This is a genomic window from Paenimyroides viscosum, assembly GCF_003858535.1.
Classification (GTDB): domain Bacteria; phylum Bacteroidota; class Bacteroidia; order Flavobacteriales; family Flavobacteriaceae; genus Flavobacterium; species Flavobacterium viscosum.
This window is the reverse complement of the sequence record NZ_RQTJ01000007.1, coordinates 1-57,671: the sequence shown is the minus strand read 5'-3', so window position 1 is coordinate 57,671 and position 57,671 is coordinate 1. Positions and strand designations below refer to the sequence as shown.

The window sequence follows — 57,671 nt, the reverse complement described above, 5'->3', positions numbered from 1 at the left end:
TTTACATAAAATAAACCCAAGCCAAAACCATTCACTTCAGTACTTTTTTTGTTGGAAACGCGGTGAAATTTATCAAATATAAAAGAAATATTTTTTGGCGGAATTCCAATTCCATTATCTGCAAATTCCAATTTCAATTCTTTGTCTTTGCGGGTTGATGTTATTTTTATTTCCGGTTTTTCTTCGCTGTATTTAATGGAATTATCAATTAAATTGTGTACGACATTTGTAAAATGAAATTCATCAGCAAAAATTGTTTCGTTAGCATTAACATCAATTTCAATTTTTAAATTTTCATGTTTTAATTGCAGCGGTTCTACAATATCACTCAAAAATGGAAGCAATTTTATTTTTATAGGATTGATTGCCAATGCAAATTCATCATTTCTAGCGATATTCAGTATTTTTTCAATATGATTATTAAGTTTTTTTCCTTGTGTTGTGATGATGGAAGTATAAGTTTCCAGTTTTGTATCATTTTTAATTGCATCTTGATTACTCAAGTAGTTGGATGCGAGTAGAATAGAGGATAGAGGCGTTTTGAATTCGTGGGTCATATTGTTGATGAAATCACGCTGCAATTCCGAATATTTTTTATGTTGGATAATCGTATAAATTGAATAAACATAAACTAAAAGAATAACAATTAACGCAAAAGATAGAATAAACCAAAACCGCAAAGAACTGATTAAATAGGAAGTTTCTTGTGGAAAACGAATCGCAAAATAATAAACCAACTCATTTGATTTTGGGAATTCAATTGTCTTTTTCGGTTTTAAATCATCATCAATCGAAATGTATTTTCCATACATCATATCGTCACTTTCGCAATTGTAAATCGCATATTCATAATCAGTTACGATGTTAAATTTAGAAAATTCGGTTTTAAGGTAATGTTCTAGAACTTTGGGTTCAATATTGTCATTTACATTAACGATGTAATAATCGTTTGAAACCCTCTGAATCAAATCTTTATTCGCAAATTCATGTCCATTGTTTTCATATAATTTACGAGCAACTTCTAACAATGCAATATGAATTTTCTGCGAAAATTTCTTTTCTTCTAACGTAAATGATTTGTAAGTCCAGATAAGTTGAACAATTAGAATACCAATGGTTGCAACCAATCCTAAAGCAATGATGATATTAAGTTTTTTTATTTTCAATAGAAATTTCTCTATAATATTGATTACACAAAGCAATATTAATTAAAATGAAGCCAATTTATTTACGATTAACAACTCATTAACAAAAGATTGAAAGCGGTTAACAATAGACAAATGAATGACTTAATACTTTTGTTCTATAACAAATCAAAATTAGTTTAATCTTTAAATTATTAATTATGAAAATTTTAAAAATCTCAGTAATTGCACTAATGTTAGCAGTAATTCCAGCTTCGGCATCCGTTTTAAATGTAAGCAAAATTATAGAAAATGTAGCTGATGTTGTGATTTCATGGAAAGCTGAAACAATTGATGTTGGACAAATTCCACAAGGAACACCTAAAACCATTCCGTTTGAATTTAAAAATACTACTTCAAAACCAGTTTTAATAACTGCTGTAAGAGCGGCTTGTGGTTGTACAGCTACTGATTACAGTAAAGAATCAATCGCTCCTGGAAAAACAGGATATGTAAATGCGATTTATAATGCGGCGGGTGTTGGTGCTTTTACAAAAACTGTAACTGTAACGACCAGCGACAGCGATTCATCAAAACAATTAACATTCAAAGGAACAGTTGTGGCAAAATAATTAATTACTTGCCCAAATTTAGTTTTTAAACGAACACTTTAATTAGTGTTCGTTTTTTTTATTAGTTGTTCAAAATAAAACAAACCACTCAAAATTGTACATTTGTAAAAAGCTGTTAATTTATGAGTGACGAGTTGAATTTAGGTATCGATTATTTTAATCAAAGTCCATTTTATTCTGTAATTTCTTTCCATAAAGTTATTGATGCGTTAAAAGAAATCGCTAAGGAAACCGAAACGCCTTATCGTGCAATTTACGCACAGTCATTACTGGCTGAAGTTGCTAAAGTGCCCGAATTGTATGATGGTATTACATCTAGAAAACTTATTTATAACAATTTACCGTTGATTCATAATTTGTTGGCAGATTTATTTCCTACAGCATTAACAGCAAATGAAATAAAAGCGGTGAGTTTACCTTTTCAAAACTTCAACTTTAATTTTACTCAGCGTTTTCAAAAAATAATCAGCGAAGCAGGAGAGGATTTCGAAATTAATTTTCGCGATTTTAACAACGATCAGTATTATATTTTTAGTTGTTGTTTAATTTTAAACAGTTGTTATGGTGAAAATTTTGATTTGTCGCGCCCCATGTTTTACGATATTCCAGATAAAAACGGAGTAATAAAACACTATAGAATTACATTTAATGGCGATTTTACAGAGTTGATTCCGACAGATAAAGCATTAAAAATAACACAAGATGATATTAAAGTTTTAAAACGCAGTTACAACGATATTTCTGTGTGGAAAGAAAAATTCCCAATACATAGCTGGATTCTTAAAGGTTTTGGAATTATTACGCTGACCGATGTTACCATAGAGAATACCATATCAAGCATTAAAACAAATCTGTTGAAACCCGGACAAGAAGGTATGAGTTTGGCCGAAGGTAAACAAATTTTTAGATCGATATTTAAAGAGAAAAGTATAGATTACGGTATTTTCTTTGTAAACGATGTTTTGTATGATTTTATTGAATTGCCTTTAGTAGTCAATTTTAAAAGCTATTTTCATGTATCTGCAACTGTTTCAAAAGAAATTTTAAGTGCTGCGAAAAAATTCTTTAAACAATTTAATAATACGGTTGATTATTACTGTGTTACCGATATTTTAGAGTTGTACAACCACAAAGAATGGATTCCGTATTTAGATTATCTACAAACTAAAGGCATTCGCAGTTTTATTTTGGCACCTATTAAAAAAACCGATTCTTATCAGGCATACGTAGAAATTACCAGCAGCATTCCTTTTGCCTTGCACACGGTTAATGCTAATAAACTTAATGATGTAATGCCGTTAATTAATGACACATTTATAAAATATCAAATTGATATTAAAAATGAATTAGATGCCATTATTCAGCGAGAATATACTGCATTTCACCCGAGTGTAAACTGGAAATTTGAAGAACAAGCAAAAAACTATTATTTTGCCAAAACTCACAAAACAGAAACGGTTTTAAAAGAAATTGAATTCGAAAATATTTTTCCGTTGTATGGTGAAACCGATATTCAGTCTTCTACAAAATTTAGAAACAAAGCTATGCTTACCGATTTACGCAGGCAGTTAAAAGAAATTATGAATGTGCTGGAATTTATTAAACCAAAAGAAGAAAATTTGTTGTTTCAGCAACGTATCAATGAAATCGTTTTCTTTCAAAATCAGTTAAAAACACATCAGTTTGTAGCCGAAGCACAGATTCATAGATATATTATAGATACTATTCATCCGTTATTTAAACAGTTAAGTGAGAAAGAGGAATATCATAACATTATTCAAAAATACAATAAGCAGTTAGATGAAAAACACCAGCGCTTTTGGCATCAGCGTAAAAAATACGATTTAGCTATACAAACTGTTAATAAGCTTTTAACCGATGTTTTAGATTCTGAACAAACTGCTGTGCAAACCGTTTATCCACATTATTTTGAACGATTCAGAACCGATGGCGTAGAGCATAACTTGTATATAGGCAGTAGTATTTCACCTACACAAATTTACGATTCTATGTATTTGTATAATTTGCGTTTATGGCAGCTGCAGGTTATGTGTAAAGTGGTGATAATGCATCAAGATTTAAAGCAGAATTTAAGTTTTGATATGGATTTAACCAGCTTAATTTTAGTTTACAATGAACCTATTTTTATTAAATTTAGATTAGATGAAAAAAGATTTGATGTAGAAAATAATGACGATATTCGTTTTGAAGTGATTAAAAAACGTTTGGCGAAAGCAATGGTTAAAAATACAAACGAACGTTTGGTACAAGCCAATAAATTAACCATTGTTTATTTAAACGAAACCGATAAAAAAGATTATTTAAGTTATATAGATTTTTTAAAGAATCAAGATTATTTTATAGGCGAAACAGAAGATATCACCGTTGAAGATTTACAAGATATTACTGATCTAAAAGCTTTGCGTGTAACAATTAATACCCATTTTAACAATGATAATTTTAAAATATTCTCTTATACAAATTATGTAGATTACTTAACTAAATTCGTATAAAAGCGATACAAAAAGCAGCTACCGATATAATAATTCCGTACATAAAAACGGTGTATGAAATGCTTAACATTCTGTATTTTTTATTTAAAACCAATCCTAAATAGTACAAATCTTTTATCAATGTATCGTACAAATAATCACGGTCTTTCATTAAATCGTTCATAGCATCATTAAAATCGGTTAATGGTAGTTGATGAAAGTTTCCAAAAAACAAAATATTGGCTTTGCGTTGTTCAATATCTTGTTTAGTAATGCTGTTAGAACTTACTTTAGGTTTGGTTGCTAAAATGGTATAAACAATTGTAATAACACTGAAAATCAGTAATATAAATGTGGGTATAATTAAATGTGCATTACTAGGACTGTCTAATTTTGGAATAATTGCCGTTAACGAAATAGATATAATAATAGAATTTACCGATAGTAAAATATTTGCTTTACTATCTGCAATGGCACTTAATTGGGTATGATTGTTTAAAGTTGTACGAAAAAGTGTTTCAATGCCTCTTTCCGGTCGATCTAATTTCTCGAGTTTTTTCTCTTTAATTTGTTTATTCTTACTTTTTTTGTTAAGTTTTAATTTATCTAAATTTTCGCGAAGCTTAAATATATTTTGTTCTTTTTTTGGTTGCCAATTTTCTTTAGCATAATCTGTAAAATAATAATGATTTTTACTTAAAACATTTAAATTCTGGGTACACCAATCAACATCGGTTAATTGCTGTGTGCACGTTGTTTCAATTTCCTTTTTAAGTAAATCTGCAAGTTCACTGTAATTATCTAAGGTGAAATGATAAAAATCGGCATCTTTCATACACATTTCCAATAAATTTGTTGGAAAATGCACACATTTAGTGGCTAAAATCAAGCTACAAACTTGTTCAATATCTACATTTTTAAACGTGTATTCTTTAATAAAATCTTTAAAAATTTCACAACTTCTTTCTTCATGATTATCGCAACCCAAAATGTATCCTGCATCATGGAACCAAGCTGCAAGCTTTAAATTTGTAGCATCGGGCTCTAAAATACGCTCGCCTTTTATCAGTTCATTTACCGCAGTTACTACTCGTAAAGTATGTAAATAATCATGATAAATATATTCAGAAGATAGTTTATCTTTGAATAGGTTAAAAATGTATGCCTCGGCTTTTAATAAAAGTTCCATTGATGAATTTTTTACACTTTAAAATTATGAAAATTAACTTACATATAGCAAAGATTCTCACTTTTGCTTTTATCATTTTTTTATTAAATGCGTGTGCATCTTTTCATGAACAAGTTGGTAAGGATTTTTCTCGTGATATGATAACTAACGAAGTTCAAGGCGAATTATTGCATGAAATTGTTGTGGTAGGCGATGCCGGCAACGCAAATGAACCACAAGGGCAACAATTATTACAAACGGTTCAAGGGTATTTACAAGAAAATAACAACGATAAAACTTTATTATTTATTGGCGATAATATTTATCCGTTAGGAATGCCAAAAGTTGGCGATAAAGATCGTTTATTGGCAGAAGAAAAGCTAAATGCCCAAATAAAATTGGCTGATTTTGTAAATGGGAAAACTATTTTTTTAGCTGGAAACCATGATTGGTATCATGGGTTGGATGGTTTGCTAGAACAGAAAGAATATGTGGAAAGTAAGTTGGGAAAGAAGTCTTTTCTACCTAAAAAACACGATGCCATTGATGCACTTGAAGTGAACGAAAAACTTACAATTATTACTATTGATAGTGAATGGTTTATTCAAAATTGGGATAAACACCCTAATATTAATGAAGAAAGTGCTATTAAAAACCGTGAAGATTTTTTTGAAGAATTTCGCAGTTTAATCAATAAAAATCAAAATAAAGTAACTGTTGTAGCAATACATCATCCAATGATTACCAACGGATCGCACGGTGGATATTTTTCTGCAAGAAATCATCTTTTTCCTTATAAAAATATATCATTGCCTATTTTAGGAAGCATTGGAAATTATTTACGGAAAACAGCTGGTGCAAGTCCTGCCGATATGCAGCATACGTATTACAGAACAATGGTTGAACGTTTAAAAACACTGACAAAAAATCAAGAACAAGTAGTTTTTGTATCGGGGCACGAACATAATTTGCAGTATATAGAGCATGACGGTATTAAACAATTAATTAGCGGAGCCGGATCTAAAACCGAGGAAACACGAAGCGTTCAGCCAACCAGCTATACAATTGGTAGCTTGGGATTTGCTACTTTAAAAGTTTACAATGATAACAACGTAGATTTATTCATTCATAAAATGACCGATACAGGCAATGAAATTGTTTTTCAAAAATCAATTATGTGTTCTGATGATTATTATCAAAAATTTCCCGAGGTTACAGAAACTTATAAAAAAGCGTCGGTTTATAAACCCGAAACTACCCAGAAATCTAATACCTACCGTTTTTTATTTGGCAACCATTACCGCAGTATTTATGGAACTGAAGTAAATGCTCCCGTAGCAAATTTGGAAACATTGTATGGTGGTTTAACTCCGATCATTTCAGGTGGTGGTAACCAATCACTTTCTTTAAGATTACAAGATAAAGAGGGAAAACAATATGTAATGAGAGGTTTGCGAAAGAGTTCTAAACAATTTTTACAATCTGCAATTTTTAAAAATACCTATATCGAAGATAAGTTAGAAGATACGTATGTGCTTGATTTTATCGATGATTATTACACCACATCACATCCTTATACGGCATTTATATTAAGCAAGTTGTCAAGTGCTGTTAATTTGTATCATACCAATCCTAAATTGTATTATGTACCAAAACAAAATGCGTTGGGAAAATACAATGAAACTTATGGGAATGAATTGTATATGATAGAAGAACGTCCGCATAAATCTCAGGCAAGTGTAGCATCTTTTGGTAACGGTTCTGATATTATAAGTACTCAAGATTTATTGGTGAATTTAGAAAAAGATGAAAAATATAAGGTAGATGATAAAATGTACCTTCGAGCTAGAATTTTCGATTTTTTAATTGGTGATTGGGATCGTCATGCCGATCAGTGGCGTTGGGTAGAACAAAAAGTAGGCAATGATGTAATTTATCAGCCAATACCGAGAGATCGCGATCAGGCTTTTGCAAAAATTGACGGAAAAGTGCTTAGGTTAACCAATAAATTAAATCCGTTGCGCCACATGCAGCATTTTAAAAGTAATTATGGAAAGCCACGCTGGATAACAAAATCGGCATTTCCTTTAGATAAAGTTTTTTTACAAAATACCACATTGCAAGATTGGCAAAATACGGCAGATGAAGTAGTAAAGGGAATGAGCGATGAGGTTATTGAAGATGCTTTTAACAGTTTGCCACCCGAAATTCGTAACCAGTATAGCGATGATATTATTGAAATTCTAAAAGAACGCCGATCAAAATTAGTGGCTTTTACCGCTAAATATTATAAGGAATTATTCAAATACGGAATTGTTGTTGGAACAAACAAAAAAGATACGTTCATTGTAAATACATCAAAAAATGAAGTAATTGTTGATCATTACCGCAATAAAAAATCGGGCGATACGTTAATGGCAACTTACAAATATCTACCAAAAATAACTAAAGAAATCTGGGTTTATGGTTTAGATGATGATGATAATATTAAAGTTATTGGAGATAAATCATCAATCCGTTTAAAATTAATTGGCGGTAAAAATAACGATGTTTATAATATTACATCAAAAACAAGCACTAAAATTTTCGATTATGCATCAAAACCAATAACGATCGAAGAAAAAGGAAATGCAAGTGTTGTTTTGCGCGATCAGTACAATTTAAACCAATATGATTACCGTAAAGCGCCTTTAAATGTATTGGCTATTTTGCCCGATGCCGGTTACAATCGCGACAACGGTGTAATGTTAGGTTTAAACGGAACGTACACCATGAAAAAGTTCAACCAAAACCCATATTCGCAGAAACATCAGTTACGCTTAAAGTTCAATTTTGCCACATCAGGAATCTTTGCAGCGTATAACGGAAGTTTTAAAGATTATTCTAACGCCGGATATTGGAATGTGGAAGCTTTAGCAACATCGTCTAATTTTACTAGAAACTTTTTTGGAGTTGATAATTTAACACCTTATGATAAAAGTGCTTTTAAAGATAATTATTATCGAGTTAGAACGTCGCAATTAGAATTTAAACCAGCTTATGAATGGAAAGGCAGAAACGGAAGTTCGTTTTTGATCGGAGGTACGTATGAATCTACTAAAATTGAAAAAACAAATAACCGTTTAATTGACGAGCAGTTGTTTACCAAATTAAATGATTCATACAATACAACCGATTTTGTTGGTGCACGTTTGAAATATCAATTCGAAAACTACGACAATCAACAAGAACCAACGGTTGGTTTAGGATTTATGCTTTTGTTTGGAAATCGTTTTTTTGTCGATGATTTTAATAAAACACACCAATATTTGAATTCTAAACTAAATTTTGTTGTTCCAATTTCGAACGATAAAAAACTTACTTGGTCATCAACTTATGTATTAGAAAAGATTTTTGGCGATGATTATCATTTTTATCAAGCAGCTACGTTAGGAGCAAATAATGGCTTGCGTGGATATCGTCAACATCGTTTTATGGGCGATACATCATTTGTAACCAGTCAGGATATTCGCTATAAAATGCAACATATTACCAATGGTATTTTGCCTTTAAGTTACGGTATTTATGCAGGATACGATACCGGCAAAATATGGAACAATTTAAACCCAAACAATAAATGGTACAATAGTTACGGCGGTGGTTTATGGCTAAACGCTTTAGATTCGTTCACCGCGCATGTAGGAATTTTTACCAGCAAAGAAAATAGTTTGGTAAGTTTTGGTGTTGGTTTTACTTTTTAGTTTATAATATTAGTTAGTAAGTTTTTAATAGATGAAATTTTAACACTTTCGTCAGTTCGAACTTGTCGATACACTTCACTACTTGAAGTGACGACTTTTCTAAATAATAATTCTATATCGGATTATAAAATTAGTTTAAATCTAACATAAAAACAGTACCGCCTTTTTTACCTTTTTCGCTTTCATCTGCCATAAAAAGTTGGTTGTCGCTTTTAAAAGTAATGGCTTCTTTTTGCGAATTATGTCCTAATTCTTTTGTGGTAATATTCTCTTGTTTAAAAGAATCATCGTTCACAAACGGAATTAGCAATACTTTATCGTGTGTTAAAAAAGCAATTTCATTTCCGTTTTTATTAAGCGCTGCACCGGTAATGGCACAACTTTTATATTGATCGCAGGTTTTTAAAGTCGCAATTTTCTCTGCTTTAAAACTTCCGTTTTTATTAGGTACTTTGTAAACGTAAAAAGCACCATCAAAACCTTTAGATCTGTTTTTGGTAAACAAGTAAAACGCTTCATTTGTAGCTACAAACGCTTCACAATCGTATAATAAATTGCTTTTTTTTGGAGGGAATTCGGTTTGATCTTCATAATAAAAAGTCGTTTCTTGCGATACATTTACCGAATTAGATTGTATTGTTGCAGCATCAACTTTTAAAATGCGTAGGTCTTTACGCTTGTTGTCGTTATTGCCAAAATTGCCAATGTATATGTTTCCGTTTTTATCTTGCGATAAATCTTCCCAATCGGTATTTTCCTGATTATTCACGATAACTGTATTTTCAAAAGTTCCATCAGCCGAATAAACATACAATTCCGACGGATTTCCTTTATCTTGTAACATCCATAATTTCTGAGTTGGTGCATGAAAAATCATTCCCGAAACTTCGGTATGTTTTTTATCTAAAGTAAAAACTTCTTTAAAATTGGTTTCCTGCGATTTTGATGAACACGCATATAACAAAGAAAAACTCAATAAAACGATATATTTTTTCATTTCGAAATTTTAAAGTAAAATTAAAAAGACTTTTACAGTCTTTTTAATTTGGTTAGATAATTTGATAAACGATGTCTGTTGAATTTTTAGATCGATCATTTTTATTGTTTTTTAATTGAAAACTTTTTAGTTTCTTTTCCTTCTTTTTTATCGGTTGAAAAAGTAATACTAAAAGGCAATAACTTTAAATAGTCGGTTCCAAAAGTCAATGTTTCCCATTTCCCATTATTTTGATATAAAAGTTCGGTATATTCTAATTGATTTCTGTTGAATTTTTGATTCACAAACGAAATGCTGATTCCGTGATCTTGTGCGATTTTCTCAATTTCTTTTAAATCGTTTAATGTAGAACTTCCCGAAACCGTTATTAAACCTGTATTAGAGCCTGTAAATTCAGCCGATCTAACGACATAAACAGTTTGTTTAGGCTTCTCTAATTCAACTCTTGTTTCTTGCGTATTTGCAAATAATCCGGTAAACCCAATAACACTACAAATAATTTTTTTCATTTTTTCTGTTTTTAACATATAACGATTATTTTAAATATTTAGTGTGTTTGTTTAGAAAACAAAATATGTAATTTTGATAAAAAAAAACATGTACAAAATACTTATACTATTTCTGCTATTTACCAATTTAACTTTTTCTCAACAAAATGAAAAAGAGGTTCTGGACTATCAGAGAGAACTGAATAAATCATATCTTAACCAGGAAACAACTCCTTTAAAAGAAGAAGAATTAAAAGATTTTAAAGGATTAAATTTTTATCCTTACAACGAAAAATTTGTCGTAAAAGCTACTTTAGAACGATTAAAAAATCAGCCGATTTTTAAAATGCCTACTTCAGGTAAAAATCAACCGGATTATAAACGTTATGGTATTTTACATTTTACAATCAATAATGAAAAATTTCAATTGGAAGTCTATCAAAATATAGATTTAATTAAACGTGAAGGTTATAAAAAACATTTGTTTTTACCTTTTATTGATGAAACCAGCGGAAATGAAACTTACGGAGCAGGACGCTATCTGGATATCGAAATTCCTGATGGAAATGAGATTATGTTAGATTTTAATAAAGCGTATCATCCTTACTGCGCTTATACTTTAGGCTATTCATGCCCTATAACGCCCGATGTGAATTTTTTGAAAACGGCAATTTTAGCTGGAGTAAAATTCTAAATTATGCATTACAACATTCATACACATCACTTTTCAAACAACAGCGAAATTGTAGAATTTGTCAATCAGTATCCAAACGAAGTAAATATTGAATTACCGAATTTTACAGTTGGGATCCATCCTTGGCATCTGAACGAAACCACTTTTCTGGAAGATTTAATTGTGATTGAACACGCAATTCAACAACCTAACTGTAAAGCGGTAGGCGAGTGCGGTTTGGACAAACGGATTGAAACTTCAATAGAAATTCAAAAAAAGATACTAATTCCACAGTTGCTTTTAGCAGAAAAATATAAAAAACCGGTAATTTTGCACTGCGTTGCTGCATATCAGGAAATCATTGAAATTAAGAAAGAATTAAAACTAACCATTCCAATGGTTATTCATGGTTTTTCAAAGAATAGTCAGGTAGCCGAAAGTTTGATTAAGAACGGATTTTATCTATCGTTTGGGAAATATCTGTTACTGAATCTGGAATTAGAGAATGTTCTGAAAACCATTCCATTGAATCAGCTTTTTTTGGAAACCGATATGATTGATCAAACGATTTTTGAAGTGTACAGCAAAGCAGAAAGTGTTTTAAACATAGATTTAAAGCCTATAATTGAAGAAAATTATAACAGAGTTTTTAACCAGTAAAAGGGAATCGATTTTTCGATCGAAGAAGTTTTGCACAATTTATTATTAAATGGCTGTTTGGCAAGAAAGAGCAGAATTATTATTTAAACCAGAAGGAATTGAAATTTTAAAAAAGGCAAACGTTTTAATTGTAGGATTAGGCGGTGTAGGATCGTTTGCGGCAGAATTTATTGTACGTGCAGGCGTTGGTAATATTACAATTGTTGATGGCGATACAGTTGATATTACCAATGTAAACAGACAGTTGCCGGCGTTACATTCAACCGTTGGGCAACCAAAAGTTGATATTGTTGGCGACCGATTGATGGATATAAATCCGGAATTGAATTTAACGCGTGTTCAAGAATTTTTATCACCCGAACGTGCTTTTGAAATCGTTACGAAAGATTATGATTACGTTTTAGATTGTATTGATAGCATAACGCCGAAATTATATTTAATTCTTGCAGCAAAAAGAGCTCGTGTTAAAGTAATTTCTAACATGGGTGCAGGTGGTAAAATGCTTGCAGGGAAAGTTGTTGTGAAAGATATTAGTAAAACCGATGTTTGTCCGCTTGCAAAAGTGATTAGAAGACGTTTACGAAAATTGGGAGTAAACAAAGGTGTTAAAGCAGTTTTTTCGTTAGAAAAACCAGACGAAAGCAGTTTGAAGATGACCGATGGATCTAACTATAAAAGATCGTTTTTTGGAACAAACAGCTATATGCCGGGCTTATTTGGGCTTTATACTGCAGAAACAGTAATAAGACATTTGTTAAAGAGTAAATAAGAAATTCCTGCAATTATGCAGGATTTTTTTTATATTGCTTTAAATAAAGCACTTTTAATGAAGCAATTAATTACACTATTTTTATGCTTATTTTCTGTAATAAGTAATGCACAAAATTATGAAACCCAATGGAAAGACGTTTATCAGTCCGAATTGAACAAGCATTATAAAACGGCAAACAATCAAGTAGAAAAAATCTACCATAAAGCAGTTTCTGAAAACAATAGTCGTGAAATTATTAAAACTTTTTTTTACAGAAATAAGTTAAAAGGTTATATTGAAATAACCGATTCAAACGATGTTTTTAAAGATATTGATAAAGAAATTAAAAGATTAAACCAACCCTACAAAAGCATTTTACAAACCTATAAAGCGCAACTGTTAACAGAATATTTTTTTAAAAAGGAATATTTAGTAATTGAGCTTGATAAAGTTAAAGAGCCTTATAGTAAAAACAATATTGAAAATTGGCGTACAATAGATTTTGTTAATGAAATAGATAATCTTTACAATGAGGTTTTTAAAAATGAAGAATTATTAAAAAAATCAAACGAATTTTTAGGAGAACTTGTACAAAAAGAAGAATTAGCTGAAATAAAAAATTATAAGCCTTATGAATTGCTTTGTTTTGAATGGATTTCAATTTTTGAGAAGAAAGCCCTTCAGCAAAATAATATATCGGAAGTTGTTCATTTAAAAGCAAGCGAAGTTCTTGATTTTACGACTAATTTTACCACCTATAAATTTCCTGAACCTTTTTCTAAAGTATTTGGTATATATCAAGATTTAGAGTTGCATTATGAAAAGGAAAATGATTTTTTAAAATTAGATCAAATCAAGTTAAAACGATATCAAAACTTTTCAGATGCGTTGAATTTATCCTTTGATATAAAAGATCAGTTACTTTCTAATATTTTAGAAACAGTAAAAACACGTAAGTTTAAATCAAAAGTAATTGTAGAAAAAGTAAATCTATGGTATAAATATGGATTAAAAAATCAAAAATCAAATACGTCTTCAACTGCAAAAGTAGCTTGGGCTAAAGCGGTAGAATATATACTTTCCTTAAAAGATTTTGAACTAACAGCTACTGAATCAGTTTATTTAAAAGATGTTTACAACACTATTACCGATAAAAAAACACAGACCAATCTACCCAAATACCTTTTAAAGAATACTGTAGATAAAGGTTTTATTCGTTTGGCTAATACCGATACTCTTTTTACGAAATTTTATAAAGTTGATAACATTCATATGGCAAATAGCCTAAAAAATGATTCTTTAAAAAAAGAGTATGTTTTAAAACACACACCTGCTTATGAAAAAATTACAACTTCATTAAATAAAGAAGCAGATCATTTTGAAAAAGAGTATGAATTTTTAATTGATGGTATCGATAAAGGGCACTATTTGGCGTTTACGTCTCCAACTAAAGAGTTTAGTTCTAAACAAAAGTTTTACAATTTCCATAACATAATTGTTACCGATGTTGTTTTGTTTTATAAAGCAGAAGCAAAAACTATCGATTTTTATTTTTTAGATCGCAAAACGGGAAAAGCTTTCATAAATCATAAAATAAAAATTAATGGTAAAAAATATAAAACAAATGAGTTTGGGATAGTATCAATTATAAAATCTAAAAAAGTAACAAAAGAAGAACAAATTAAGCAAACCGAGTTTTTAGTTCAGTTTCAAGATGAAGATTTTTTATTTGAAGAAGTTTGTGATTTTGATGAAGAAGAATTAATCTATAATTATCAAAATAAAAGTAATAGATATGTTGAGGAAGATGAAGAAGTAATAATGAATTTTTTTACAGATAGAAAATTGTATCGTCCTGAACAGACAATTTATTTTAAAGGTGTTTTTGTAGCAGTAGATCATATAAAACAAATAAAGAAGATTCTTCCTAATACAAGATTACAAGTTTTTGGAACTGATGATAATGGTGTGGAATTTTATAAAAAAGAATTTGTAACCAATGCTTACGGAAGTTTTGCAGATTCTATCAGTATTCCAAAGAAGGCAAATATTTCTAAAATCAATATAACGTATGATCCTCCTACAGATTTAACAAAAGAGGAAAAACTTTTTTGGAAAAAATATACCAATACATCTGGTGGTATTACGTTGCACGTAGAAGAATATAAGCGACCAACTTTCTCGGTTTCTCTAAACAATTTTAAAGAAAATGTATCTTACGGACAAGAAGTTACTTTAACAGGTAAAGTTTTAAGTTATGCAAAGGCACCCATTTCTAATGCGAAGATAAATGCCAAAATTGATTTAACTGAATATGCTACTCAACAAGATTTTTATGCTATTTCTAAAACTTGGCAAACAATAGAAACAACTACTAACGCTACAGGAAATTTTTCTGTAAAATTTCTTTTAAAGCCAATACCAAAAGATAGTTTAGTTTATCAACCAATCCATGATTATAGAATTGCAATTAATGTAAAAGATGCTTCGGGAGAAGCACAAACAACTTATACAGAACTTAAAGTAAATCATAACGATTTCAGTTTACATTTCCCTGAATACAATAAAAAATTCCAGTTAGATTCAGATTTTGAACTGTATATAAAATCAACCAATGCAAACGGCACGTTTAAACCTGTTTCAGGAACATTAAAAATTATTCGCAATGAATATAATAATGATTATGTTAAAAAGCGATTATGGCAAGCACCTGCGCTACAAAATATTCCTATTGAAGAATTTAAAAAGCATTTTCCAGATGAAAAATATATATCGAACAAAGAAAATGTTGAAATTGAAGTTTATTCTAATAAAATCAATATCACAGACGATAAACCTTTTATAATAGGAAAACCTGATTGGATGTTAGCTGGCAATTATAATGTTGAATTTATTACAGACGATAATTTTAAAGCAGAAAAAATATATAGTAATTTTTATGTAGCCGATCCTAATGCTGTTCCAAGCGATAACCAAGTAGTAAGCCTAGAATTAACCAACACTGAAATAAAAAATAATGAACTTACTTTAAAAGTAAATGCTGTTTTTAATGATGTTTTAGTGTTTGTTCAAGTACAACAGAATTATGATATTTTACCAACAACAACTTTTCTAAGTAAAAAAGGGTTTTCTGAAATTAAACTTCCATTAAAAGATCAAAACACAAATCAAGTTTTTATAAAATACTATTATGTTTATGACAATAGAGCATACGAAAACATTCTTGAAAATGAATATTTCGCAAGAAAAACAAAACATGCAAATGCAGAAGTTATTCATTTAAAAAACAAACTAATACCAAATACAAAAGAGCAGATTCTTTTAAAAATTACCAACGATGATCATAAACCTTTTGTTGGTGAAATGGTAGCATCAATGCACGATATTAGTGCAGAAAGTATGCTAAATAACTATTACGACAGTAATATCTGGAATTTTTATACGGGTTATTTTTCATATTCAGATGAGTTTAGTGAGTTGTATTATGACGGACAAATAAATAATAAATACCTACCAAATTACAGCTGGAGTATTGTTTTAGATCAAAAGCTATTAATAAATTACCCTCAAATTAATACGTTTGGCTTTAGTTTATACGACGATTATTATGTAAAAATGCGTTATTACGATAATATAAAACGTAATATAATATTCACAGAACCTAAAAAAGGGTTATTACAATTATATGGATCCGTTTACACGCAAGATGGAGATCCAATTCCGGGTGCAACAGTTATGTTAGATGGTTCTAATCAAGGAACTGATACAGATGAAAGTGGTAATTTTATGTTATTTGTTTCTCCACAAGATGTTTTAAAAGTTTTTTACGAAGGATTTAAACCGGTAAAATTTATAGCAGAAGATTTTAAAGGCAGAATTGTAATGATAGAAGATGAAGCTATGTTTTTAGATGAAATTGTTGTTGATACTTACAGAACGTACGCACCTACATTAAGTGATTTAAGACCTGTTTATGATTCAACAAAAAGTACAACGAAAGACAATATTCAAGCTATAATTAATGAAACAATTGTAGAATTTAAGTTTTCAGAAAAAGATAACAATACAACAGTTGTTTTACGAGGAGTTGGCTCAATAAACAATGCAGTAGAGCCACTGTATGTGGTTGATGGAATACCGGTAAGTGCAGAACGCTTTAGAACATTAGCTTTTAGCGACATTAATAATATTTCGGTTTTAAAAGATAGTGGTGCTACTGCTATTTATGGAAACCGAGGGGCAAATGGGGTAATACTAATAACGACAAAGAAAGGCGACGTAAACGAGATGACCGATGTTAAAATTCGTAAAAATTTAAAAGAAACAGCTTTTTTTAAACCTTTTATTTACCTTGATAAAAATAATTTATACGAAATAAATTATACTGTTCCAGAAAGTTTAACCGAATGGAAATTTAGAGCATTAACACACAATACTAATGCTGAAGTAAGTTATTTAGAGACTAGTATTTTTACGCAAAAAGATGTAACTATTCAACCAAATATGCCACGCTTTTTGCGTGAAGGTGATCAAGCATTTTTACGGGCACGTGTTTCAAATGTATCCGATCAAATACAAAACGGTAAGGTTCTTCTTCAATTAAAAAATGCATTAACCGAAGAAGATTTAGAAAATGTAGTTCTTTCAGAGAACTTACAAGATATTCAAATTCCACCTAATGCATCAACATTTGTTGAGTGGAATATTCAAACTCCTGATAATATTCAAGGATTACAATATGTTGTTTCAATTAAAACCGCAGAATATTCAGATGGCGAACAAGCTATAATTCCTATATTAAGTAAAAAGCAGTTTGTTTCTGAATATGTACCTGTTTGGCAATTAGGTAATACAACAAAAAAATATCAATTGTCAGAAATGAATAATAATAATACAGATAAAACAAATCTTAATTACTCTATTCAATTGTCATCTAATGATTTTTGGTATGTATTAAATAAATTACCATATCTTTTAAGTTATCCTCATGAATGTACAGAACAATTAGCTTCTAAATATTTTGCCAATCAATTAGCATTAAAAATTATTAATGAAAATAAAGAAATTCAACAAATATTAAAAGATTGGAGTAGTGTAGATAATACAAAATGGGATAATGATAAAAACTTGAAAGAAATAATAGAAAATGAATCTCCTTGGCTACAGGAACTATTATCAACCAAAGAACGTAGAAAAAAACTTGCTGGCTATTTTAATAAAGAGGTATTGCAAAAATCGAGCAATGACTTATTACATAAAATAATTTCACGCCAGAATGATAATGGAGGCTTGGGTTGGTTTTCAAATGAAAATGATGATTTTTGGATTACACTACAAGTGTTGCAAACATTTAAACAGCTAAATGAGTTGAATGTAAATTGGAATAAAGTAGATTATGAAAAATCAATTAATGAAGCTCTTCTTTATTTAGATAATATTTTATTGAAAGAGAAAGATACAAAATCTGTTCCGCTACAAAAGTGGGTAGATTATATGTATTTAAGATCACATTTTAAAACACAATTGCCTATTGAAAATAACTTTGTTGAAAAATGGAATAAGGTTTTGGAAATTATAGAAAAAGATTGGCTTGAAGCCGATGTAACATGTAAAGCAAAATCCGCAATTATATTTAAAAATGAGGGAAATACTGATTTAGCAACTAAAATTATTAAGCAGTTGAATGAATCGTCGCTAGTTGATGAATCTTTTGGAATGTATTGGAAAACAACATCAAATGCTGTTTCATTTTGGAGTACACCTTCAGAAGAACAAAGTTACGCTATTGAAGCTTTTGAAAAAAATAATGAGGATGAAACTAAAATATTATCCTTAAAATCAAGACTATTAAATCAAAGTAACTATGATAGTTTTGGATCAACAAAAGCAACTGTTAACGGCATATATGCATATTTATTAGGAAATAAAAAAGTAGATGGCAAAAGTACTCTTCATATATCCGATAAATTAAATGAAGCAATAGATACAGAAAATAAAAATTTAAATGAATATGGTGTTTATGAAATTAATTTTACTAAAGATGCTATAAGTTCTAATCTACAAGAAATTACAATTGAAAATCCTAATAAATCACCAGTTGTTGGGAGTATAAGTTACAATTTTTTACAAGATATAGATAAGGTTACCAAGACAAATAATAAAGAACAACCATTTGTTATTCAGAAAAATTATTTCAAAGAAATTAGTAACGAAAGAGTAATAGTTAATAATTCTCAAGAATTAAAAATAGGAGATGAGGTTTGGATACGTTTAAAATTTTCGACAAAAGAAAATACTTCGTATGTTCATATTAAAGACAATAGAGCTAGTACATTTGAACCATTTTTTGAGTTAAGCGGTATAAAGTACGAAAATGAATTGCGATACTTTTACAAAGGAAATGATGCTTCAACAAATTTCTTTATCAATTATCTTCCAATAGGAGAATATAATTTATGGTATAAAGTAAAAGTTAATAACGTGGGGGTATTTTTAGATGGATTAACCATAATGCAAAGTATGTATGCACCGCAATACAATGCGCATTCAGAAGTAAACCGATTAACTATTAACTGATAAGTTTTCACACATTTAATTCGTAAATATTAATTTGAAAGTAATAAAAAAGGTTTAACTTTTGTAGTTAAACCTTTTTGTTTTTATATTATTTAATCTGCGCTTTCTTCAATTCAAGCTCTTGTTTGTTTACTTTTAGTTTTAATTCTGAAACCTTTGTTTCCATTTTAACAAGCTTAGATTTTTCTTTAATTTCTTTTTCGAAATCCATTTTATTTTTCAGTTTTTTACGCTCAAATTCATTTTTGGCTTCTTCTAATTTCATTTCTGCCTTGCGTAAATTATCTTGAGCTTTTTTTAGTCTGCCTTCTTCTTTTGCAATAGCTTTTTCTTTATCGGCAGCTTTTTTCTCTGCTTTCATTTTTTGCTTTTGCTCTTTTTCAAAAGCTTTTTGCTTTTTTTGTGCAGCTTTGGCTTCTCTTTCTGCTTTTTTCTTAGCATTTTTAGCTGCTTTTGCTTCTTGTTTTGCTAATTTTTCTTCAGCTTTTTGTTTTGCTTCTTGTGCTTTTAAAATTTCGGCTTCGTAATTGGCTTTGGCAGTTTCTGCTACTTCAATAGTTGTAGATTCAAGAGCTGTATTAGCTGCAGTGTCTTGTTTTAATACTGGTGTATTCTCTTCAGTAACTGTTTGCGTAGCATTAGTATTATTCTGTTGTGCAGTTGTGTTAACTTGTGCTTGTACTGTGTAATTTAAGCCCAACACGATACAAGAAAATAAAACAATTTTTTTCATGATATATATTTTTGATAAAATTATAAATTTAATTTTGATTTAGCAAAATTTATGCCATGTTACCATTCATTAACCTTATTGGCATCTAACTTTAAAAAGATGAACAGCAAAAATGTAAACGCAATTAAACTAGATCCACCATACGAGAAAAATGGTAATGGTACACCAATAGTTGGGAAAATACCTATAAGCATAGATACATTTACAAAAAAGTGCATAAATAAGATGGCAGCTACGCAATATCCGTAGATCCGAGCGAAATTATTTTTTTGTTTTTCTGATAAATAAACAACCCGTAATATTAACGTTACAAAACAAGCAATTACTATTGTAGATCCAACAAAGCCCCATTCTTCACCTACCGTAGTAAAAATATAATCGGTATGTTGTTCGGGTACAAAACCACCTTTTGTTTGTGTTCCTTCTAAAAATCCTTTACCAATCCAGCCGCCCGAACCAATAGCAATCATTGACTGGTTTAGGTTATAGCCTTCTTTTTTCATATCAACATCATCTCCCAACAATACATTAATACGGTCTTTATGGTGTGGCTCTAAAACATTATCAAACACATAATCTACAGAAAATACAAAACTACTCATTACAACCGCTAAAATGGCATAAACAAATGGGTTTCTATTAATAGTTTTGTTAAAATAGAAATGAACGCCACAACCTAAAACTATAAGTAATATTAAAAATAAAGGCTGTATTACCAATGCTAATATAAAAAGGATAATGGCTAAAAAACCAGTCCATAAATACCATGCCGGAAATCCTTCACGATACAACACTAAAAATAGAATTGAAAAAATCATGCCTGACCCAGTGTCGGGTTGTAACATTATAAATGCCACGGGCAAGAAAATAATTCCCATTGCAATACCTTGTTCTTTAAGGTTTTGAAAAGTAGTTTGGCTTTCGGTTATGTATTTAGATAGAAATAAAGCGGTACCTATTTTAGCAAATTCCGATGGTTGCATGCTTATGCCTCCAAATTGATACCAGTTGGTTTGACCTTTAATGGTTTTTCCAAAAATAAAAAGACCCATTAACAATACAATTCCTATTACGTAATAAATAAGCGAATATTTCTCGTAAACCTTAGCGTCTAAAGATAAAATTACAATAATTACAGGAATAGCGATACCAATAAAAAGCAGTTGTTTACCATAAATTTGGCTCATATCAAAAATAGAAGTATCTTCTAATGGTAAAGATGCCGAATAAATATTCATCCAACCAAAAATAACAAGCACAGCATACAAAAATATACTTAACCAATCTACATTGGCAATTACGCTTTGGTTTGCTAAATGTTTAGTTTTTACCATTTTGTTTGGCTTTTAATTTCTCTAGTCGTTGTTTTTCTAATCGTTTTAAACGTTCTTTTTCTTCTCTTTGCTTTTCTGCGATATCTTTTAAAATATAATTTGATGATAAATCGCCTTCTAACATACGTTTTTCTAAATCGGTTCGGGTAATTTCTCCTTTTAGATACTTTTCTATCATTAAAGACGCAATTGGTCCTGCCCAAGTTGCCCCAAAACCACCATTTTCAATAAAAACCGCAATTACAATTTTTGGATTTTCTTTTGGTGCAAAAGCTAAGAAGACCGAGTGGTCTTGTAGTTTTGTTTTTTCTCCATCAACAGTAGCAAAATTTTCTACTGTTCCGGTTTTTCCACAAATATTGACATCAGGAATTCTCAATCGGCTTGCCGTTCCCGATAAATAAACTTCTGCCAAACCTTCAATTACAGGTCTAAAATGTTGTTTATCGATCGTGGTTTGTTTTTTCTGAATGAACGATTTATCAATCTGTTTATTTTCAATTTTTTTGATGATGTGAGGCGTGTAATAATAACCTTCGTTTGCAACAGCACACATTACATTTGCCAACTGAATTGGCGTCATTTCAACTTCCCCTTGACCAATTGCGTTTGATACTATGGTAGATCCTTTCCAGTTCCAACCTTTATATACTTTATTGTAAAGATCAGATCCGGGAATTCTTCCTTTTTGCCCAGACGGTAAATCATATCCCATATATTGTCCTAAGCCAAAACTTTCTAAATGCGATTTCCATGCATCAACACCTTGTGATGAAGTTGGATATTTAGCTACAAGTCGCAAGTAAGCCTGTGAAAAATAGGTGTTACATGATTTTGCTATTGCCGGATGAAGATTCCAGCTGCCGGCATCGTGACATTTTATAAAACGACCACCCAAATAAAAACCATGGCTGCAAGGAAAACGCGTTTGGGTATCAATAACCTCTTCTTGCAAACCAATTAATGCGGTTAAAATTTTAAAGGGAGATCCGGGTGCAAACTGACCTTGCAATACTTTGTCAAAGAAAGGTTTTCCTGGTACACTGTCAATTTTTACATAATTTTTTGAACGATCGCGACCTACTAACATTCCCGGATCGTACGAAGGTGCGGTAACCAAAGCCAAAATTTCACCTGTTTTAGGTTCAATAGCTACAATTCCCCCACGTTTTCGAATCATTAATTCTTCGCCGTATTTTTGTAATTCTTTATCAATAGTTATGGTAACATCGTTTCCTTTTACGGCAACGGTATCGTAAATACCTTCTTTAAACGGACCAATTTCTTTATTGAATTTATCTTTTTGAATGTAATGAACCCCACGAATTCCACGTAAATCTTCTTCGTAGGCTTGTTCAACCCCACGCATACCAATTAATTCACCTGATTTATAATACGGTCTTTTTTCTAATTCCATTTCATTGATCTGACGGATGTATCCAAATACATTCGCACCAAAATCAACTTGATAATCGCGTAAATTTCTCTTCTGAATATAAAATCCTTTAAAATGACGAATTTTTTCTTGAAATGCAGCAAACTCCGTTTTTGTTAATTGGGCTAGAAATAACGATGGTAATCTTGGCGAGTATACTTTCGCTTTTTCTAATTTTTTTAGAAAATCATCTTTTGTAATTTCTAATATGTTGCAAAGTTCTAAAGTATCAATATTTTTAACTTCACGAGGAATAACCATAATATCGTAACTTGGTTGGTTTGCAACCATAAGCTGCCCCGTTCTATCGTAAATATAACCTCGTTCTGGATATTCATATACAATTTTTAGCGCATTGATATCTGCCTTTTTCAAGAAAGAATCATCAACAATTTGCAAAAAAAATAATCTTACAACAATAATTATTGTAGCGATAATAATTATGATTGGAAACAAAAGTTTTCTCATTTTCGTGGCGATTTTATCAACCCAATAATCAGGAATATTAGTAAAATACTAAAAATAGATGATGTTACTACACGAAGTAAAATTTCTAAAATAAAATTAAAGTTAAAAACTTCTAAACCAATTAATATGGTATGATGTATTAAAACACTTGTAACTACATAAGTGACTAATTCAGACGATATTTTGTCTGTAATACGCATCATGTGAAATTCGTAACTGTAACCAAAAGACATTTTTAATAAATTTTCACGCACAAAAGCCAACGTAAGACAAGCTGTTGTATGTACACCACCTGAATTATTAAAGGTATCTAAAATTAACCCTAGTAAAAAGCTAAAAATTAAAAATAAATGGCGATTTGTATTTAATGGATATAGTAAAATAAATAATATGTAAGGGTAGGGCGTTACGTATCCAAAAAAGTGGATATTGTTAAATACTGTTACCTGAAAAAATACAAGAACAATAAAACGGAATGTATTTAAAACGGTTGTATTATTCATCGCTTACAGTTTGTTCTTCAAGTTCAATAATTTCTTTAATTTTTACATGTTCTATTAAATATACCGAACTTATATTCGTCATATCATTAAACAAACGCACACTAATGGTATAAAAATTAGAATTTTTAGAGGTGAATACTTTATCAACCAAACCAACCGGGACATTTTCAGGGAAAATAGTAGAAATACCACCTGTAACAATAGAATCGCCTTTTCGCAGTGCAGCTAATTTAGGAATGTCCATTAACTGAACATAACCTGCATTTTTTCCGTCCCAGGTAATTGTTCCAAAGTGATTGGTATTGCTAACTTTTGCACCAATTTTAGTATGTGTATTTAAAATACTTTGTATGGTTGCGTAATTTTTTGATACATTTTCTACAATACCAATAACACCTTTAGCGTTAATTACCCCCATGTCTTTTTTAACACCGTTTACTAAACCGCCTTTAATGGTTAAATAATTTTCTTTTTTATAAAAAGAATTTTTTATAATTTTTGCATTAAACAACTTGTAATCTTGAGCAATACGAATTTCAGGATTAACCGCAAATGTACTGTCAATAATCAATTGGCTATTGTATAAGATTTGCTTCATTTTGGCGTTTTCTTCTGCCAAACGATTGTTTTCGTCTTTTAAATGCAAATATTCAGTAAGGCTATTGGTTTTTTCATAAATAGTACCTGAAACAACATTTGCACTATGTAACATTTGACTTTGATGATACGAATGCGTTTGTACAGTTAAATACAATGAAACTACTAAAAGCAGCAAAAACAGTAGCTTAGTACTGTTTTTTGTGATAAAATATATGATTTGCTGCATACTAAATGTGCGGTTTTATTTTATTAGGATGCTTTTGAATTTCTCTATATTTTTAATTACGATTCCTGTTCCGCGAACAACTGCGCGTAAAGGATCTTCAGCAATATAAACCGGTAAATCTGTTTTTTGAGAGATACGTTTATCCAAACCTCTTAACATAGAACCACCACCTGCTAAATAAATACCTGTGTTGTAAATATCGGCAGCTAATTCTGGCGGTGTTTGCGATAATGTTTCCATTACGGCATCTTCTATACGCTGAATTGATTTATCTAAAGCCTTCGCAATTTCTCTATAAGATACGTTTACCTGTTTTGGTTTACCTGTTAACAAATCTCGACCTTGAACCATTAAATCTTCTGGACCTTGATCTAGATCTTCAATAGCAGCACCAATTTCAATTTTAATTTTTTCTGCAGTTCCTTCACCCACAAATAAATTGTGTTGTGTACGCATGTAGTAAATAATATCGTTAGTGAAAACGTCACCAGCAATTTTAACCGATTTATCACAAACAATACCGCCTAATGCCAAAACAGCAATTTCGGTAGTACCACCACCTATATCAACAATCATGTTACCTTTAGGCTGCATAATATCAACACCAATTCCAATAGCTGCTGCCATAGGTTCGTGTATTAAATAAACTTCTTTACCATTTACACGTTCACATGATTCTTTAACGGCGCGCATTTCAACCTCTGTAATTCCAGAAGGAATACAAACAACCATACGCAATGCCGGTGTAAATAATTTTTTCTTTAATGCAGGAATACTTTTAATGAACAGATTGATCATTTTTTCAGATGCATCAAAATCTGCAATAACACCATCTTTTAACGGACGAATAGTTTTAATGTTATCATGTGTTTTTCCTTGCATTAAGCTAGCTTCTTTACCTACAGCAATTATTTTTCCCGAAACACGGTCGCGAGCTACAATAGAAGGGCTGTCAACTACAACTTTTCCGTTGTGTATTATTAAAGTATTTGCAGTACCAAGGTCCATAGCGATTTCCTCGGTCATGAAATCAAAAAATCCCATATAATTTTTAAATGGTATTAAGTTAAACTATTCCGTTATATTTTTAATGTTTAAAGTGACGGATACCAGTGGTTACCATAACCATTTGGTTTTCGTTACAATAATCAATGCTTAAATTGTCTTTAATTGATCCGCCTGGTTGAATAACAGCTTTAATACCTGCATTTTTAGCAATTTCCACACAATCAGGGAAAGGAAAAAACGCATCACTTGCCATTACGGCATCTGTTAAATCAATACCAAACGCATTTGCTTTATCAATAGCTTGTTTTAAAGCGTCTACACGAGATGTTTGTCCTGTTCCAGAAGCGCACAACTCTTTGTTTTTAGCTAAAACAATCGTGTTTGATTTTGTGTGTTTACAAATTTTAGATGCAAATAATAAATCTTCAATTTGTTCAGCATCAGCTACTAAAGAAGTAACGTTGGTTAAATGCTCTTTAGTATCTGTTACGTTGTCTTTATCTTGAAATAAAATTCCGTTTAAACACGTACGAACTTGTGTTGTTGGTAATTTTATATCGTTAATTGTTAATATAATTCTGTTTTTCTTTTCTTGTAAAATAGTAACAGCATCGGCATCATAACTTGGTGCAATTACAATTTCGCAGAACAATTTATTAATTTCGTCTGCTGTTTCTTTATCAATATTGCCGTTTGCAATTAAAACACCACCAAAAGCAGATGTAGGATCACCAGCCAAAGCCGCCAAATAAGCTTCTTTCATGGTTGGTTTTTGTGCCACACCACAAGCATTGTTATGCTTTAAAATAGCAAATGTAGGTGCATCGCCTTTAAATTCGTTCATTAAATTAACGGCAGCGTCAACATCTAATAAATTGTTGTAAGATAACTCTTTTCCGTGTAACTTCTCAAACAATTCGTCAAAATTTCCGTAGAAAATTCCTTTTTGATGTGGGTTTTCTCCGTAGCGTAAAGTTTGTGCTTCACTTTCACTTATTTTTAAAACTGGTTCATTTATTTCCTGATTGAAATAATTGAAAATAGCTCCGTCATAATGAGAGGAAGTGTGAAATGCTTTCGCAGCTAAATATTTACGTTGTACCAACGTTGTTGACCCGTTTTCTTCTGTATAAAAATTCAAGAACGTAGTGTATTCTTCAACCGATGCTACAATCACAGTATCTTTAAAATTTTTTGCTCCGGCACGGATTAATGAAATTCCACCGATATCAATTTTTTCAATAATATCCGCTTCACTTGCGCCTGATGCAACTGTTTTTTCAAACGGATACAAATCAACAATAACTAAATCAATCTGTGGGATGGCATAATCTTTCATTTGTTGAACATCCGTTTCGTTATCCTGACGGTTCAAAATTCCACCAAAAATTTTCGGATGTAACGTTTTTACACGTCCGCCTAAAATCGATGGGTATGAAGTAACGTCTTCTACTGGTACAACCGGAATTCCCAAATCTAAAATAAACGTTTCGGTTCCACCTGTTGAATAAATAGTTACGTTGTTTTTATGCAATTCTCTAACAATTGGCTCTAATCCGTTTTTATCAAATACTGAAATTAATGCCGATTGAATTTTTTTAGATGTACTCATTATTGTTGTTCATTGTTTTTAAGGTGCAAAAATAGTATATGTTATTGATTTAATGAAAATTATTTGTGATGATTTTTTGCCATTTTGAAATATTTTTTGTGGTTATTTTCAACAGTATTTTTTTTGTGGAAAAAAATTGAATATTAAAATAATAAGTTCTATTTTTAATTTAGAAAAATTTATAAAATAAAAGTATTATGAGAAAAATTTTATTTCCCGCATTATTGTTGTGCGGTATGGGCTTAACTGTTGTAGGATGTAAAAAAGAAGCATCTGTGAATGCAGACGGAAAAGAAGTTGTTGCAGTGGATAATATGCAAGATGCCAATGCAATAATTGAATTTAACAACAATCTTATTCAAAAAAGTTCAAAGGATCGATCTAATTTAGAGCGTGTAGTAAGGTATTTGGAAGGTATGGATGCTTTTATTGGAGCTCAAACCCCAATTTAATACCACCGGTTACAATACCAAGCATATCTAAATTAGCGGAAGCTCCCGATGCACTTGGTAAAAACAAAGAAGCTGTTAAAACACTTATTGCAGATTCCACAAAAAAGATCGATGACATTAAAAAGAAAACCGACGAACTTGTAACTTACATTAAAGCCGAAGATTACAAAGATGATAAAGGCGCAAAGGCACAAACAAATAAGGCTGAAATAATGAAACTTATTGATGATTTTTATGTAACCGAAGGTAAAATAACTACTATTTTACAGCCAATTTCAGATGGCGCTGAAGAAACTATTTTAAAAGATCATCCGCTTAAAGATTACATTTTAGGAAGCAAAAAAGTGCTTGCACAATCGCAAAATATAACTACTTTAGTTACTGATCAATATAATGAAGATGTTTACGATATTCCTGCAATAAAAAAACAGTACGATAGCTTGGAAAAAGAAATTAAAGCTAATACGGCAAAGGAATTTAAAGTAAGTGATGCTTCATTACAAAGTAAAAAGAGTTCTTATGAAGTTTTTAATAAAGAGGCTGATAATTTTTTGGCAACTTTACGTAAAGTGTTGCGCGCAGCCGAAACCAGTAAAACAATTTCAGTAGCACAGGCAACTGAAATACAAAATGGTTACCAAAATGTTGTAAGTCGATATAATAATTTTGTCGATTAAAGATTAAAAAAAAGCAAGAACTTATTTGGTTCTTGCTTTTTTTCTGTACATCCGTGGAAACGTTTTAACCGGATATTGTCTTTTATGCGGAATATTATTAAAAATTAAAGCGGCAATAAATAAAATAAGTACACCAGTAAAAACGGGCGAAAAAACATATTCATACCCCAAATTGGTGATAGACGGACCGCCGGTTACTGCAATTAAGGCAGTTGCACCACCAGGCGGATGTAATGATTTTGCCATTTGCATTCCGATAATTGATAATGAAACGGCTAAAGGACCTGCAATCCAAACATAATCACCTAAAATTTTATAGCAGGTAACTCCGATAATTGCCGAAATTAAATGTCCGTTAAACAGGTTTTTAGGTTGTGCTAATGGACTTCCGATGGCGCCATAAATTAATACACAACTTGCTCCGAAAGATCCAATTAATAAGGTTAGATCATATTTTGAAAGTAGTTCGAAGTTTAAATAGCTTATGGTTCCCAAACCTACAAATGATCCTACAAAAGCCCAAAAGTGTTCCTTAAAATCTACTAATGTTTCTTTATATAAGAGATACCTCGTTCTGCGGTATGTTTTCGTTTTTTTGAGTGCCATTTTAATATAATGATGTGATATAGCGTTTTATTACAATTCTTACTTTTTGATAACCATTTTTTTGATTTCATTCAGTTTCATTAAAGCTTCAACCGGAGTTAGTGTGTTGATGTCTAAATTCACGATTTCTTCTCTGATTTCTTCTAAAATAGGGTCGTCTAAATTAAAAATGGATAATTGCAAATCGTCTTGTTTCAAGGCTTCTTGCGAGCTTTCTGTTTTATGACTTGCTTCTAATTTTTTAAGGATTTTTTGTGCTTTTTGTACGACTAAATTTGGCATTCCAGCCATTTTTGCCACGTGAATACCAAAGCTGTGTGCACTTCCGCCCGGAACTAATTTTCGTAGAAATAATACGTTGTCTTTTAATTCTTTAACTGAAACATTGTAATTTTTGATACGATCAAATTGTTCGTGCATATCGTTCAATTCGTGATAATGCGTAGCAAATAGTGTTTTCGCTTTTTGAGGATGTTCGTGAAGATATTCGGCAATTGCCCAAGCAATAGAAATTCCGTCGTAAGTGGACGTTCCTCGACCAATTTCATCTAACAAAACCAAACTTCGGTTGGTTAAATTGTTCAGAATAGATGCCGTTTCATTCATTTCCACCATAAAAGTCGATTCGCCCATAGAGATATTGTCTGATGCACCGACACGAGTGAAAATTTTATCAATAATGCCCATTCTCACAGAGTTTGCCGGAACAAAACAACCCATTTGTGCCAACAATACAATCAATGCTGTTTGACGTAAAATAGCCGATTTACCCGACATATTTGGCCCGGTAATCATAATAATCTGTTGCGAATCGGTGTCTAAATACACATCGTTTGCAATGTAAGGTGTTCCAATAGGTAACTGCTTTTCAATAACCGGGTGTCGACCGTCTTTGATTTCTAGAACAAAACTTTCTTCCAATTCTGGTCGTACATAATTATTTTCAATCGCCAATTGCGTGTACGATTGTAAACAATCTAATTGAGCAACTAATTGCGCATTGAGCTGAACAGGTTGAATATACTGCGCACACCACATTATGAATTTCTCGTAGATTTCGGCTTCAATTTTAGAAATGCGTTCTTCGGCTCCTAAAATCTTCGTTTCGTATTCTTTTAATTCTTCGGTAATGTATCGCTCGGCATTCACTAATGTTTGTTTGCGGATCCAATCTGCAGGAACTTTATCTTTATGTGTATTTCGAACTTCGATATAATAGCCAAAAACGTTGTTAAAGGCTACTTTCAATGACGGAATTCCTGTAGCTTCGCTTTCTCGTTGTTCAATAGCTTCTAAAAATGATTTGCCCGATTGCGAAATATTCCGAAGTTCGTCTAATTCTTCATTAACGCCGTTTGCAATGGCATTTCCTTTGTTTAACGCCACCGGAGCATCGGCAGAAATAGTAGTAGAAATTTTTTCTCGAAGCAATTCACAAGCGTGTAAATTATCGCCAATGACTTTTAAGGCATCGTTTTTAGATTGTAAAGCCGATTCTTTTAATGGAATAATCGCATCTAAACTTTCTTTTAATATAACGAATTCACGAGGAGAAATTTTTCCGGTAGCCAGCTTAGAAATCAATCGTTCTAAATCGGAAATCTGTTTGATCTGGTATTGAAAATTCTGTAAAACATCTGAATTTTCTTTGAAATAATCCACCACATCAAAACGCTTGTTAATGGCATCAATATCCTTTAAAGGCAATGCCAACCAGCGTTTCAACAAACGTCCGCCCATAGGTGACAATGTTTTATCGATCACATCTAATAGGGTAGTGGCGTTTTCGTTGGCAGAACCGTACAATTCTAAATTTCGAATCGTAAATCGATCCATCCACACATACGCATCTTCAGCAATTCGCTGAATATTTGTAATGTGCTGTATTTTATTGTGTTGTGTTTCAGAAAGATAATACAAAATAGCACCGCACGAAATAATACCTTCTTGTAATTCATCAATACCAAATCCTTTTAATGAATTGGTTTTGAAATGATTGGTTAAGCTTTCGTTGGCATAATCATCTTTAAAAATCCAATCTTCTAAATAAAACAAGTTGAAATCACTTCCAAAATGATGTAGAAAATGATTTTTATTTCCTTTTTGAACTAAAACTTCACTCGGTTTAAAGTTCTGTAACAATTTATCGATGTATTCTTCATTACCCTGTGATGTAAGAAACTCGCCGGTTGACACATCTAAAAAAGCAATTCCGATGTTTTTTTTACCAAAATGAAGCGCAGCTAAAAAGTTGTTACTTTTTGATTGTAAAACTTCATCGTTAATGGCAACACCCGGTGTAACCAATTCTGTAACTCCGCGTTTTACGATGGTTTTAGTCATTTTAGGATCTTCTAACTGATCGCAAATTGCCACGCGTAAACCTGCTTTTACCAATTTAGGAAGATACACATTTAAAGAGTGATGCGGAAAACCAGCCAATTCGGTTTCGCTGCTTGATCCGGCTCCGCGTTTGGTTAAAGTAATGCCCAAAACTTTTGCGGTACGAACGGCATCTTCGCCAAAGGTTTCGTAAAAATCGCCCACTCGAAACAACAAACACGCATCAGGATATTTGTTTTTTATCTGATTGTATTGCTGCATTAATGGGGTTTCTTTTTTTACTTTTTCCTTTGTTGCCATCGTTGAAAATTTTAACTACAAATGTACGTTAAATTTAGAGATGCTTCAAAAAGTTGTAGATAGGAAATTTTGTAGAAAGTTTTAAATTTTATAAAAAGAAGTTATAGACTTGATAAGCTATATAAAAAAATGTTTCTCTTAATAAAAAGATGAATTTCGCTTTTGTTGATTGATATTTGCTAGTTGTAGTTGGTGATGAATATGCTTGTAAATTCAAATCTTTAGCCATCATCATTGATCTTTTCATATGCAATGGATCACTAACCAATAAAATTTTCGAAAAATTGTTTTGAAGTGTTATTTCTTTTGCAAATGCTAAATTTTCTTGTGTAATTTTTGATTTTTCTTCTATCAAAATATCTTGAGTAGCTACGCCATTTTTTATAGCATACATTTTAGCGACATACGATTCTGATAATTTTTTGTTATCTGAAATACCTCCTGTAAATATGATTGATTTTACATAACCATTTTTATATAAATAAATGCTGTGATTGATACGTTCTTTAAAAACAGGAGAAGGTTCGTTATTCCAAATTCCCGCTCCTAAAACAATTGCAGCATCTGCTTTTTGTGTCTGATTAATATTTGAAAAAAGAGAAATATTTACAGCAATTAAAATGAAATACCCTAAGGTAAATAAAAGAAAAGTAATTGCGATTTTTTTAAAATTTACACTTATTTTCAAACCAGTTTTTTTCCTTAATTGCTAATGTATAAAAATACACAAAATTTTTACACCCCATATTTCTTTTTTAAAAGTAGGATTATTTCTTCACAGGTTTCAGCTGATAACCTTTCGGAAACAAAGCTTTTCCACAGATTGTCAATTAACAGTAACACAATTTCAGCTTCCGTTTCGGATTGTGGGTAATTTAAAGCTTCAAAAGTTTCAATCAACCGACTACGACTGGGTTTCATAAAATTGATGTGGTAATGTTGCGCAATCTGATTGAGTGGTAAAATTTTATACTGCATCCGCCAAAAATCAAATTGATTAGTCACTAAATGCAAGGGTAATTCGATAAACTGCGCTAAAAAGTCACTTTCTTTTTCTGCATTTAAAAACTGATTGGTAATACGTACAGCTTCCACATACCCTTTTTTGATTAGATCTTCCAACAAATTGTCTTTTGTTCCAAAATGTTTGAAAATAAGGGCCTCAGACACACCAGCTTCCAACGCAATAGATTTGGTGGAAGTCGCTCTTGCACCTTGTTCGGTAAACAGGTTTAGGGAAGCAGTTAATATGTCTTGTTTTTTACTCATTTTTTTTAGATTTCAGATTTCAGCCTTCAGCTAACTAACTAATTCGTGAATAATTTTCTTTTCTTTGTCATGTTGGGAGAAACACCCTGGAGTAGAAAATCTTAAATAGATTCCTCGTCGCTCGTGACCTCGCTCTGTCGGAATGACAAAAGATATTACCTGTCATGTTGAGCGAAACACCGTGAAGCCGAAAATCTTAAATAGATTCCTCGTCGCTCGTGACCTCGCTCTGTCGGAATGACACAAGATCCTTACTGTCATGTTGAGCGAAACACCGTGGAGCCGAAATATCTTCAGATTGCTTCGCTCATTAACTCATGACTAATACCTTGTAGCTTCTATATTAACTAACGCGCTCCAAAATAATCGCATAACCTTGTCCAACGCCTACGCACATCGTCGCTAATGCATATTTTCCTTGTGTTTTTTGTAATTCCAAAGCAGCGGTGTACGTAATTCTGGTACCTGACATTCCTAATGGGTGTCCAATAGCAATAGAACCACCGTTTCTGTTGATACGAGGATCGTTGTCAGCTAATCCTAAGGCTCTTGTACACGCCAAAGCTTGTGCAGCAAAGGCTTCGTTGAATTCCATCACATCGATATCATCTAATGTTAACCCAGCTCTTTCCAAGGCTTTTTGCGTTGCAGTAACAGGACCAATACCCATAATGCGTGGTTCTACACCTGTAACAGCCGAAGAAACAATCCGAGCCATAGGTTTTAAACCGTATTTTTCAACTGCTTCGCCCGAGGCTACAAAAACAGCTGCGGCTCCGTCGTTTAATCCCGAAGCATTTCCTGCGGTAACGCTTCCGTCTTTTTTGAAGGCAGGTTTTAGTTTTTGCAATCCTTCTATGGTTGAATTTGGTCGAACAAACTCATCTTTTGAAAATACAATCGGATCTCCTTTACGTTGCGGAATAACCACATCCATAATCTCTTCAGCTAATCGACCGTTTTCTTGTGCTTTTGTCGCTTTTACTTGCGATGCCAGTGCAAATTTATCTTGATCTTCACGAGAAATCTGGTACATATCTACTAAATTCTCTGCGGTAATTCCCATAGGATCGGTACCATAAACTTCATTCATTTTTGGATTGACAAAACGCCAGCCAAACGACGAATCTTCCATTTTAGAATCGGTTCCAAAAGCTTTCGATGGTTTAGAAATCACCAAAGGACCGCGCGTCATGTGCTCTACACCACCAGCAATAAACAAATCGCCATCGCCTGCTTTTACCGCACGGTTGGCATGTACAATTGCCGCCATACCCGATGAACATAAGCGATTCACCGTTTCACCAGGAACGGTAACGGGTAATCCTGCCAACAAAGCAGCCATTCGAGCTACATTTCGGTTATCTTCTCCCGCCTGATTATGGCATCCTAAAATGACATCGTCAATAGCTTCCTTGGGAATATCGGGGTTTCTTTTCACCAACTCTTCAATCACCATTGCTGCCAAATCATCGGCACGAACAGCGCCTAAAGTCCCTCCGAAACTACCTACTGGCGTTCGAATTCCGTCTATTATATATGCTTCTTTATTCATTTTTTTAGATTTTAATATTTCTTTGTGTTTCCTTCTCCTGCAAGGTTTCTAAAACCTTGTAGGTGTGTAATTTTAAGTTTTTATACCTACAAGGTCTGATAGACCTTGCAGGAGGGATTCATATCATTCCTTTTTAATCATTGTTCTCGATACACTTTTTGTTCCATTTTATTACACAAAAAATACTTGAACTGACGATTTTGATTCAAACTCCTATCGCAACTCCGGCAAGGTTTCCCACCCCGATAGTTATCGGACCTTGTAGGTTTTTAGTTTGTTTTATACCTACAAGGTCTGATAGACCTTGCAGGAGGGATTCATATCATTCCTTTTTATTATTATTCTCGATACATTTTTTGTTCCATTTTATTACACAAAAAACACTCGAACTGACGATTAGATTCAAAACCTTGCAGGAAGAGTCATCAATAAGCAATTCCGTATTTTCTTTTCAGTTTTCGAATCAACATGGAGCTTAAAACAGTTATCGTTAAACCAATTAAACAACCTGCTGTAACGGTTGCAAAACGCACAAATGGGGTCAATTCAATATCAGACAAATGGGGTTGCAATAAAATAATCAGCAACGCTACAACGGCTACCCGTGCAGTATTCATTATCTTAAAAAGGTAACAAATAATGCTGGTAATCACGATGCCAAACATCAAAACACCAATATTCAAATTCTGGTCAATCATCAAACAAAACAGACCGACAAAAGAACCGATGAAATTAGAACGTACCCTGTCGATGGTTAGTTTACGTGAATCTTTTCCTTCGGGCGAAATAACCAAAATGATGGATAGTAACAACCAAAATAGTTCGTATTCAGGAAAAGCCAACAGCAATTTATATCCGATGACAAAACCTATCAAACAGCGAACGGTGTAAATAATGAGTTGCGACGTAATAATTTTTTGAAGGAATCTGTCCATTGATATTTTTGTTAGTTGGATTCTGCAAAATTATTACATTAACCCGTTGGGTTTAATTCAAAATAAATAAAAAATTAACCACATAGGCGCATAGAATTATAGCTAATTGGTAAAGATGGGATAGAAAATAATACTATTCTTCACATAGTTGGCTATGCGAAAAGTAAAACGTCTATCATAATCTTTTAAAAACAAAAGAAAAATCTATGTTTCTATGTGGTGGAAATAATTACATCCAACGGGTTTACATTATACATTTTTTAATCCAATTTTTCTACAAATTTCGCTGTGGTCGTTGCGCGTACATCTTCTAAAGTTGCGTTTGGCATCAACTCTGTCAAGGTTAACTGTCCATCGATGTATTCAAAAACGGCTTTGTCGGTAATCACCATATCCACGGCTTTGATCGCTGTTAACGGCAATTCACAAGTTGGAACAACCTTAGGTGAACCGTCACGTTCGGTATGCATCATCGTAATGATTAATTTATTCGCTCCCGAAGCCAAATCCATCGCGCCACCAACACCCAACAACGGTTGACCAGGCACTGCCCAATTGGCTAAATTTGCTTGTTCATCTACTTCCAATCCACCCATAACAGCGACATCAACGTGTTTTCCACGAATCATCGCAAAAGAATCGGCTGAATCAAAATATGACGAACCATTCAAGGCTGTAATCGGCACTTTACCTGCATTTACCGGATAATCCATTGCGCCACCACCATCAGTCGGAGCTGGACCAACGCCCAACATTCCGTTTTCGGTATGTAGAATAATACCGTCCTCTTCCGAAATCAAATCAGCTACCAAGGTCGGAATACCAATTCCTAAATTAACCACATCGCCTTTTTTCAGTTCTTTTAAAGCACGTTTTGCCATATTCATTCGGGCTTCAGATACTTTTTTGCTCGATGAAACCGTAGCTGAACTTCCTAAATCTTCTAAGGTCAAGGTCGCTTGCACCAAATAATCCACATACGAACCAGGCGTATGAATATGTTCTGGAGCAATTTCGCCCACAGGCACAATTTCTTCTACTTCGGCAATCACCAAATCGGCTGCAGTTGCCATGGCGCGGTTAAAATTTTGTTCAGTCATACGGTATTGTAAGTTTCCAGCTGTATCGGCTTTCCAAGCGCGGATAAACGCTACATTTCCACGAATTCCTGGAATAAAAACTTGTTCTACACCATTTAAAATTTTCGTTTCACGACCTTCTGCCAAAGCTGTTCCGGCTGAGGTTGGCGTGAAAAATCCACCAATACCAGCTCCACCTGCACGAATGGCTTCTGCTAAAGTACCTTGTGGTAACAATTCATATTCTACTGCTCCATCTTGCGCTGCTTTTACCGCTTCGGGATTAGACGTAAAAAACGAACCAATCATTTTCTTTAATTGTCCGTTTCTCAATAATCGTCCGCCACCAATACCTGCTTCACCTACATTATTACCAATGAACGTGAGGTTTTTGGTAGAAGTTTCGGCCAAGGCGTGCATCAAATGAACTGGATTTCCGGTCATTCCAAAACCACCTTGCAACAATATATCGCCGTCTTTTACTAAGGCAACGGCTTCTTTTAAGGATATTTGAGGAACTGTTTTCATATCTTTTGTTTGTTTTTTTAATGTTGTAAAAAATGAATAAGGTGCTTCGCAAATTCGCGCGGATGCTCCATATTCGATAAATGTGCAGCGTTTAACGTAACCAAATGCGTTACACCTGCATTTTTTTGTATAAATCGACCGTCTTCCACTGTGGTTACCTCGTCTTTATCTCCAGCGATAATCAGTAAAGGAATTTCGATTTTGTGTAATTCCTCCCTAAAATCGGCTATACCTACAGCATGACAACAAGCGGTGTAACCTTGCAAAGAATTGGCTTTAAAATCATTCAGTATTTGTTCTACTTTTTCCGGATTTTGTTGACGGTATTCGGGCGTAAACCAACGCGTAGCTGTTCCATCTAAAATACTTTCCAAACCAAAATCAGTTACTTGTTTGATGCGTGCTTCCCAACCTTCGATCGTACCAATTTTGGCTGCTGTGTTGGCAATGATGATTTTTTTGAATCGGTCTGCGTGGTGTATGCCCAACCATTGTCCGGTTAAACCACCAATTGAAAGTCCGCAGAAATACACTTTTTCTAATTTCAATGCGTCTACCAATTCCACCACATCTTCGCCCAATTCGGCAATGGTCAGTTGCTCTTGATGGATCGAACTTTTTCCGTGACCTCTTTTATCGTAACGTAAAATATTGAAATGATGACTTAACTCGTCAATATTATCTTCCCACATCGAAAAATTGGTTCCCAAAGAATTGGATAAAACCAAGGTTTGATCGTGTCCAAAATTTTCGTACAAATAATGGCAGTTGAAATTTTTTAATTGTATGGTAGGCATATTTTTATCTCTTTTTTGACTCGTATAAATTTACGGATTTTAGGAGTCGTTTGCTCTTAAATTTCTATTAAATAAAATGGAGTTTTAGGCTTTTTAACCCAAATCTCCACCAGAAACAGGAATGGTTACTCCTGTTATAAATTTTGCTTCGTCTGATGCGACAAATAATATCGCACTGACCTGATCTTCAACGGTTCCGTATTTTTTTTGGAGCGATGAATTTCGGGTTTGATCGACGATTTGTTGATACCAAACTTTTTCTTGTTCGGACATTGGATTTTCGTTGCGTGGAATGATGCGTTCGGGCGCTTCGGTACCACCGGTTGCAATGGCAACTACCCGAATGTTGTTCGGTGCTTGCTCAAAAGCCAATGAAGCCGTTAGGGCATTTACACCACCTTTGGCAGCGGCGTAAGGCACACGATTGATGGAACGCGTAGCGATAGACGACACGTTGATGATGACACCGCCACCGTTTGCAATCATTGGTTGTAACACACTTCTGCATCCCCAAATAGTAGGATACAAAGAGCGGTTAATTTCTTTGATGATTTCGTCTTCTTGGTAATGTTCAAACGGTTTTGCCCAAATGGTTCCACCTACATTATTAATCAGAATATCAATGTGTTCAGCATGTTTCAAAGTTTCGTTGACTACTTTTTGAAAACCTTCGTAGGTTTCTAAATCAGCAGTTACATACAAAGCATCTAAACCTTGATCTTGTAATGATTTGGTCACTTCGATCACCAAATCAGAGCGATCGACCAAGATGGTTTTTGCACCTTCTTTTGCCAATCGTTCTGCCACGCCTTTACCAATGCCTTGTGCGGCACCGGTAACGATGGCTACTTTATTATTAAATCGATCTTTAAATATCATATTCATTATGCTGTTGCACCTGTTGAGATAAATTTTTCGGTATAAAAATTATCATAGGTAATTTGTTGTTCGTCCAAAGCTGCTTTTACCGCATCTACCATGGCGTTTGGTCCACAGATGTACACATCGTAATTGTTTTCGGTTAGCTGTTCTTTGGTTATCCATTGGGTTACAAATCCCGTTGCATATTGCGAAGATTCTTCGTTTGATACACAAGCCGATGGTTGAACTTTTATATTTTTATAGGCATTGATTCGATCCAATTCGACCACATTTTCGGTTGTTGTTGCACCGTAATACAATTGAATTTGCTGCTGACAAGTTTCGGTTTCCAACTGTTCCAACATCGCAATAAAAGGTGCAATACCTGTTCCACCTGCAAAAAACAAAGTAGGTCTGGAAACTGCTCTGCTGTAAAAACTGCCCAATGGGCCGGTGATTTCCAATGCATCGCCGACTTGTGCTTTACGCAGATAATCAGACATCAATCCTTGTGGTAATAATCGGATGATGAATTCCATTTCATCAGCATCAGACAAAGACGAGAACGAATATGAACGTGTTTCGGTTGATCCTGGAACCAAAATATTGGCGTATTGTCCTGGTAAAAAGGTGATCTTTCGTCCGTCAGTAATTTTAACGTTCAACTTTACAATTTCAGTTGATAAAAAAGTTAAAGCTGTAATTTCGGTCGCATAAGCAGTTGCTTCAACTTTACAAGCTGCCGAACTCGCCAAAATATCAACCACCATATCGCTTTCAGGAATCATTTGACATGCCAATCCATAGCCTTGCTCTGCTTCTTCGTCAGTCAATGCTTCTTCGATATAATCACCCGGATCAAATGTTCCGCTTTTCGATAGACATTTACAAGTTCCGCAAGCGCCATCAGCACAATCCAATGGAATGTTAATACCTTCGCGATAAGCCGCATCAGCAATGCTTTCGTAAGGATTTGTTTCGATGAAACGCGTAATTCCATCTTCAAAATTTAATGCTACTTTTGCCATAGAATTTCTGATTTAGATATGATAGATGTCTAAAACCTGACGGATATAATCGTTTTTCAGGATGATTTTTTTGTTGCTGATCAAATAGGAATCTTCGTGTTTTTTTAAGGTGTAAAAACTGGTTCCGTAGTATTGATCGGTTGTTTTGTATCGATACGAAAGCGTAAACCAATTGAATCTGATTTTAATTTCGTTGTCGTTTTCTTCTAAAATCTCTACATTACTGATGTTGTGAGAAGTTCTGGGTTCGGGCATAGATGCTGAGGAACGTTCGGTTTTGATGCGGAACACACGATCTTCTAATCCACCTTTATTGGGATAATAAATCAATGAAATTTCGCTTTGTGGATCTTGGGTAAGCTGATCTTCATCGTCCCAACTTGGCATCCAAAAGACACAATCTTCGTCGTACGATTTCAACCATTCGTCCCAATTTCTCTCGTCTAAATGACGTGCTTCTTGGTAAAGAAAAGCCAATATTTTTTGATAATTTTCCATGTTTTTTAAACCGTTACTTCGTTAGACACTTCTTTTGCAATTCCTTCTTTCAATGAATCTTTCCAATATTCGTGTTGGGTAATGAACAAGCCTTCGTCTTCGGATTTGATGCCCGAAATAATCGGATGAATATTCATGGCTTTTGCTTGTTCGTCTTGCCCATAAATCCAATGATTTGCCCCGCGACTCATATCGTTGTACTTCAATTCAGTCGATTGATAAACGATTTGACACGAACGGAATTCCTCCAAATCATCTGGCGTTCCCATTCCGGTTACGTTGAAAAAATCTTCGTACTGACGGATGCGCGTTGCACGTTCTTCGGCACTTTCGCCTTTTGGTGCAAAACAGTGAATGGTTACTTCGGTTTCGTTTACCGAAATAGGTTTGATGACACGGATTTGCGTCGAAAATTGATCCATAAAGAAAACATTTGGATAAATTCCCAAATTGCGCGTCATGTTCACCATAAATCCAGCTTTATCTTCGCCAAATTCTTCGATTAAACGTTCTTTTTGTTGGTAAATCGGACTTACTTCTGGGTTTAATTTATTGGTCCACAAAAGAATATGTCCATTTTTGAAACCATAAACACCAGCCACAGATTTTGACCAACCATTGGCATCAACCGCTTTGGTAGACTCTTTGGCGTAATCTCTTCTTCCCATCGTTGCCACATAATTCCAATGAACCGACGAAACATGGTACCCATCTGCACCGTTTTCCATCTGTAATTTCCAGTTTCCGTTGTAGATGTACGATGAAGTTCCGTTCAGAATTTCTAAACCTTCGGGCGCTTGATCTACAATTTGATCGATGATGACTTTGGCTTCGTCTAAATATTCTTCTAAGGATAGCACTTCTGGATTTAACGATCCAAAAAGGAAACCTTTGTACGATTCAAACTTTGCTACTTTTACCAAATCGTGCGATCCGTCACAATTAAATTGTTCTGGATAACCACCTGTTCTCGAATCTTTTACTTTTAATAATTTTCCTGCGTTGTTGAATGTCCAACCGTGGAAAGGACAGGTAAACGACGATTTATTACCTTTTTTGTAGCGGCACAATTGTGCTCCTTTATGTGTACATGAGTTGATTAAACCATGCAATTCGCCATTTTTGTCGCGTGTAATTACGACGGATTGACGACCGATGGATGTGGTATAATAATCGTTGATGTTCGGAATTTGCGTTTCATGAGCCAAGTAAACCCAATTGTTTTCGAAAATGTATTTCATTTCCAGCTCGAATAACTCTTCGTTGGTAAATGACTCACGATTGTGACGGAAAAGTCCGTTTTCTCGATCGTGAACCACTAAAGAATCCAGATATTCTGGTGTAACTTTTTTGTTCATAATTCAAATTTTTTAGACAATACAAGGGCTATTCGACCTAGATCGAATAAAAAATATCGTGTGTTAATGTTGGAAAAAAGGGATTCCATTGAAGAATCGAATCCCTAAAATGAGTATGACTAAGCCTCTAAAGAAGCTCTTTTTCTGTTATTTTCACCTGCCGGAGCAATTTCTTTTTCTTTTACCATATTGAAATCGAATTCAATTTTAGCAAAAGCTTCGTCTTTACCTTCTTTAGCAGCATCTTCTGCCGAAATACGAACCACTGGTGGAACCAATTCTGGACGTGTTGCAAAAGCAAAATCATCATAAGTTAAAGGATCACCTTCGATGTTGATTTGCGTGGTTAATTTTCTGAAATCAGGCGCTGTCACAAAGAAATGAATGTGCGCTGGACGTGACCCATGACGACCTAATAAGCTCATTAAGGTATCGGTAGAACCGTTTGGCGGACACGAATAGCCAACTGGTAAGAACGATTTGAATTCGTATTTTCCGTTTGCATCAGTGATGATGGCACGACGTAAATTGAAATCTGGTTGGGTAGAATCGAAATAAGAATACAATCCTTTCAAATTACAATGCCAAACTTCTACTTTTGCACCTGGAACTGGATTTCCTTGCTCGTCACGCACATAACCGCTCATATACAAACGTTCCGCACCTTCTTCTACTTCGGTCTCTAATTCTGCATAACCGTGAGATTCTGGCGAACCTGCTACATACAAAGGTCCTTCGATGGTACGCGGTGTTTTGTTTTCGATTCCGGCTTGTTCATCTTCCCAATCCATTTTCACATCGATGAATTTTTCGATACCTAAACCAGCGAAAATCAATCCCCATTCGTTGTTTTTACCCGCTTGAGTTAACCAATCGCAGGCAATCCACATTTCTTCAGAAGTGATGTCTAAATCTGCCATCGCGTTAAATAAATCCTCTAAAAGACGGTTTATGATTTCTTTTACTCTTTCGTTTCCTTCACCTGCTTTTTCTTGAGATTTGATTAATTCTAATGTTTTGTCTATAACTGCTTGATCCATTCTTTTCATAATATTATTGTTGTTTAATTGTTAGTATTTGTTTTATTATTTGTTCTCGATACATTTTTTGTTTCATTTTATTCCACAAAAAACACTCGAACTGACGTTTCATTAAATCATTGTTTCTCTAATAGCATTTGGGTGTTTGCAAACGCTGGTTACTTTGATATTCATATATGGAAATAAGGGCAATGAACTGATGATTTGATGTAATTCGTCTGGTGATTCTGCATCGATGACAGAAATGTTGGAATATTTTCCGGCCACACGCCATAAATACACCCATTTGCCTGATTTTTGCCATTTTTGTGAGGTTTCTTGTTCACGTTTTATGTAATCGGCTAATTTATCTTCGCTCCACGATTCTGGGATGTTAACATCCATTTCTACTACGTATATCATAATTTACTTGCGTTTGTATTTTTCTATTTTCTCTAAATCCAATTCGATGCCCAAACCGAATCCTTCTGGAATAACCAAAGAATTATCTTTGTATTCAATGGGTTTTTTAACAATATCATCGGTTAATAACAAAGGTCCAAACAATTCTGTTCCCCAATCTAAATTAGGTAAAGTGGAAAAGATATGTGCCGATGCCAAGGTGCCGATGGTTCCTTCTAACATGGTTCCGCCGTAAAGGGAAATGCCTGCACCCTGTGCGATTGCCGCTTGTTTTGCAATATTTGTTAAACCACCCGATTTGGATATTTTTAAAGCAAACACACTTGCAGCGTGGATTTTGGCGAGCTTAAAAGCATCTGAAACAGTAGCAGCGGCTTCGTCTGCCATAATCGGTACATCAAAAAAATCCGTCAATCGAGCCAATCCATCAAAGTTTGATTTTACCAAAGGTTGTTCAATCAAATCAATGCCTGCTTCTTGCAATTGTAAAATATAGCGTTTGGCAATTTGTTCGCTCCAAGCTTGGTTTACATCCACTGTAATTTTGATTTCTTTACCCAAAGCTTTCTTGATGGCAGCTACGTGATCTACATCTTTTTGTGGTTCGTTTCTACCGATTTTTAGTTTAAAAGTATTGTGACGATTGATGCTGATTAAATGTTTGGCTTCTTCAATATCTTTTTCGGTATCGCCACTCGCCAAAGTCCATAAAACAGGAAGTTGATCTGTAATAGCTCCTCCAAATAAATCCGAAACTTTTACATTTAAACGTTTGGCTTGTGCATCTAACAAAGCCGTTTCGATACCCGATTTGGCAAAATTATTTCCCGAAACATTTTTATCTAAAACCTTCATTAAATAATTCACTTTTGTAGCGTCTTGATTTATTAATAAAGGAGTAAAATAGGTGTCGATGGCTAATTTGATGGTTTCGGGCGCTTCATCAGCATACGAAATGCCGCCAATAGTTGTTGCTTCGCCAATACCTTCAATGCCATCGCTACAAAACAACCGGATGATCACCATACTTTGGTTCCGCATAACAGCCATGGAAAGGTGGTGCGGACGTATTGTTGGAAGATCAACAATGATTGTTTCGATACTTTTTATAGTAATTTGTGACATATTTTTAAGTTAGTAAGTGAACACTCACGAATTAATATCACAAATTTAGAAGATAGAAATGAGCTGATAATAGGACTTTTTATATAGAAAATGTCACTTATCAATCATTCGTGTTAAAATTTAATTCCTAAACTTTTTCTGAATTCAACTGGTGTTTTTCCAGTTTTTTTCTTAAAAACACGTGTAAAATAACTTTTGTCATCAAAATTTAAGCGATAACACACTTCTGAAATCGTAAGGCTTACATCGGTTAATAGTAATTGAGCTTCCGTGATAAAATAGTTCATTAGTACTTCTTTAGGAGATTGGGACGCTACGGTTTGGCAAATTTTATTCAAATGTCCGGGCGTAATTCCTAAATCGTCGGCATACTCATCTATTGTTTTTTTGTAATTAGCAGATTCTTTCACAGCTTGTGTAAACTTTCTGAAATAAATTTTTGATGAGTGATCGACTTTGTTTAATTTTTGATTTTGATTTTGTGGTAATCGGTACAATTGTACAATAAATTGTCCTACCAAATATTCCAACATTAGTAAACGACCGGGCTGTTCCATTTTATATTCCAAAACGCATTTGTAAATTGTTTTTTCTAATTCTTCTGACAAAGAGTCGTTTTGAATGGGAATAATCTGTACATCGTACAAAGAATCAATTAGTTCTGCTTCGCGATGAATCATGCGTTCTAAAACTGTATCAGACAGAGAAATAATCCATCCGTTTACATCTGAAAGATGCTCAAAACCGTGTTCAGTATTTTTAGGAACAGTTATAATGGTAGGTTGATTAATGAGTTCTTTTTGGGCATTAAACAAAAAGTGAGTAGATCCTTCTTGAATTAAAAAAACTTGTAGCAAATGGTTATGGCTGTGTTGCAACACATTGTTTTGATGTTGTTTACCAATGATTCCAAACGGATTGATATTAATGAGCCCTTTAGTGAACTCAATTTCATTTGATCCGTACAATCCTTTATAAATATTTTTTTCGTTTCGGTTCATAAACAGTTGTACAATACCACAAGTTACAACTTTAAATTAATTATAACTGTTGCGTTTTAAACTTTACTCATATATATTGTAAGTTGTATCTTTAGGGCTTTAAAATTTTAAAATGAAAAAACTGATTTTAGACGAACTGAACCGTAAAAACGTTGAAGAATTTAAACAAGCAGAAAAAACACCGATAATTGTTGTACTTGATGATATTAGAAGTTTACACAATATTGGATCATTTTTTAGAACCTGCGATGCTTTCTTGATTGAAAAAATATATTTGTGTGGTATTACAGCTACTCCGCCAAACAAAGAAATTCATAAAACGGCTTTAGGTGCAACCGAAACAGTTACTTGGGAATATGTAAAAGAGGTAATGGAAGTTGTAGATGAACTAAAAAAAGAAAAAGTGCAGATTATTTCGTTAGAACAAGTAGAAGGATCGGTAATGCTTCAAGATTTTAAGGTAGATGCCAACCAGAAATATGCATTGTTTTTTGGAAATGAAGTTAAAGGAGTGAATCAACAAGTAATTAATGAAAGTGATGTTGTGGTAGAAATTCCGCAATTAGGTACCAAGCATTCTTTAAATGTTTCTGTAAGTGGCGGAATAGTTATTTGGGATATTTTTCAGAAAATGCAGGCAAAATAAATGAAAGACTATAAAAATTGTATTTTAATAATAATTTTTCTGCTGCTACCAATTTTAGCAATTAGCGGCGTAATGTTTAGTAACGATTTCTCGTTAAAAATCATTGCTAAAGAATTATTATTCAATAGTGCAATTTTAGTTTTTATAGTTCTTATAATTCATTTTATTAATAAAAAAGTGCTTAAAAATATTGTAAGTTTACTTTTATTAGTACCCTTTTACAGCATTTTATTTATAAAGATTTTCACCTTACTCAGCTTCTTTAATTTTATTGATAATGCCGTTCTTTACACCGTTTTTGAAACAAATTATTACGAACTAACAAGTTTTTTAAACAGTTATTCTAAATGGTATCACGTGTTAATTACTACATTATATATTTTTTGCCTTGTACTATTAATTTTTAAAGCGAATACAAACTTTAAAGTAAAACATACCTATTATATTGAAATAATGGTGCTTATTTGCGTTGCTATTTCTTACAGATTTTACGAAAGAAGTTTGTCTTTATTGGTGATTAATACTTTTGTTGAATACAAATATTTTTCTGCAGAAATTTCAAAAGACATCTCCAAAAGCACTTCAAAACACTTTACAAATGTTTCAAATAATGATGAGGATGCTTTGTATGTAGTAATTATCGGAGAATCTACTACCCGAAACAATATGGGAATTTACGGTTATTATAGAGATACAAATCCTAATCTTAACAAAGTAAAAAACGAACTGCATTTGTTTCAAAATGTTATAAGTCCGCATATACAAACTATTTTATCGTTAGACAAGGTTTTAAGCATGGCAGATTATCAACATCCCGAAAACAATAAATTGGGAACTGTTTTACAATTGGCAAATCAGGCGGGTTTTGAAACTTATTGGTTATCTAACCAAAAACCAATCGGAGCTTATGAATCAATGGTTTCACTGTATGCAAAAGCAAGTAAGAATCGTTTTTATGTTTCAAATATTTATGAAGATGCAAATAAATACGATGAAATTTTGCTGCCTAAATTAAAGGAAACCATTAATAAAAAACCATCAAAAAAAATGATTTTCTTACATTTAGAAGGTTGCCATATAAGTTATCATAAAAAGTACCCTGAAAGTTTTAATTTTTTTACCGATACTCCTAAAACAAAATTTAATTCAGCCAAAGCTCACCAAACAATTAACGAATATGATAATGCTGTTCGATATAATGATTTCGTTGTAAGTGAAGTGATTGATTTGGTTAAAAAAGCTAATAAAAATAGTTATGTGATGTATTTTTCTGATCACGGTGAAGAGGTTTTTAAGGAATATGATTATTTTGGACATCACGAATCTATTGGATCTAATGCTATGTTTGAAATTCCTTTTATGGTGTGGACATCAGATAAATACAATGAAAAAGCAACCATACGTTTTCAGGACAAATTAAATAGAAAATACAATTTAGAAGATTTTATTTACAGTTTTTCGGAATTGTCACGTATTGAATTCGATCAGTTTCAACCCGAAAAAAGTATCTTTAATATCAATTTTAAATTTAAAAAGCGAATTATTTTAAAAGAGGAAGATTATGACCAGCGTGTTCAAAAAAAATAAAAAGCTGTTAATTTTAATTGTTGTTTTAATTTCAGCAGCTGTTGTTTATATTTTTAATCCGTATAAATTAGAATACATAGGTCATCAACCTAAAGTTTGGGCACACCGAGTTAATAGTTTGGATAAGCTGAATTATACCCAGAAATTTTATAGTGGAGTTGAACTCGATGTGGTTTTTGATTCTATTACCAATACGTTCGATGTTAACCATCCGCCAGCACTATCTGTTGGTTTAAATTTAGATACTTATTTTTCAGAAATTACCAATAAAGAAGTAAAATTGTGGTTAGATTTTAAAAATCTTTCGGAAGACAACGCTCAAAAATCTGCCGAAGTTGTAGATCGTTTAGCAAAAAAACACGGACTGAAAAATGAAAATATTTTAATAGAATCAACAGAAATACACAATTTGCAAATTTTTAAATCAAAAGGTTTTAAAACCAGTTTTTATTTACCGCAATTAGTAGCTTTAGCCAATGAAACTACATTAGTACCAACTATTGATTCTATTAAGCAGTTATTGGTTAAATATCCAACATCGGGCATTTCTAGTAATGTAAATGCTTACGAAGTTGTAAACAAATATTTTAAGAACGAAACAAAATATCTGTGGCATACTTATAAACCTTATTCACGCCATCAAATTAAAAACTATCGCGATTTTAGAAAATATGTTTCAGATGCTACTGTGGAAGCAGTATTAATTCAGGTTGCTTTACCTGTGGGAAACAGATAATATTTTATCATTAATAAGCTTCAATATTTCTAAATAATCTTCATGATTTTCCACAAAATCTTTTTCGGAAACATCAATGATCAACACATTTTCTTGTGGCAGTGTTTTTATAAATTCACTATAACTTTGGTTGATATTATTTAAATAGTTTGCTTGAATATTTTCCTCGTAGCTTCTGCCACGTTTCTTAATGTTTTTTAGTAAAATTTCGGTGTTTTGATATAAATAAACATACAAATCGGGCTTTGTAATTTCTTTGTTCATTACATCAAAAATAGATCTGTACAGCAAAGCCTCATCGGTATCTAAAGTAACTTGGGCAAAAATTAACGATTTATAAATGTAATAATCTGCAATGATGAAATCGTTAAATAAATCGTACTGACCCAACCCTTGATTTAACTGCGAGTAACGATCGGCAAGAAACGACATTTCCAACGGAAAGGCATATCGCAACTGATCTTCGTAAAATTTTGGCAAAAAAGCATTATCTGCAAAGCGTTCTAAAATAGGTTTTGCATTAAAATCTTGCGCAATTTTTTCAGTTAAAGATGTTTTCCCAGATCCAATATTTCCTTCAATCGCCAGAAATCTTATAGTTCCAATCGCAAAAGTATCCTTAGGTAAATTAATAGTATCAACTTTTTTTATTTCAGATTCATCTTCGCAAATCAATAATAATTCCTGCGTTGATTTCTGTAAAACGGGATGTTTCCAATCGAAAATTAAATCGTTTAAAGGCATCAAAACAAATTGTCTGTTTTGCAGTTCTTTGTGCGGAATTTGTAAATTGTTCGAATCAAAAACAAAATCGTTAAAATAAACAATGTCAATATCAACGGTACGTGCTTCGTAATTATCGCTTGTTTTAGCTGTTCTACCCAATATTTTTTCGACTTGTTTTATTTCAGTCAAAACTTTTTCGGGCGATAAATTTGTGTGGATTAAAAGGCACATATTGTAAAACGGAAAACTGTCAAAACCCCACGAAGGTGTTTCGTAAATTGCCGATGCCTGTGCTATAAAACCAATGCGGCTGTGAATTTGGTTTACGGCATTTTGCAGATTTTCTTTCTTGTTTCCTAAATTGCTTCCTAAAGCTAAAACTACTTTATTGTACGTGTGCATGCTGCAAAAATAGGCAATCTTTTAAAAAAAAGCGCACTAAAAAATCATTTCAAATTTTTTGTAACGTTTTGCATACTTCGCATACTAACCTAACTATAGATTAAAACAATAAACATGAATTTTATAAAAAATGTACTGGCAACATTTGTAGGAATCATCCTATTTTGTATGATGTCTTTCTTCTTATTACTGATCGTTGGTGTGGTTGCATCGGCTGGCAGTTCATCTTCAGGAAAATCAACCAAAAGCAATTCTATAATTAAATTAGATCTTGAAAATGTTTCTAATGATTACGGCGGAAGTGTTTATATTGAAGATTTTGATTATAAAGAAACCAATAATGACGGTTTAATCAACGTGTTACAGGCTATTGATTATGCTAAAGGCGATGATAAAATTAAAGGAATTTCTATTGAAAATAATGCCACAGGTTTAGGATCTACCCAACGTAAGGCAATTGTTGATAAGTTGGCTGAGTTTAAAAAGACTGGGAAATTTGTTGTTGCTTATGCCGATTATTATTCACAAGGCGAATATTATTTAGCATCGGTAGCCGATACGGTTTACATGAACCCAATGGGAAGCATCGATTTTAAAGGTTTGGCTTCTGAGATTTTATATATGAAAGATTTACAAGAAAAATCTGGAATTCACATGGAAGTTATCCGTCACGGAAAATATAAAAGTGCTGTGGAACCGTTTTTACAGCAAACAATGAGTGATGAAAACCGTGAGCAGTTAACCGTACTTTTGAATTCGATCTGGGAATCTTATGTAGGCGATATTTCTAAAAACCGTAAAATTCCGGTTGCAAAATTGAACGATATTGCAACGAATTTAGATGCACGTAATGCAAACTTGGCGCTTCAGAATAAATTAATCGATAAAATTGCATACATAGATCAATACCACAACGGAATTAAAAAAGCGTTGGATATTAAGTATGATGATAATATTAATGAAATTGAAATTTTAGATTATATAAAAGATGTCAATTTAAATATTAAGAAAGTTTCGGCTAAAGATCAAATCGCAGTAATTTTTGCTCAGGGCGAAATTCAAGGTGGCGAAGGAAATGTAAACACCATTGGCGAAGGATCTATAAACCGTGCATTGAAAGAAGCGCGTAAAAATGATAAAATTAAAGCGGTTGTTTTGCGTGTAAATTCACCAGGTGGTAGCGCTTTAACATCTGATATTATCTGGAGAGAAATTGAACTGACCAAAAAAGTAAAACCGGTAATTGTTTCAATGGGCGATGTGGCGGCTTCGGGTGGATATTATATTGCTTGTAACGCAAACAGAATTTTTGCTGAACCGGGGACAATTACAGGATCTATAGGGGTTTTTGGTATGGTGCCGAACTTTAAAAAGGTTGCAGATAAATTCGGAGTAAATGCCGAAGCAGTAAAAACGCACGAAAACGCAACTGGTTACAGTGTTTTTGAAGAGATGTCTCCAAAATACAAACAAACACTTACAGAAAGCATTGAAATTATTTATGATACTTTTATTTCACGTGTGGCTGAAGGTAGAAAAATAGATAAAGCAAAAGTTGATGAAATGGCTCAAGGTAGAGTTTGGACGGGAACTATGGCTAAGCAATTAGGCTTGGTTGATGAATTAGGAAGTTTAGATGACGCTATTGCGTACGCAGCCAAATTGGTTAAAACAGATAATTACAAAGTTTCGTTATACCCTGAATACGAAGTAGAATTAGCAGATTTATTCCGCAAGTTTTTAGGAATGTCAGTATCTAGCGTTAAAGAAGATGCTATTAAAAACGAAATAGGAACAGAAAATTATGAGTTGCTTCAACGTATGAATTATCTTAAACAAAGCAAAGGTGTTCAAGCAATGATGCCTTATCATTTAAATATAAGATAAATTAATGTTTACTAATTTCATCCCTCTTTCGGTTCGCTTAAAGAGGGATTTTTAATTATAAACTACACTATAAAAAATCCTTCTTCATGAAAACCATAAAAATTAGCGTCTTTAAACGTTGTCTTAATGTCTAAGCCAGTAAATTTACTAAAAGCGGGTAATATTATTTGCGATGATTGTACCACAAAACAAGGTAAATTTTTTCGACTGTTTTTTAACAATGGAATTTGAATTCCCGGATGAATATGTCCTGAAATGGTTGGTATGTTGTTGTTTGAATTGGGTTCATGAACAAACTGAATCGTATCAATAACTAAATTTTCGGTTACAGAAGCAATTCCTAAATCTTTGATTAATTTTTCGGAAATACGGTCGTGGTTTCCTTTTATCAAGTGAAAAGCTGTAGAAGAAAAAGTTGATGTTAATCTTTTAAAATCAATCACTTCTTTGTTTGTGGCAGCATGTACTAAATCGCCCACAATAATGATTTTTTTGGGTTGATAGTGTTGAATTAAAAATTGCAAACGTTCTAAATCGCTGTAATGCAGATACGACGGTATTGCCATGCCGTGCTTTCTAAAATGCGCACTTTTACCTGAATGTAGATCCGAAAGAATCAAGGCATTTTGCGCCTGCCAATAAATACTTCGCTGATTGTTCAACAGCAAATCGTTACCGGCAAAACAAATAGGTTGTTCAATCAGATTCATTTTTTATGTTTCTTTAAATTTCGTTCAATCATTCGGTTAATGCGCGTTGTAAGATCTTCACTTGAAAGTGATTGCCTTAAACTGTCTACTTTTATCGGAAAGCTCAACGGCGTGTATCGATCTGTAAATTTAAGGACAATTTTATTTGACGCAATGCGTTTGAAAGCATCAACCAAACGGACTTCCTGCAGTTGCTGATTAAAAACTTCGTTATAAGCTTGTCGAACCAAAAGATGCGATGGTTCAAATTCTTCTAACACCTTAAAAATGATGCTCGATGATGCCTGAAGCGATTTATTATTTCGCTGTTTACCCGGAAAAGTTTGTATTACCATGCCTGCAATTACGGCAATATCCCGGAATTTATGTAATGCCATTTCGGTTGCATTGATACTTGCAACAACATCGTCCATTAAACGATCTAACTGAAATAATTCGGTAAGAAATTCCAGATCCACAGGTATTGGCTGATCCGAAAACAATTCAAAACCATAATCATTCATAGCGATCGAAAAACTAATCGGAAATCGCTTACTGATTCTGTACGCAATAACGGTTGCCATAACTTCGTGCACCAATCTGCCTTCTAAAGGATACATGAACAAATGATAACCTTCGCGCGTGTGAATCTGTTCCACCAAAAGTTGGTTGTGTAATGGCAATGCAGAATGAGTTTCCTGATAACTTAAAAGCGGATTTAAAAACTGAATTTCTTTACTTTTTGATTGATTTTCTGCAGCTTCTGATAATTTTTGACGTAAAAATAGACTTAAATCGGCACTTAAAGGCAATCTGCCGCCCAGCCAACTTGGTGTTATTGCCTTGCCTGAACTGTTGCGAACATAAACGGTTAGTTCTTTCATTCGCACATATTCCAACACTCTTCCAGCCAAAATAAATTTATCTCCGGCTTTAAGTTTCGTTAAAAAATATTCTTCCACCATGCCAATGTAACCGCCCGATGTATATTTTACCCGCAGCATGGCATCGCTAACAATAACGCCGATATTTAAACGATGAAGCATACCAATACGTCGTTTTTTAACTTCGTAAACTCCGTCTTCGCTGACATCAACCCGATGGAATTCCTCATAATTTTCGCCCAATTTTCCACCTTTTGTAATAAATTCCAAACACCAGTTCCAATCTTCTTCTTGCAGATATTTAAAGGCATGAGTTTGTTGAATGATCGGAAAAAGTTCGTTCGATTTAAAACCGCCGCCCAACGCAATTGTAACCATAAACTGAACAAGCACATCATAAGTAAGCACCATGGGATCTCGCTTTTCTACGATTTTATTTTTATAAGCATCTTTAAGTGCAGCAACTTCTAACAATTCCAAAGTATGCGTGGGAACAAAATAAATTTTCGATGTTTCATAAGGCGAATGGCCACTTCTGCCGGCGCGTTGCAAAAAACGGGCAATTCCTTTGCTCGATCCTATTTGAACAATGGTATCAACGGGTTTAAAATCCACACCCAAATCTAAAGATGAAGTACAAACAACCGCTTTTAACTGACCGCTGCTCAAAGCATTTTCAATCCATTGTCGCAACGCATGATCTATGGAACCGTGATGCAGCGCCAACTGACCAGCCAAATCGGGATCGGCATTTAAAAGCAACTGATACCATAGTTCACTCTGACTTCGGGTATTTGTAAAAACCAAAGTAGATCGGCTTGATGAAATAATTTCGGCAACTTTATCAGCCAAAGTTCCACCTAAATGACCCGCCCACGGTAATACATCAACCTTATCGGGATAAACAGGTATAATTTCGATCTGTTTTTTTTCTTTTGATACTATTTTGATACGTTTTGAAGCATTCGGAAGCAAAACATCCATTGCCTCATCAATATTGCCGATTGTTGCTGTAATTCCCCAGATTTTAAGTTTCGATACGTTGTTTTGAAGATATCCCAAAGCCAGTTCAACCAACACACCGCGCTTGTTTCCCATTAATTCATGCCACTCATCAACTGCGATACATTGCAAATTTTTAAAGAATTTATCGCGACTTTTTTGTGCCAGCAACAAATGCAGACTTTCGGGTGTTACAATAAGCACATCGGGCATTTGGTTGGTTTGCCTTGCTTTTTGTTTGGGATCTGTATCGCCGTTACGAACTTCAACAACCCAATCAATTCCTATGCTGTCAACGGCTTCCTGCATGGCGCGCGCCAAATCTTTTGCAAGCGATCGAATAGGGGTGACCCACAAAAGTTTTAAACCCGACTGCATTTTTTGGCACTGATTGATATAATTGATGACAACGCCCAAAAAAACCGAAAATGTTTTGCCAAAACCTGTTGGAGCAACCACCATCCCGCTGTAACCTTTGTGATAGTAATTCCAGGTTCGCTCTTGAAATTCAAAAGGAACTTTTTGATCGGCGGTCATCCAATTATTTATAATCTGATAACCTTCGGATGTTTTTAAGTTTTCCATAATCAGGTAATCAGTTTTTTAACTTCGTCTATCGTATCAATATCGGCAACTGTTTTGTCTTTACGCCAACGCAAAATTCTTGGGAAGCGTAACGCAACACCCGATTTATGCCGACTGCTGTAACCGATTCCTTCAAAAGCAATTTCGAAAACCAGCTCGGGTTTTACCGTTCTAACCGGACCAAATTTCTCAATAGCGTTTTTGTTTACAAATTTGCTAACCTCTTGAATTTCTTTATCTGTTAAACCCGAATAAGCCTTGGCAATGGTAACAAGTGCATCGCCACTTTTAACGGCAAACGTATAATCGGTATAATAACCACTACGGCGACCACTGCCTTTTTGAGCGTAAATAAGTACGGCATCAATGGTTAAAGGATCGGTTTTCCATTTCCACCAATCGCCTCGTTTTCTTCCGGTATGGTAAGGCGAATGAACGTTTTTCAACATTAAACCTTCGCTGTTTATTAAACGCGCATTGTTACGAATTTCGGGCAGTTTTGTCCAATCGATTTCTTTGATAACAGATGATAAATGAAGCGATGGATTTGTATCGATATTAAAATGATCTTCCAAAATAGATCTTCGGTACGAAAGTGGTTTCGTACGGATGTCTTCACCTTTCCATTCTAAAATATCATAAATATAAAGCGATACCGGAAGTTCTTCGAGCATTTTTTTAGGCAGATTTTTTCTGTTCAATCGTTTTTGAAGTTCACTGAAATTATATACTTCGTTATCTTTAACGACCAATAGTTCGCCATCGATCACAAAATCATAAGGAAAATCAATCAAAGCTTTTTCGATTTCGGGAAACTGAGTCGTAATCAATTCTTCGCCACGCGACCAAATGAAAAATTCGCCTTCGCGTTTAATAACCTGCGCACGAATTCCGTCCCATTTATATTCAATCTGCCAATCATCAATAGTTCCTAAATCAACCAAATCTTTATCCAAGGCATACGCCAAGCAAAAAGGGTAGGGCTTGCTTTTATTAATTTCGGTGTAATTTCCTTTTACCAAACCTTCAAAGTCGACTTCGTTTCGATCCCAATCGCCCATAATACTGTGGGTTACGGCAGCAGCTTCTAAATTAAAATGTTTTGCAAAAGCATTGATGACTGTTTTTGACGAAACACCCAAACGAAAACTTCCGCCCAACAATTTGTTGAAAATAAAACGCTCGGTGTTGTTTAAAGCTTGCCAACTGTTAACAACATACATTCTTTTTTCGTCTTCGGTTTTGTCTTTTAAGGCAATAATTTCGTTCATCCATTCAGAAAGTGATTTTTCTGAAGGATGTTCGTTATCGGGTAATAACAACGCAATGGTTTCGCCTAAATCGCCAACAGCCGCGTAACTCTCTGAAAACAACCATTCGGGCAACTGTGTTTCCTCTAAAACCCATTGTTTTAAAAGTTTTGTGGTAACACTTCGCTTAGGGCGTTTGCCTGTGAAGAGCGAAAGAAACCACAATTTATCGTCGTTACTCGCGGTATCAATAAACAGTTCAATAGCTGCGATTTTCTGCAGATTTTTATTGGTGCTGTCTAATGAATTTATCAGTTGCGCAAATGCTTTCATAGGCTTTCAGGTATAGATTCGTCTTCTTCTTCATTTCCAAAAGCAGTATGCAGTTCAACGGCTTCAATTCCGTTTTCGTTCAAATATTTAGCAAATACGGCAGTTTGCCCGTGGGTTACATACACTTTTTCGGCATTTGTTTCTTTAACAGCTTTTAAAAGATCGTCCCAATCGGCGTGATCGCTAACAGCAAAACCGGCATCGGCACTGCGCCATCTTCTTGCTCCGCGAACCTGCATCCATCCTGAACAAATAGCGTAAACCATATTCGGAATTTTCTTTAAAACATTGGTGTCTACAAGCGCTGGCGGAACAATTACAATACCTTTATTTACATGTTGAACAGATTCTCTGAAATCGAGCGATTCATAATGCGGCAATTGAATTCCTGCGTTTTCATACGCCTGATTCAGTTTGGTGATGGAATAATGTGTGTAAACCGGAGCGATGCCATTGACAGCATTTAAAATACGTTGTGCCTTGCCTAAAGAATATCCTACAAAAACCGATGTTTTACCGATTTCCTGATTGTGAAGAACCCAATTCTGCATGGATTCATTCAGTTTTTCTGTTGATGCCCATTTGTAAATTGGCAATCCAAAAGTACTTTCTGTAACAAATTCGTGACATTTAACAGGCTCGAAAGCAGTAGAAAGTCCATCGTTTTGCAATTTGTAATCGCCCGAAACAACCGCAATTTTCCCTTTGTATTCCATACGTATCTGGGCCGAACCAATAATATGACCAGCCGGGTGAAACGACACTTTTACGCCATTTATATTGATGGGTTCGTTGTAGCCGATACCCTGAACCTGAATATTCGCACCAATGCGAATATGAAGAATGGGAACTGTGAGATGGTGACACAAGTATTTTTTCATTCCCCAACGCGCATGATCGGCGTGACCGTGCGTTATAAGCGCATAGTCTACGGGTTTCCAAGGATCAATATAAAACTTACCCGGAATACAGTAAATGCCTTTGTCTGTAAAATTTAATATTTGCATTTGTAGATGTGCTTACTATCAAATTAAAACTAAAAAAATGGCTTCTGAATGTTTTTATAAGGGAAGAAAAGATGCGGTTTTCTGTTATTAGAAATTCCGCATCTTAATAAGGTAATAATTTTAGTCTTTACTTCTCATTTTTGAAAAAATCCAGAAGATTAATCCAATTCCAAGAAAAACAAGAATAAATGCCCACCACATGCCGGCTTTAAAAATGGTTTCTACTGCGCTACAACCTGTAAGCAGTAAGGATGTTAAACTTAAACAACCAAATAAAAAATACTTTTTCATAGACTAATTTTTTAATTTTGTTTGTTAAAATTATTGATAATCAATCTGTTGTGTTTTTAAGCATTTTTATCCTTATATTTAAAATAATAAATAAGAAGCGTTAAATTCACTAAAACAGAAAATGCGTTAGATACAATTATAGGTAGTTCATTTTTCATAACACCATAAACAACCCATAACGAAACTCCTGATAGTAAAACAACAATCATTCCCCACGAAAGATTTTCTACTTCTTTCTCTCTTACAACTTTTATAAGCTGTGGAAGCATGGATATAGATGTTAATATTCCGGCAATTGTACCAATAATTGTTTCCATAAATGGCTTATATTTAGTTGAAATGAGTTTGGTTGACATAAATATAATACTAATTTTTTTAAGTTTTTAAGATGGTAGAATTGTTCCTTATACTGCGGAATATATCTACTTATTTAATAGTTTACAAACACGAATTTGTTACTTTTTTATGTTTTATGAAGGGATCTAGCTTTTTTGTCTTTAAGGAATAAATATTACCCGTAGTGCATTATAGAAAAAGTTGCTCAAAAGATTAAAAATCAGTATATTGTATTG

At 33.4% G+C, this 57,671-nt stretch carries 47 protein-coding genes (1 of these 47 running past the window's edge); 13 read left to right on the top strand and 34 right to left on the bottom strand.

Annotated features, from left to right (window positions below; all coding sequences use genetic code 11):
- On the bottom strand, positions 1-1,166 hold the 5' portion of the coding sequence (locus EG242_RS04650; RefSeq protein ID WP_124898744.1) for a sensor histidine kinase. The gene continues 91 nt to the left of window position 1, outside the view; 1,166 of the gene's 1,257 nt are visible here — the first part of the coding sequence; it begins with the start codon at positions 1,164-1,166; the stop codon falls past the left edge of the window.
- A 179-nt stretch (positions 1,167-1,345) separates the two neighbouring features.
- On the opposite strand from EG242_RS04650, the gene EG242_RS04645 reads away from it, so the two are divergent.
- Positions 1,346-1,756 (top strand): DUF1573 domain-containing protein, encoded by a 411-nt coding sequence (locus tag EG242_RS04645; RefSeq protein ID WP_124898743.1) that lies wholly within the window; start codon positions 1,346-1,348, stop codon positions 1,754-1,756.
- Between the two features lie 122 nt (positions 1,757-1,878).
- Positions 1,879-4,269, top strand: coding sequence for a GAF domain-containing protein (locus tag EG242_RS04640; RefSeq protein WP_124898742.1), 2,391 nt, complete (start codon positions 1,879-1,881; stop codon positions 4,267-4,269).
- Here the strand turns inward: EG242_RS04640 and EG242_RS04635 are convergent.
- Positions 4,256-5,437, bottom strand: a complete 1,182-nt coding sequence (locus tag EG242_RS04635; RefSeq protein ID WP_124898741.1) for a Pycsar system effector family protein — start codon at positions 5,435-5,437, stop codon at positions 4,256-4,258. The two genes, EG242_RS04640 and EG242_RS04635, sit on opposite strands and share 14 nt — an antisense overlap.
- Before the next feature lie 26 nt (positions 5,438-5,463).
- Between EG242_RS04635 and EG242_RS04630 the strand changes: the two genes are divergently transcribed.
- Positions 5,464-9,156, top strand: a complete 3,693-nt coding sequence (locus EG242_RS04630) for a metallophosphoesterase (RefSeq protein ID WP_158608843.1) — start codon at positions 5,464-5,466, stop codon at positions 9,154-9,156.
- A gap of 130 nt (positions 9,157-9,286) precedes the next feature.
- Here the strand turns inward: EG242_RS04630 and EG242_RS04625 are convergent, their stop codons facing one another.
- The gene (locus tag EG242_RS04625) at positions 9,287-10,153 is read right to left on the bottom strand and encodes a hypothetical protein (RefSeq protein ID WP_124898739.1); all 867 of its coding nucleotides are present in this window, start codon (positions 10,151-10,153) and stop codon (positions 9,287-9,289) included.
- Positions 10,154-10,254: 101 nt separating this feature from the next.
- Positions 10,255-10,662, bottom strand: a complete 408-nt coding sequence (locus tag EG242_RS04620; protein WP_124898738.1) for a hypothetical protein — start codon at positions 10,660-10,662, stop codon at positions 10,255-10,257.
- Positions 10,663-10,750: 88 nt separating this feature from the next.
- Here EG242_RS04620 and EG242_RS04615 point away from each other — a divergent pair, with 88 nt between their 5' ends.
- The 4 genes from EG242_RS04615 to EG242_RS04600 are packed head-to-tail and all read left to right on the top strand — an operon-like array spanning position 10,751 to position 19,301.
- Positions 10,751-11,335: a DUF1684 domain-containing protein gene (locus tag EG242_RS04615; RefSeq protein ID WP_124898737.1), complete on the top strand. Its 585-nt coding sequence runs from the start codon at positions 10,751-10,753 to the stop codon at positions 11,333-11,335.
- A 3-nt stretch (positions 11,336-11,338) separates the two neighbouring features.
- Positions 11,339-11,974 (top strand): TatD family hydrolase, encoded by a 636-nt coding sequence (locus tag EG242_RS04610; RefSeq protein WP_124898736.1) that lies wholly within the window; start codon positions 11,339-11,341, stop codon positions 11,972-11,974.
- A gap of 49 nt (positions 11,975-12,023) precedes the next feature.
- Positions 12,024-12,743 (top strand): tRNA threonylcarbamoyladenosine dehydratase, encoded by a 720-nt coding sequence (locus EG242_RS04605; protein WP_124898735.1) that lies wholly within the window; start codon positions 12,024-12,026, stop codon positions 12,741-12,743.
- A 15-nt stretch (positions 12,744-12,758) separates the two neighbouring features.
- Positions 12,759-19,301, top strand: coding sequence for an alpha-2-macroglobulin family protein (locus EG242_RS04600; protein ID WP_124898734.1), 6,543 nt, complete (start codon positions 12,759-12,761; stop codon positions 19,299-19,301).
- Positions 19,302-19,389: 88 nt separating this feature from the next.
- Here EG242_RS04600 and EG242_RS04595 read toward each other — a convergent pair whose 3' ends face one another.
- From EG242_RS04595 to purH, 7 genes are read right to left on the bottom strand one after another with little or no spacing between them, the layout of a single operon-like run.
- Complete coding sequence (locus EG242_RS04595) at positions 19,390-20,034, bottom strand: hypothetical protein (RefSeq protein ID WP_124898733.1); 645 nt, start codon at positions 20,032-20,034, stop codon at positions 19,390-19,392.
- Positions 20,035-20,093: 59 nt separating this feature from the next.
- Positions 20,094-21,368 (bottom strand): rod shape-determining protein RodA, encoded by a 1,275-nt coding sequence (rodA, locus tag EG242_RS04590; protein ID WP_124898732.1) that lies wholly within the window; start codon positions 21,366-21,368, stop codon positions 20,094-20,096.
- Positions 21,355-23,271, bottom strand: a complete 1,917-nt coding sequence (gene mrdA / locus EG242_RS04585) for a penicillin-binding protein 2 (protein ID WP_124898731.1) — start codon at positions 23,269-23,271, stop codon at positions 21,355-21,357. Before mrdA ends, rodA begins: the two co-directional genes overlap by 14 nt.
- Entirely contained in the window at positions 23,268-23,774 is a 507-nt protein-coding gene (locus tag EG242_RS04580) for a rod shape-determining protein MreD (RefSeq protein ID WP_124898730.1), read from the bottom strand. Before EG242_RS04580 ends, mrdA begins: the two co-directional genes overlap by 4 nt.
- The gene (mreC, locus tag EG242_RS04575; RefSeq protein ID WP_124898729.1) at positions 23,767-24,600 is read right to left on the bottom strand and encodes a rod shape-determining protein MreC; all 834 of its coding nucleotides are present in this window, start codon (positions 24,598-24,600) and stop codon (positions 23,767-23,769) included. The genes EG242_RS04580 and mreC overlap by 8 nt, the downstream gene beginning before the upstream one ends.
- A gap of 15 nt (positions 24,601-24,615) precedes the next feature.
- The gene (locus EG242_RS04570; RefSeq protein ID WP_124898728.1) at positions 24,616-25,644 is read right to left on the bottom strand and encodes a rod shape-determining protein; all 1,029 of its coding nucleotides are present in this window, start codon (positions 25,642-25,644) and stop codon (positions 24,616-24,618) included.
- A 43-nt stretch (positions 25,645-25,687) separates the two neighbouring features.
- A complete protein-coding gene (purH, locus tag EG242_RS04565) occupies positions 25,688-27,220 on the bottom strand; it encodes a bifunctional phosphoribosylaminoimidazolecarboxamide formyltransferase/IMP cyclohydrolase (RefSeq protein ID WP_124898727.1) in 1,533 nt (510 codons plus the stop codon).
- Positions 27,221-27,417: 197 nt separating this feature from the next.
- On the opposite strand from purH, the gene EG242_RS04560 reads away from it, so the two are divergent.
- Complete coding sequence (locus EG242_RS04560; protein ID WP_124898726.1) at positions 27,418-27,672, top strand: hypothetical protein; 255 nt, start codon at positions 27,418-27,420, stop codon at positions 27,670-27,672.
- Positions 27,672-28,349: a DUF3829 domain-containing protein gene (locus EG242_RS04555; RefSeq protein WP_124898725.1), complete on the top strand. Its 678-nt coding sequence runs from the start codon at positions 27,672-27,674 to the stop codon at positions 28,347-28,349. The genes EG242_RS04560 and EG242_RS04555 overlap by 1 nt, the downstream gene beginning before the upstream one ends.
- Before the next feature lie 21 nt (positions 28,350-28,370).
- On the opposite strand, the gene EG242_RS04550 is transcribed toward EG242_RS04555, so the two are convergent.
- The 16 genes from EG242_RS04550 to EG242_RS04475 form a co-directional block, all read right to left on the bottom strand.
- Positions 28,371-28,955: an HPP family protein gene (locus EG242_RS04550; protein WP_124898724.1), complete on the bottom strand. Its 585-nt coding sequence runs from the start codon at positions 28,953-28,955 to the stop codon at positions 28,371-28,373.
- 39 nt (positions 28,956-28,994) lie between these two features.
- The gene (gene mutS / locus EG242_RS04545) at positions 28,995-31,598 is read right to left on the bottom strand and encodes a DNA mismatch repair protein MutS (protein ID WP_124898723.1); all 2,604 of its coding nucleotides are present in this window, start codon (positions 31,596-31,598) and stop codon (positions 28,995-28,997) included.
- 88 nt (positions 31,599-31,686) lie between these two features.
- Positions 31,687-32,286, bottom strand: coding sequence for a YdcF family protein (locus EG242_RS04540; protein WP_203227681.1), 600 nt, complete (start codon positions 32,284-32,286; stop codon positions 31,687-31,689).
- Between the two features lie 47 nt (positions 32,287-32,333).
- Positions 32,334-32,867, bottom strand: coding sequence for a TetR/AcrR family transcriptional regulator (locus tag EG242_RS04535; protein WP_124898722.1), 534 nt, complete (start codon positions 32,865-32,867; stop codon positions 32,334-32,336).
- 343 nt (positions 32,868-33,210) lie between these two features.
- Positions 33,211-34,422: a 3-oxoadipyl-CoA thiolase gene (gene pcaF / locus EG242_RS04530; RefSeq protein WP_124898721.1), complete on the bottom strand. Its 1,212-nt coding sequence runs from the start codon at positions 34,420-34,422 to the stop codon at positions 33,211-33,213.
- A gap of 425 nt (positions 34,423-34,847) precedes the next feature.
- A complete protein-coding gene (locus EG242_RS04525; protein WP_124898720.1) occupies positions 34,848-35,357 on the bottom strand; it encodes an FUSC family protein in 510 nt (169 codons plus the stop codon).
- Positions 35,358-35,617: 260 nt separating this feature from the next.
- The gene (locus EG242_RS04520) at positions 35,618-36,964 is read right to left on the bottom strand and encodes a 3-oxoacid CoA-transferase (RefSeq protein WP_124898719.1); all 1,347 of its coding nucleotides are present in this window, start codon (positions 36,962-36,964) and stop codon (positions 35,618-35,620) included.
- 17 nt (positions 36,965-36,981) lie between these two features.
- Complete coding sequence (gene pcaD / locus EG242_RS04515) at positions 36,982-37,761, bottom strand: 3-oxoadipate enol-lactonase (protein ID WP_124898718.1); 780 nt, start codon at positions 37,759-37,761, stop codon at positions 36,982-36,984.
- A 93-nt stretch (positions 37,762-37,854) separates the two neighbouring features.
- A complete protein-coding gene (locus tag EG242_RS04510; protein WP_124898717.1) occupies positions 37,855-38,646 on the bottom strand; it encodes a 1,6-dihydroxycyclohexa-2,4-diene-1-carboxylate dehydrogenase in 792 nt (263 codons plus the stop codon).
- Positions 38,646-39,650, bottom strand: coding sequence for a benzoate 1,2-dioxygenase electron transfer component BenC (gene benC / locus EG242_RS04505; RefSeq protein WP_124898716.1), 1,005 nt, complete (start codon positions 39,648-39,650; stop codon positions 38,646-38,648). The genes EG242_RS04510 and benC overlap by 1 nt, the downstream gene beginning before the upstream one ends.
- 12 nt (positions 39,651-39,662) lie before the next feature.
- On the bottom strand, positions 39,663-40,148 hold the full coding sequence (gene benB, locus EG242_RS04500; RefSeq protein WP_124898715.1) for a benzoate 1,2-dioxygenase small subunit: 486 nt from the start codon (positions 40,146-40,148) through the stop codon (positions 39,663-39,665).
- A 5-nt stretch (positions 40,149-40,153) separates the two neighbouring features.
- On the bottom strand, positions 40,154-41,506 hold the full coding sequence (locus EG242_RS04495) for a Rieske 2Fe-2S domain-containing protein (protein WP_124898714.1): 1,353 nt from the start codon (positions 41,504-41,506) through the stop codon (positions 40,154-40,156).
- A 119-nt stretch (positions 41,507-41,625) separates the two neighbouring features.
- Complete coding sequence (catA, locus tag EG242_RS04490) at positions 41,626-42,555, bottom strand: catechol 1,2-dioxygenase (protein WP_203227680.1); 930 nt, start codon at positions 42,553-42,555, stop codon at positions 41,626-41,628.
- 102 nt (positions 42,556-42,657) lie between these two features.
- Positions 42,658-42,948: a muconolactone Delta-isomerase family protein gene (locus EG242_RS04485; RefSeq protein WP_124898713.1), complete on the bottom strand. Its 291-nt coding sequence runs from the start codon at positions 42,946-42,948 to the stop codon at positions 42,658-42,660.
- Positions 42,949-42,951: 3 nt separating this feature from the next.
- A complete protein-coding gene (locus tag EG242_RS04480) occupies positions 42,952-44,073 on the bottom strand; it encodes a muconate/chloromuconate family cycloisomerase (RefSeq protein WP_124898712.1) in 1,122 nt (373 codons plus the stop codon).
- Between the two features lie 113 nt (positions 44,074-44,186).
- Complete coding sequence (locus EG242_RS04475; protein ID WP_124898711.1) at positions 44,187-45,074, bottom strand: AraC family transcriptional regulator; 888 nt, start codon at positions 45,072-45,074, stop codon at positions 44,187-44,189.
- 112 nt (positions 45,075-45,186) lie between these two features.
- On the opposite strand from EG242_RS04475, the gene EG242_RS04470 reads away from it, so the two are divergent.
- Genes EG242_RS04470 through EG242_RS04460 form a run of 3 tightly spaced genes read left to right on the top strand, consistent with a single transcriptional unit; the run spans position 45,187 to position 48,043 of the window.
- A complete protein-coding gene (locus EG242_RS04470; RefSeq protein ID WP_124898710.1) occupies positions 45,187-45,720 on the top strand; it encodes an RNA methyltransferase in 534 nt (177 codons plus the stop codon).
- The gene (locus EG242_RS04465) at positions 45,721-47,307 is read left to right on the top strand and encodes a sulfatase-like hydrolase/transferase (RefSeq protein ID WP_124898709.1); all 1,587 of its coding nucleotides are present in this window, start codon (positions 45,721-45,723) and stop codon (positions 47,305-47,307) included.
- Entirely contained in the window at positions 47,282-48,043 is a 762-nt protein-coding gene (locus EG242_RS04460) for a hypothetical protein (protein WP_124898708.1), read from the top strand. Before EG242_RS04465 ends, EG242_RS04460 begins: the two co-directional genes overlap by 26 nt.
- Here the strand turns inward: EG242_RS04460 and folK are convergent.
- On the bottom strand, positions 48,023-49,171 hold the full coding sequence (folK, locus tag EG242_RS04455; RefSeq protein ID WP_124898707.1) for a 2-amino-4-hydroxy-6-hydroxymethyldihydropteridine diphosphokinase: 1,149 nt from the start codon (positions 49,169-49,171) through the stop codon (positions 48,023-48,025). The genes EG242_RS04460 and folK overlap by 21 nt on opposite strands.
- A gap of 114 nt (positions 49,172-49,285) precedes the next feature.
- On the opposite strand from folK, the gene sppA reads away from it, so the two are divergent.
- Positions 49,286-51,058: a signal peptide peptidase SppA gene (gene sppA, locus EG242_RS04450; RefSeq protein ID WP_124898706.1), complete on the top strand. Its 1,773-nt coding sequence runs from the start codon at positions 49,286-49,288 to the stop codon at positions 51,056-51,058.
- A gap of 62 nt (positions 51,059-51,120) precedes the next feature.
- On the opposite strand, the gene pdeM is transcribed toward sppA, so the two are convergent.
- The 6 genes from pdeM to EG242_RS04425 all read right to left on the bottom strand — a co-directional run bounded on the left by pdeM (position 51,121) and on the right by EG242_RS04425 (position 57,416).
- Positions 51,121-51,768, bottom strand: a complete 648-nt coding sequence (gene pdeM / locus EG242_RS04445) for a ligase-associated DNA damage response endonuclease PdeM (RefSeq protein ID WP_124898705.1) — start codon at positions 51,766-51,768, stop codon at positions 51,121-51,123.
- Positions 51,765-54,218, bottom strand: a complete 2,454-nt coding sequence (locus EG242_RS04440) for a ligase-associated DNA damage response DEXH box helicase (RefSeq protein ID WP_124898704.1) — start codon at positions 54,216-54,218, stop codon at positions 51,765-51,767. Before EG242_RS04440 ends, pdeM begins: the two co-directional genes overlap by 4 nt.
- A 2-nt stretch (positions 54,219-54,220) precedes the next feature.
- Positions 54,221-55,801, bottom strand: coding sequence for an ATP-dependent DNA ligase (locus EG242_RS04435; protein WP_124898703.1), 1,581 nt, complete (start codon positions 55,799-55,801; stop codon positions 54,221-54,223).
- The gene (locus EG242_RS04430; protein WP_124898702.1) at positions 55,798-56,808 is read right to left on the bottom strand and encodes a ligase-associated DNA damage response exonuclease; all 1,011 of its coding nucleotides are present in this window, start codon (positions 56,806-56,808) and stop codon (positions 55,798-55,800) included. Before EG242_RS04430 ends, EG242_RS04435 begins: the two co-directional genes overlap by 4 nt.
- Before the next feature lie 120 nt (positions 56,809-56,928).
- Positions 56,929-57,099 carry a phosphatidate cytidylyltransferase gene (locus tag EG242_RS14915; RefSeq protein ID WP_203227679.1) on the bottom strand — a complete coding sequence of 57 codons (171 nt, stop codon included), beginning with the start codon at positions 57,097-57,099 and terminating at the stop codon, positions 56,929-56,931.
- Positions 57,100-57,155: 56 nt separating this feature from the next.
- The gene (locus tag EG242_RS04425) at positions 57,156-57,416 is read right to left on the bottom strand and encodes a SemiSWEET transporter (RefSeq protein WP_124898701.1); all 261 of its coding nucleotides are present in this window, start codon (positions 57,414-57,416) and stop codon (positions 57,156-57,158) included.
- Between the last annotated feature and the right edge of the window lie 255 nt (positions 57,417-57,671).

What these genes read in the sequence shown, in the direction of transcription:
- EG242_RS04580 (WP_124898730.1), bottom strand. Translation starts at nt 23,774, where the DNA reads ATGAATAATACAACCGTTTTAAATACATTCCGTTTTATTGTTCTTGTA.
- mreC (WP_124898729.1), bottom strand. Translation starts at nt 24,600, where the DNA reads ATGCAGCAAATCATATATTTTATCACAAAAAACAGTACTAAGCTACTG.
- EG242_RS04640 (WP_124898742.1), top strand. Translation starts at nt 1,879, where the DNA reads ATGAGTGACGAGTTGAATTTAGGTATCGATTATTTTAATCAAAGTCCA.
- EG242_RS04485 (WP_124898713.1), bottom strand. Translation starts at nt 42,948, where the DNA reads ATGATATACGTAGTAGAAATGGATGTTAACATCCCAGAATCGTGGAGC.
- EG242_RS04435 (WP_124898703.1), bottom strand. Translation starts at nt 55,801, where the DNA reads ATGAAAGCATTTGCGCAACTGATAAATTCATTAGACAGCACCAATAAA.
- mrdA (WP_124898731.1), bottom strand. Translation starts at nt 23,271, where the DNA reads ATGAGAAAACTTTTGTTTCCAATCATAATTATTATCGCTACAATAATT.
- pcaD (WP_124898718.1), bottom strand. Translation starts at nt 37,761, where the DNA reads ATGCCTACCATACAATTAAAAAATTTCAACTGCCATTATTTGTACGAA.
- EG242_RS04635 (WP_124898741.1), bottom strand. Translation starts at nt 5,437, where the DNA reads ATGGAACTTTTATTAAAAGCCGAGGCATACATTTTTAACCTATTCAAA.
- EG242_RS04620 (WP_124898738.1), bottom strand. Translation starts at nt 10,662, where the DNA reads ATGAAAAAAATTATTTGTAGTGTTATTGGGTTTACCGGATTATTTGCA.
- pcaF (WP_124898721.1), bottom strand. Translation starts at nt 34,422, where the DNA reads ATGAATAAAGAAGCATATATAATAGACGGAATTCGAACGCCAGTAGGT.
- EG242_RS04645 (WP_124898743.1), top strand. Translation starts at nt 1,346, where the DNA reads ATGAAAATTTTAAAAATCTCAGTAATTGCACTAATGTTAGCAGTAATT.
- EG242_RS04440 (WP_124898704.1), bottom strand. Translation starts at nt 54,218, where the DNA reads ATGGAAAACTTAAAAACATCCGAAGGTTATCAGATTATAAATAATTGG.
- purH (WP_124898727.1), bottom strand. Translation starts at nt 27,220, where the DNA reads ATGAGTACATCTAAAAAAATTCAATCGGCATTAATTTCAGTATTTGAT.
- EG242_RS04430 (WP_124898702.1), bottom strand. Translation starts at nt 56,808, where the DNA reads ATGCAAATATTAAATTTTACAGACAAAGGCATTTACTGTATTCCGGGT.
- benC (WP_124898716.1), bottom strand. Translation starts at nt 39,650, where the DNA reads ATGGCAAAAGTAGCATTAAATTTTGAAGATGGAATTACGCGTTTCATC.
- EG242_RS04595 (WP_124898733.1), bottom strand. Translation starts at nt 20,034, where the DNA reads ATGAAAAAAATTGTTTTATTTTCTTGTATCGTGTTGGGCTTAAATTAC.
- EG242_RS04510 (WP_124898717.1), bottom strand. Translation starts at nt 38,646, where the DNA reads ATGAATATGATATTTAAAGATCGATTTAATAATAAAGTAGCCATCGTT.
- rodA (WP_124898732.1), bottom strand. Translation starts at nt 21,368, where the DNA reads ATGGTAAAAACTAAACATTTAGCAAACCAAAGCGTAATTGCCAATGTA.
- EG242_RS04425 (WP_124898701.1), bottom strand. Translation starts at nt 57,416, where the DNA reads ATGGAAACAATTATTGGTACAATTGCCGGAATATTAACATCTATATCC.
- EG242_RS04600 (WP_124898734.1), top strand. Translation starts at nt 12,759, where the DNA reads ATGCAGGATTTTTTTTATATTGCTTTAAATAAAGCACTTTTAATGAAG.
- EG242_RS04560 (WP_124898726.1), top strand. Translation starts at nt 27,418, where the DNA reads ATGAGAAAAATTTTATTTCCCGCATTATTGTTGTGCGGTATGGGCTTA.
- EG242_RS04470 (WP_124898710.1), top strand. Translation starts at nt 45,187, where the DNA reads ATGAAAAAACTGATTTTAGACGAACTGAACCGTAAAAACGTTGAAGAA.
- folK (WP_124898707.1), bottom strand. Translation starts at nt 49,171, where the DNA reads ATGCACACGTACAATAAAGTAGTTTTAGCTTTAGGAAGCAATTTAGGA.
- EG242_RS04625 (WP_124898739.1), bottom strand. Translation starts at nt 10,153, where the DNA reads ATGAAAAAATATATCGTTTTATTGAGTTTTTCTTTGTTATATGCGTGT.
- EG242_RS04460 (WP_124898708.1), top strand. Translation starts at nt 47,282, where the DNA reads ATGACCAGCGTGTTCAAAAAAAATAAAAAGCTGTTAATTTTAATTGTT.
- EG242_RS04465 (WP_124898709.1), top strand. Translation starts at nt 45,721, where the DNA reads ATGAAAGACTATAAAAATTGTATTTTAATAATAATTTTTCTGCTGCTA.
- EG242_RS04550 (WP_124898724.1), bottom strand. Translation starts at nt 28,955, where the DNA reads ATGGCACTCAAAAAAACGAAAACATACCGCAGAACGAGGTATCTCTTA.
- EG242_RS04525 (WP_124898720.1), bottom strand. Translation starts at nt 35,357, where the DNA reads ATGGACAGATTCCTTCAAAAAATTATTACGTCGCAACTCATTATTTAC.
- catA (WP_203227680.1), bottom strand. Translation starts at nt 42,555, where the DNA reads ATGAAAAGAATGGATCAAGCAGTTATAGACAAAACATTAGAATTAATC.
- sppA (WP_124898706.1), top strand. Translation starts at nt 49,286, where the DNA reads ATGAATTTTATAAAAAATGTACTGGCAACATTTGTAGGAATCATCCTA.
- EG242_RS04495 (WP_124898714.1), bottom strand. Translation starts at nt 41,506, where the DNA reads ATGAACAAAAAAGTTACACCAGAATATCTGGATTCTTTAGTGGTTCAC.
- EG242_RS14915 (WP_203227679.1), bottom strand. Translation starts at nt 57,099, where the DNA reads ATGAAAAAGTATTTTTTATTTGGTTGTTTAAGTTTAACATCCTTACTG.
- pdeM (WP_124898705.1), bottom strand. Translation starts at nt 51,768, where the DNA reads ATGAATCTGATTGAACAACCTATTTGTTTTGCCGGTAACGATTTGCTG.
- EG242_RS04610 (WP_124898736.1), top strand. Translation starts at nt 11,339, where the DNA reads ATGCATTACAACATTCATACACATCACTTTTCAAACAACAGCGAAATT.
- EG242_RS04475 (WP_124898711.1), bottom strand. Translation starts at nt 45,074, where the DNA reads ATGAACCGAAACGAAAAAAATATTTATAAAGGATTGTACGGATCAAAT.
- EG242_RS04630 (WP_158608843.1), top strand. Translation starts at nt 5,464, where the DNA reads ATGAAAATTAACTTACATATAGCAAAGATTCTCACTTTTGCTTTTATC.
- EG242_RS04615 (WP_124898737.1), top strand. Translation starts at nt 10,751, where the DNA reads ATGTACAAAATACTTATACTATTTCTGCTATTTACCAATTTAACTTTT.
- mutS (WP_124898723.1), bottom strand. Translation starts at nt 31,598, where the DNA reads ATGGCAACAAAGGAAAAAGTAAAAAAAGAAACCCCATTAATGCAGCAA.
- EG242_RS04605 (WP_124898735.1), top strand. Translation starts at nt 12,024, where the DNA reads ATGGCTGTTTGGCAAGAAAGAGCAGAATTATTATTTAAACCAGAAGGA.
- EG242_RS04570 (WP_124898728.1), bottom strand. Translation starts at nt 25,644, where the DNA reads ATGGGATTTTTTGATTTCATGACCGAGGAAATCGCTATGGACCTTGGT.
- benB (WP_124898715.1), bottom strand. Translation starts at nt 40,148, where the DNA reads ATGGAAAATTATCAAAAAATATTGGCTTTTCTTTACCAAGAAGCACGT.
- EG242_RS04520 (WP_124898719.1), bottom strand. Translation starts at nt 36,964, where the DNA reads ATGAAAACAGTTCCTCAAATATCCTTAAAAGAAGCCGTTGCCTTAGTA.
- EG242_RS04535 (WP_124898722.1), bottom strand. Translation starts at nt 32,867, where the DNA reads ATGAGTAAAAAACAAGACATATTAACTGCTTCCCTAAACCTGTTTACC.
- EG242_RS04480 (WP_124898712.1), bottom strand. Translation starts at nt 44,073, where the DNA reads ATGTCACAAATTACTATAAAAAGTATCGAAACAATCATTGTTGATCTT.